The following is a 57671-nucleotide window of genomic DNA, read 5'->3' as shown; positions in this document are numbered from 1 at the left end:
CCCCTCATCCAGCTCGACCAGGATCCGGTCCAGCTCCATCCCCGCGGTGAACGAGTAGATGACGATCATCGTGCGGCCATAGACGGCGTTCTGGAACTCGCCGAACCGCAGCCCCATCTCGAAGATCTGATGGGCTCCCGTCACACAGGTGGAGAGTGGAGCCAGCCACGCTCGCACGAAGTTGTTGTACAGCTGGAAGGCGCGGACCTCCTGCAGGCGATCCTCGAACCTCCGCGCGAGCTCCACGGAGAGACGGCTGAAGCCCTCGGCGGCCCGAAGCTCTCCCATGCCCAGCAGCAGCTGCGCATAGACGGCGTACGGCATGATCGAGTCGTTGCTGTGACCGTGCTCCAGCGTGAAGCAGACCCCACGGGCCGTGAGGAGCATGAGGAGCTTGCGGTCGACGAACCATGCGGGGAACAGCATGGCGGAGACGATCTTCATGTAGACCCGCGCCTCGGACCGGGTCACGAGGGGTTGGTCGACGAAGCTCTCGGGCGAGCGCCCCGCGAGGAGCCTCCCGATGGCCTCCCGCTGTACGAAGCTCTCCTCGTCGAAGCCCTCCTTCGGCCGCTCGGTCCCGAAGAAGGAGCGCAACGCCTCCCATCCCCACTGGAGCGCCAGTTCGTATTCACCCGTGACCGTCGCGCTCGAGATCCGCAGGGCGTGAAGGTCCGCGGCTTCCTCCATCGAGCCGGCGTGGCGGAGTCCCTCCCGCGCCAGCGAGTGGCACAGGCCATGTTCGCCCGTCAGCGAGGCGCACTCGGCCGCGTCCCGGTGAAGAAGGAACGAGAACTCGTCGTGGACGGGCCTCGCGTCTCCGGGCAGCAGGGCAAGGCCACTCCGGAAATACGCGAGTGCCGGCCCGTAGGCGGCGGAGCGCCGCGCCCTGACCCCGGCCCGGTAGTTCAATCGGGCGAGCTCCTCCCGCTCCCGGTCCCCCGTGAGCAACTCGCTCCCGAGATTGAGCTGGTCCACGACATCGAACAGCTTCTCGTCCAATCCCTCCTCGCGGAAGAGCTCCAGGAGGCCACGGCCGATCCGCAGATGGAGCCGCTTCCGCCGCTCCTCGGACAGCAGCGAGTAGGCGGCCTGCTGCACGCGATCGTGGATGAACCGGAAGGCCACCTCCGTGCGCGGCGTGCGCTCATCCTCGGGCACGAGCAGCCCTTCCCGGAGCACCTCACCCAACCGCGTGGCCATCTCATCCACGGACCTGCCCCAGGCGGCCGCGAGCAGATGGAGCTCCAACCGCTTGCCGATGCACGCCGCGAGCTGCAGGAGCTGCTGCGCCTCCTCCGACAGCCTCCGGATGGCCGCCGCCATCAGCTCGACCACGTTCTCGGTGATCTCCACCCGCTCGATCTGCCGCAGCTCCCACAGCCACGTCCCCCGCCCCTCGTCGAAGACGAGCAGCCCGCCGCGCTGAAGCGAGCGGAGCAACTGCCGGACGAAGAAGGGATTGCCCGCCGTCTTTCCCTGGATGAGCTCCACGAGAGGCATCGCCCGTTCCGGCTCACAGCGGAGGACGTCGGAGAGCAGCGCGACGAGCGCTCCGGTCGACAGGGGGCCCACCTCCAGCCGCGTGACGGCCGTGCCCGCGTCCCGGATCTCCTCGAGGGTGCGAACCAACGGGTGCTTGGAACCGACCTCCCGTGTCCGGAACGCACCGAGCAGGAGGACGTGCCGGCTCTCCGGATCCTTGGCCAGCGCACGCAGGATCCGCAACGACGCCGCGTCGGTCCATTGCAGATCATCCAGGAAGAACACGAGCGGCCGGTCCGCGGCCACCGCCCGGACGAAGGCCTGGAGCGTGAGGTGGAAGCGGTTCTCCGCCTCCACGGGACCGAGCCCGGGCACCTCGGGCAGCGCACCGAGCACGTCCCGAAGCTCCGGAATGAGCTCGATCAACACACGGCCGTTCGCCTGAACCGCCTCCCGCAGCCGCCGGGACACCTCCTCCCGGCGCGCCATGGGCTCGGAGAGGAGCGTGAGCGCGAGGGCCCGGAGCGCCTCCACCACGGACGCATACGGCATGTTCGCCGCGCGCAGATCGAACTTGCCCGAGACGAACCGGCCCTCGGCCATGAGGACCGCATCCCGTACGGCCCCGACGAGGGCCGTCTTGCCGGAGCCGGCCTCACCCGCCACGAGCACCAGCTCGGTCCTGTTCGCCGCGACGCGGATGAGAGCATCCCGCAGCACGGCGAGCTCGTGGTCACGTCCATACAGCCGCTCCGGCAGCGGTAGCTCCCGGGCGAGATCGAGCCGGCCCAGCTCGAAGGGCTCGATGGTGCCGGAGACGAGCCATTGTCTCCGCGCCTCCCGGAGATCGGCCCCGAGGGCCTCCGCGCTCTGGTAGCGCCGCTCCGGCATCTTGGCGAGGAGCTTCTGGACGATGTCGGAGAGCACCTGCGGGACGCGCGGATTCGCGACCGACGCGGGCACCGGCATCTTCGCCACGTGCGCATGCACGAGCTCGAGCGGATCCGAGGAGCGGAAGGGAGGCGCGCCAATGAGCATCGCGTAGAGCGTGGCGCCCAGGGAGTAGAGGTCCGCTCGCCAATCGACGAGCCAGTTCATCCGTCCCGTCTGTTCCGGTGACGCCCAGACCAGGGCGGACACCTGCTCGGGCTCGATCGCCCGGGCAATGCTCGCGAGCTCGGCCGCGTCGACGAAGTGCACCAGGCGCACCCGTTCGTCGGCCCCGAGCACCACATGGGAAGGAGAGATGGCCCGGTGGACGACCCCCTTCTCGTGAATGCGAGCGCACACGTCGGCGAGCTGAAGGGCGAGGTCGAAGAAGCCTTCGAGCGGGAGCGGTCCCCCGGTCAGCCGCTGCTCGAGATCCTCGGAACCCGCGTCCTCGAGGACGAGGGTGGGCGCATCCTCCGGCCCCTCGAGAGCAATCGGCCGCTCGACCCCAGGCACGTCGAGCCTGCGCAGAACGGCATACTCGTCGTGCATCAGCCGGGCCCAGCGCGGCACCGGAACCTTCCCGGAGAGGGTCTTGAGCACGACCGTCCCGCTCTCGGTTACCTGCCTGCGGAGCACGAAGCGCCGGCAGCGATGAATCTCGGAAGATTCCCCTGGAAGCACGCCACCCCTCTCAATGAATGGTCCCCCATCAAGGCAGAACAGCCTTCGAATATGTAGGTCCCCGAAAACTCGGGCAGCCAGGGATCGAGACCCCCATCGGCCCCCGGGCGGGCAACGTCTGGATGGCTCCCGAGCCCCTTTTGGGTGAAGTTCGGACCGTTTCAGGTCAAAGATTGCACTTGCCGGTCGAAAGTTCAACTCGCTAGCGTTGTCTTCGGGCCTTCTAGGAAGGCCGGAACGACGACGTCGGCGGAGACAGACATTGAGCCGCTGGAACGGTTTGACTCCCGGAGAGTTCGCGCTGCTGGACACGGTGTTCTGGTCCGGCGGCTTGTCGCGCGATGCGCTCGCGCTCCGTTCCTCCTTCTCGAAGACCCGGGCCAACACGGCTGTCGCCAACCTGCTGGAGCGGGGGCTGCTGGAAGAAGCCGGTCTGCTGGCGTCGTCGGGAGGCCGGCGGGCCGAGAAGCTGCGGCTGCACCGCGGGCTGGGCGTGGTGCTGGCGGCGGATCTGGGAGCCACCGGCCTGCGCGTCGGCGTGCTGACGCCGGACCTCCAGGTGATGGCACGGCATGTGGAGTCGGCGGACGTGAGAAAGGGACCCGAGCTCGTCCTGTCGCGCGTCCGGACGCTGATGCGTCAATTGCTGGAGCAGGCCGGTGTCACGCCGCGTGAGGTCATCGGGATAGGCATCGGCGTGCCGGGACCCGTCAACTTCGAAACAGGGCAGCTCGTCAACCCGCCGCTGATGCCCGAGTGGGACAGCTTCTCGATCCGCGACGACATGAAGGCGGACTTCGCCGCGCCGGTGTTCGTGGACAACGACGTCAACATCATGGCGCTGGGCGAGCTGTGGGGCCTGCAGCGCTCGCTGCGCAACTTCCTGGTGATCAAGGTGGGCACCGGCATCGGCTGCGGCATCGTCTGCAACGGCCAGGTGTACCGGGGCGCGACCGGCTCGGCCGGAGACGTGGGCCACATCTGCGTGGACCCGGCCGGTCCGCGCTGTCACTGCGGCAACGTGGGGTGCGTGGAGGCGATGGCGGCGGGGCCGGCGATCGCCCGCATGGCGCGCGCGGCGGTGGAAGCGGGAGAGAGCGCGCTGCTCGCGGAGACGCTGGCGGCCACCAGTACCATCCTCCCCGAGGACGTGGCCCGGGCCAGCCGCGCGGGTGACGCGGCGGCGAACGCCATCGTGCAGCGCGCGGGCAGCCTGATCGGACAGATGCTCGCGTCGGTCGTGAACTTCTTCAACCCGTCGCACGTCTTCTTCGGCGGCTCGATGATGCGCATCGGCCCGCTGTTCCTCGCGTCGCTGCGGCAGAGCATCTACCACCGCTCGCTGGCGCTCTCCACGCGCCAGCTGGAGATCCAGGTCACCCCGCTCGGAGAGCAGTCGGGGCTCATCGGCGCCGGGGTGCTGGCCATGCAGGAGACCCTGCGGATGAAAGGAGCCGCACGATGAGCGTTGCCATCGAGTTCCGCGACATCGTGAAGGCGTTCGGCCCGGTGCAGGTGCTGCACGGTGTCAGCTTCGCGCTGCAACCGGGCCGGGTGGTGGGCCTGCTGGGCGAGAACGGCGCGGGCAAGTCCACGCTGATGAAGATCCTCTCCGGCTACGAGCGGGCCACCGGGGGCGAGCTGCTCGTCAACGGCCGTCCGGTCCACTTCAACGGCTCGCGCGCGGCGGAGGCGGAAGGCATCGTCCTCATCCACCAGGAGTTCAACCTCGCCGAGGATCTGACGATCGCGCAGAACATCTTCCTCGGTCACGAGAAGAAGCGGGGCTGGCTGCTGGACGACGCGGCGATGAACCGCGAGTCCGCGCGTGTCCTCGAGCAGGTGGGCCTGCGGCTCAGCCCCGAGACGCCGGTGCGCCAGCTCATCGTGGCGGAGAAGCAGCTGGTGGAGATCGCCAAGGCGCTCGCCCGGAAAGCGCGGCTGCTGATCATGGACGAGCCAACGGCCACGCTGACGCCCGGCGAGACGGAGCGCCTGTTCGCGCTGATCGCGCAGCTCAAGGCCGACGGCGTCACGCTGCTCTACATCTCGCACAAGCTCGACGAGGTCGAGCGCATCACCGACGAGGTGGTGGTGATGCGCGATGGCCGCTTCGTCACCCGCGCGGCGACGCGCGACGTGACGCGCCACCAGATGGCCAACCTGATGGTCGGCCGGGAGCTGTCGGACCTCTACCCGCCCAAGGCGCCGCCACCGGCCACCGCCCCGCCGCTGCTGCGCGTCCAGGGCCTGACGGTGCCGGGCTGGGCGCAGGGGGTAAGCTTCGAGGTGCGCCCCGGAGAGATCCTCGGGTTCGCGGGGCTGGTCGGCGCCGGCCGCACCGAGCTGTTCGAGGGACTGTTGGGCTTGCGGCCGCACACGGTGGAGCGCGTCGAGCTCGATGGGCGTCCGGTGCGCTGGCGCAACCCACGCGATGCCGCCAACCAGGGGCTCACGTACCTCAGCGAGGACCGCAAGGGCAAAGGCCTGCACGTGCACTTCGGCCTGCGCGAGAACCTGACGCTGATGGCGCTCTCGCGCTACGCCACCCCGTGGCTGAAACCCGAGGCCGAGCGGCAGGCGCTCGAGGAGGCCGTGAAGCGCTTCGGCATCCGCACCGGCTCACTGGACAACCCGGCCTCGGCGCTGTCCGGAGGCAACCAGCAGAAGCTCGCGCTCGCCAAGGTGCTGCACCCCGACCCGAAGGTGGTGGTGCTCGACGAGCCCACGCGCGGCGTCGACGTGGGCGCCAGACGCGACATCTATTTCCTGATCGAGGCGCTGGCCCGCGAGGGACGCGCCGTCATCGTCATCTCATCCGAGCTGATGGAGCTGATCGGGCTGTGCCACCGCGTCGCGGTGATGCGCGGCGGCCATCTGCAAGCCACGCTCGATGCCAGCCACCTGACCGAAGAGGAACTCATCGCCCATGCCACCGGAACCCACTGACGCCGTGAAGCAGGGCGCGGCCACACCGGCCGCCACGGGAGGGGCACTGCGCCCTGCGGAGCCCGGCACCCGTGCCGGAGGCCGCGCGCGAGCCCTGTTGCACGGCCTCGGGCCCGTCCTCGGGCTCGTCGTGCTGTGCATCACCGGCACCCTGCTGAATGGTGACTTCGCCACGCTCGACAACGTGATGAACGTGCTCACGCGCACCGCCTTCATTGGCATCATCGCGGTGGGCATGTGCTTCGTCATCATCTCCGGGGGCATCGATCTGTCGGTGGGCTCGATGGCCGCGTTGATCGCCGGTGCGATGATCCTCGTGATGAACCGGCTGGCGCCGTCGCTCGGTTCGCCCACGTCCGTGATCGCCCTCGGCATCGGCCTCGCGCTGCTGCTCGGCGCGCTGTTCGGGCTGACGCACGGGCTGCTGATCACCCGGGGCGGCATCGAGCCCTTCATCGTGACGCTCGGCACGCTGGGCATCTTCCGTGCGTACCTCACGTACTTCGCGGATGGCGGCGCCCTCACGTTGGACATGGATCTGTCCGACGCCTACAGCCCGGTCTACTACGCCAACCTCCTGGGCATCCCGATTCCTGTCTGGGTGTTCCTCGCCGTGGCGCTGCTGGGCGGGTTGATCCTGAACCGCACCGCGTACGGCCGGTACGTGCAGGCCATCGGCTCCAACGAGCAGGTGGCGCGCTACGCGGCCGTGGACGTGAATCGCATCAAGGTGCTCACGTACATGCTGCTCGGCATCTGCGTGGGAATCGCCACCGTGCTGTACGTGCCGCGCCTCGGGTCGGCCTCGCCCACCACCGGCCTGTTGTGGGAGCTGGAGGCGATCGCGGCGGTGATCGTCGGCGGCACCGCACTCAAGGGCGGCTCCGGCACCATCACCGGCACCGTCGTCGGTGCCGTGCTGTTGTCCGTCATCAGCAACATCCTGAACCTCACCAGCATCATCAGCGTGTATCTCAACTCGGCGGTGCAGGGCTTCGTGATCATTGGCGTGGCGTTCATGCAGCGCCGTCGCAAATGAGCGTCGTGACAGATGTCTCGTCGTCGTAGTCCTCCGGCAGCGGGCCGCTGCCATGTCGTGCTCCCCTTACCCCCAGGAGATAGCCCGCATGAAATCCGTCCTCCGCAAACTCGCCCTCGGTGCCTCCACCGTGGCCGCGCTGCTCACCGCCTCGGGTGCGCTCGCGCAGACCCAGAACCAGGTCAACATGGGTGTCGCCATCCCCGCGGCCACCCACGGCTTCACCGGCGGCATCGTGTGGTGGGCCAACCAGGCCAAGAAAGACCTGGAGAAGGCGCACCCGGGCCTGAAGATCACCGTGAAGACGGCGGCCAACGCGCCCGAGCAGGCCAACCAGCTGCAGGACCTGCTGACCGTCAACAAGATCAACACGCTGGTCGTCTTCCCATTCGAGTCTGCCTCGCTCACCAAGCCGGTCGCACAGGTGAAGAGCAAGGGCGTCTACGTCACGGTGGTCGACCGGGGCCTGACCGACACCAGCGCCCAGGACGCCTACGTGGCCGGCGACAACACCGCGTTCGGCAAGCTCGCGGCGGAGTACCTGGCCAAGAAACTCAACGGCAAGGGCAACATCGTGGCGCTGCGCGGCATCCCGACCACGATCGACAACGAGCGCATGGACGCGTTCAACGCCGTGATGAAGAACTACCCGGACATCAAGCTGCTCGATGCCCGGTACGCCAACTGGAACCGCGACGATGCCTTCAAGGTGATGCAGGACTACCTGACGCGCTTCAAGCAGATCGACGCCGTGTGGGCCGCCGATGACGACATGGCGGTGGGGGTGCTCAAGGCGATCGAGCAGGCCAAGCGCACGGACATCAAGGAAGTGTTCGGCGGTGCGGGCGCCAAGGGCATGGTCAAGACGATCATCGACGGCAAGAACAAGCTGATCCAGGCCGATGTCTCCTACTCGCCCAAGTTCATCTACGACGCGATCAAACTGACGGCCGAAGCGCGCGTGAAGGGCGAGAAGCTGCCGCCGAACACGATCATTCCCTCGGTGCTGATCACGAAGGAGAACGCGAAGGACTTCTACTTCCCGGACTCGCCCTTCTAGTCGTGTTGCGCATGCTCCCTCTCCCTCTGGGAGAGGGCGGGGGGTGAGGGTATGTCACCCCCCGTGTTCCTCACCCCGAATCGCATCGCGGCGCGGCGCAGGCAGCAACGCAATCCAAGGCCAATACCCTCACCCTAGCCCTCTCCCAGAGGGAGAGGGGACATCCACGGATATCGACACATGCCAAGACCCGTTACGCTGTTCACCGGTCAATGGGCCGATCTGCCCCTCTCCGAGCTCGCACCGCTGGCCAGACGCATGGGCTACGACGGCCTGGAGCTGGCCTGCTGGGGCGACCATTTCAACGTCCAGGAGGCGCTCGCTTCCAAGACCTATGTCCGGGACAAGAGGGCACTGCTCGAGTCCCACGGCTTGAAATGTCTGGCCATTGGCAACCACCTGGTTGGCCAGGCCGTGTGCGACCTGATCGATGAGCGGCACAAGTCCATCGTGCCCGCGCACGTGTGGGGCGATGGTGACCCCGAGGGCGTGCGCCAGCGGGCCGCCCAGGAGATGCGGGACACGGCACGCGCCGCCGCCGCCTTCGGCGTGAAGACCGTCACCGGATTCACCGGCTCCTCGGTGTGGCATGCAACCTATGCCTTTCCGCCCACGTCGCAGGCGTTCTGGGACAAGGGTTTCGCCGACTTCGGCCGCCGCTGGACACCGATCCTCGACGAGTTCGAGACACAGGGCATCAACTTCGCGCTCGAGGTGCACCCGACGGAGATCGCCTTCGACACCGCCTCCGCCCAGCGCGCCATCGCGGCCGTGAATGGCCACCGCCGCTTCGGCTTCAACTTCGACCCCAGCCACCTCGGGTACCAGGGGGTGGACTACGTGAAGTTCATCCGCACGTTCGCGGGCCGCATCTACAACGTCCACATGAAGGACGTGTGGTGGGGCCGTGGCGATGGAACCGTCGGCGTGTTCGGGGGCCATACCAGCTTCGGAGATCCGCGCCGATTCTGGGACTTCCGCAGCCTCGGCCGGGGCATGATCGACTTCGAGTCCATCATCGTCGCGCTCAACGACATCGGCTATGCGGGCCCGTTGAGCGTGGAGTGGGAAGACAGCCGGATGGACCGCGTGCACGGGGCGACCGAGAGCGCGGCCTTCTGCAAGCGGCTCGACTTCCCCGCCGCGGCGGGGGCGTTCGACGCCGTGTTCGACAAGGACAAGCAAGCGCGGGCTGGCGGATGAGCACCTCGCACAACCGCAAGCTGCGCTACGCGATGGTCGGCGGTGGACGCGACGCGTTCATCGGCTCCGTGCACCGCCGGGCCATGGCGCTGGACGGGCAGATGGAGCTGGTCGCCGGAGCGCTCTCGTCCCACCCGGACAAGGCGCGCGCGTCCGGCCGTGACCTGGGCCTGGCCGACGCGCGCAATCACGGCCGCTGGGAGGACCTGCTGGCCGACGAGCTGAAGCGCCCCGCGGACGAGCGCATCGACTTCGTCTCCATCGTCACGCCCAACCACGTGCACTACCCGGTGGCGAAGGCGTTCGCCGAGGCCGGCATCCACGTGGTGTGTGACAAGCCGCTCGTGCACACCAGCGAGCAGGCCGACAACCTGGTGCGCACGGTGGAGCGGACCGGCATCGTCTTCGGCGTCACCTACAACTACACCGGCTATCCGATGGTGCGCGAGGCGCGCGAGCTGGTGAAGCGCGGCGCCATTGGCGAGCTGCGCAAGGTGACCGTCGAGTACAACCAGGGCTGGCTCGCCACGTACCTCGAGGGCCAGGACAACAAGCAGGCGAGCTGGCGCACGGACCCGGCGAGGAGCGGCCTGGCGGGCGCCATGGGGGACATCGGTTCGCATGCCGAGAACCTGGCCGCCACCGTCACCGGCCTCGAGATCGAAGCCATCTGCGCGGATCTCGGGGCGCTCGTTCCCGGGCGCCGGCTCGACGACGATGGCAACCTGCTCCTGCGCTGGCGCGGCGGCGTGCGGGGCGTGCTGATCGCCTCGCAGATCGCCGCTGGCTACGAGAACGACCTGCGCCTGCGCGTGTTCGGCTCCACGGGCTCGCTCGAATGGCGGCAGGAGGAGCCAAACCAGCTCGTGCATGCACCGCTCGACGGGCCGAGGCGCATCCTCACGCGCGGCTCACCGTGGCTGAGCGAGTCCTCGCGCCGAGCCTGCCGCGTGCCCTCCGGTCATCCGGAGGCGTTCATCGAGGCGTTCGCCAACGTGTACCTCGGCGTCGCGGCGGACATCCGCGCCCGGCTGGCCGGGGTGGAAGCGGATCCGATCGCCGCCGACTATCCGCGAGTCACCGAGGGCGCGCGGGGTGTGCGCTTCATCGAGAAGACGGTGGAATCCGCCGCCAGCGAGCGCAAGTGGACGCCGATGACGTGACCGTGACGGGCATCACGGTGGGGCGCCTGGACCTCTCCCGGGTTCAGGCTGCCTACATCCAGTGACGAGGGAGCTGATGGCACTCGCATGCATCCAGACTCCGGTGGCGCGCCCGCCTCCCGGCAATCTGGATTTCCTACTCGGAATCCTTCTTCCATTCTTCCGCCATCAACTCTTCCGGCAGTGGCCTGTCAATCAATGTCATCCGCCCTGGCAGCTGGACAACCAGAAAGCCCCTGCCAGCGATCTTGACATGTTCGGCGTGTTGGGCCTTTCCGCTGGCAAGCCATTCTTCTGCCTCCTCGCGCGTAGCAAACTCATGAGCGACTTCAATCTTGAATGAGGTCTCAGTACATCCTTTGTAGTATCTGGCGAAATCAGCCTCCTTCTCATTGTCGCGAATATAGAGCAACGCAATCTGCGCGAGCTTGGCGACATCCCTCTCCTTCGTTCCCTCCGCGTAATTCTCGATGAGAGAATTCAGAACGCCCAGCATGTCTTTCAAATCGAAATCTGGATCGTATGTCATGTTGTCACCAGGGGTGCTCACGGCTTAGAGGGGTGCCAGAACCAGCGCGCCACCCAGTATGGCAATGACGTAAGGAGCGGCAAGCACGCCCCCCACGATGACGACGGTTCCAATCGCAACCTCGGTCTTGTGCTCCCTGATCCAGTCGAGTGCTGCGTCCAAGGTTGGGAAATGAAGCTCCTTCTTCTGTGACTCCTGCCGTTCCAACTCCTCCTGCTCCTTGACACACTGCATGAACACTTTGAGACATTTTTCGTCGCAGTGCCTGTAATGATCTCCAGAGTGCTTCTTGATGCCTGAATATTCGGGCTTCCGCCTCCAGCATTTACTGAAGCACTGTTTTTGAATTTCGTTGCAGTAAGCGTCGACGCCAGCGCCGCCAGTTCCACTCTCGACCGTGGAGCCAACTCCGCTCGCGTCCTCGGAAATGATGTAGATTTTTCGCTCTGGCTGCCGAGTGTGGACACATCCGAAGCCTACCGTCAGCAACAAAGCCATCAGTCTCGCCAGCCCCATTGAGTGCATTTCCCTGTCCTCTCATGCCGCGCGACCTTGCTCGACTGATGTCTTGCTTGAAATCGAAAGAACCGGAGCCGTCCCGAAAGCATAGATTGTAAACGATGCCGAGGGCACCGCCAACCGGTCCACCACCCTCCGCACCGCCAGCAATCGCGCCAAAGAGAGGGTATTCTCCCGCTCCATGCGGATCCTGCTCCTCCTCCTGCTCGCCCTGTGCACCCTCCCCTTCCGCGCCCACGCCGCGGGGGCCTTCGTCTCCAGCAACCGGCTGGAGGCCGTGGCGGAGCCCGGCTCCACGAAGGTCGTCTTCACCGTCGAGCCGGACACGGCCTACCCGGTCATCAAGAAGGGAGGCCCCGAGCGCGCCTGGTGCAAGCTCAAGGGAGCCACGGGCGAGGGCTGGGTGAAGTGCGACGGCACGGCGGACCTGCCGGAGAAGCCGCGCCTGAGCGGTGAGTTCCTGGCCGCCCACGACCGGAAGCAGGAGGCCGCTCCCCTGCCCTCCGACGCCCCCGCGGCCACGGGCTGCGCCACCACCTGCAAGAACCCTCCCCTCTTCCGCCAGGCTCCGGCGCTCAAGCCTGTGGAGCGCGAGGTGCTCGACATGTGCCCGGCACGGCCGGACGCCTCGGTGAGCCGTGGCGACGTGCAGCGCTTCATGTCCGCGCACTATGACGATCCGCGCATCCAGCGGGCCCTGTCGGTGGCGGGACGCCCCGGCTCGCGGCAGGCCAACATCGAGTGGCTCACCGGCCTCTGGGTGAGCACCGGACCGCGCAACGCCTTCACCCACGTGTTCTGCGGTGACGAGTGGACCACCAAGACCGTTGGCGGGCTCCACTTCCTCCCCCGCTACGCGCAGCTCGAGTCCGAGGGGAAGATCTGCTTCGACGGCCCCGGCCGCGGAGGCAAGGCGATCCAGGGCTCTCAGTACCTCATCCGCTTCCGCGGCGTGGCTCCCTGGTCCTGCGCCGAGAAGAAGCTCGGCGGCTTCACGATGGAGTCGGACCCGGTGGCCATGGTGGCCGTGGGCACCCGCGCCTTCGCGCGCTGCTGTGCGCGTGGAGGCGGAATGAAGGAGGGCGGCGTGTACTCGGCGCCGGACCTCGGCGGCACTTCGTGGCGCGTCTGGTGCGGGACGCGCAATGGCACCTACGGCATCGCCTCGCTGTACCCCACCGACGAGAAGCCCACCTGCCGCGAGTGACGAGGCAACCGCCGGTCAGTACCAGTCACCCACGCGCACCTCGACGCCCACATCCGTGCCGACGAGCCGGGTGAACTCGTTCACGTCGCTGCCGCGCGAGTGATAGGGATAGACGACCTTCGGCCTGAACTCGCGCACCGCGTCCGCGGCCTGCTCCACCGTCATGGTGAAGGGCAGGTTCATGGGGACGAAGGCGATGTCGATGTCCCTCAGCGCCCGCATCTCGGGGATGTCTTCCGTGTCGCCAGCGATGTAGACGCGCTTGTCTCCAAAGGTCACGACGTAGCCATTGCCCCGGCCCTTCGGGTGGTATTGGAGACGCTCGGCCGTGAGGTTGTACATGGGGATGGCCTCGATGGAGATGTCCGCCACGTTCAGCGTCCCTCCATTGGCGAGGACTCGCGTGGCCCCATGGAGGGCCTCGGGCAGGGTGTCACGGACGGCCTGGGGGGCGACGATCACCGTCTCCGGCCGGACGATGGCCGTCAGGGTGTCGGCGTTCAGGTGGTCGCCGTGGATGTCCGTCACGAGGATCACGTCGGGGGCGGGAAGGCCCTGGAAGGGTGCGGTGCCACCAACCGGGTCGACGTAGATCGTCTTGCCTGCCCAGTTCATGAGGAAGGTGGCGTGATTGACCGGATGAACGATCAAATCACCCCGGGACGTCGGGAAGGTATCTCCCGACATGGCCGGCTCGGGAGGAGGCGTCTCCTCGGGGGATTTGCACGAGGACAACGCCAACGCGAGCACCGCCACCACGGACGCGAGCAACCGGGCCTTGAGCATCATTCTCTCCGAAGCAGGGGGAACTACCGGGCTCAGCCTAGCTGGCGTGGGGACCAGCGAGGGGAAATCCAGGGCCCCTCAGCATGCGAAGCGTGAGCGGGTTAAACATCTGCTCACATGTCCAGCCGAACCCGACTTCGGGGCCGCTTCCAGCTGCTCGCGACATTCCTCGTCACCCTCGTCCAGCTCCCCACGGTGCTCTGGCTCTGCTGGTTCACGCGCACGCCCCTCCCCCTGGCCCTCGCCGTGCCGGTCTCGTGGCCGTACCTGCGCCAGCTGCAGACCCCCTGGCACACCACGGCTCCCTCATTGTCGACCTACCTGGCACTGGGCTGGTGGGCCGCCTGCGCGGTGTTCGACGTGCTCATGCTCCCCGCCGCCCTGGCCGTCCAGGCGGGCATGCCCAGGGGCGTGACCTGGGGCCTCGCGGGAGCCATCGCGCTCACCATGGGTGTTGATTCGGTCCTCGGCCGGCCGAGGCTCCGCAAGCACGTGGTCCGCGTGGAGGGGCTCGCCCCGGAGCTGGATGGCTACCGCATCGGCCAGATCTCCGATGTCCATTGTGGCCCGAATGCGCCCGAGAGCCGGGTCTCCTCCTGGGTCGCACGCCTCAACGCACTCGAGCTCGACCTGGTGACCGTCACCGGCGATCTCATCACCCACGGCTCCTCGCACGTCGAGGCGGTGGCGCGGGCGCTCGGTGGCCTGCGGGCGAAGGATGGTGCGTTCGCCTGTATGGGCAATCACGACTACTTCACCGATGGAGAGCACCTCGTCCGGGAGCTGGAGCGGCGGGGCGTGACCGTCCTGCGCAACCGGGGAGTCGTCGTCCAGCGGGGAGGGGCGCGCCTGTACGTCGCGGGTGTGGATGACACCTGGACCTCGCGCGACGACGTGGCACGGGCGCTCGCGAAGCGGCCCGAGGGCGTCCCCACCGTGCTGCTCGCCCACGACCCCGAGCTGTTTCCCCAGGCCCAGGCCCGCTCCGTCGAGCTGACCCTCTCGGGCCACACGCACGGCGGACAGCTCGGAGTCCCGGGCGTCCGCCGCCTGTCCCTGGCCCGGTTCGTCTCCCGCTGGACCGCGGGGCTGTACCGGCAGGGCCGCTCGTGGCTCTACGTGAACCGCGGCGCTGGCACCACCGGACCGCCCGCGCGGCTGGGCGCTCCGGCGGAGCTCACGGTCCTCACTCTGCGGCGGGCGTAGACCCGCTCTGGGGGAAGGAGCGGCAGGCCGCGTCGTAGTCCTTCCACCAGCCCTCCAGGGCCTTCATATCGGTGGGCCGGGGCTCGTCTCCCGCGCCCGCCATGTCCAGGTAGGCGTGCAGCAGCGGGCGGAAGTGCGGGTGCGCGCACTTCTCGATGATGTCCACCGCGCGCCGCTTGGGCGAGCGGATGTCCATGTTGAGCGCGTAGCCGTGCTCGGTGACGACGCACTTGATGTCGTGCTCCGTGTGGTCGATGTGCCGCACGTACGGCATCACGCAGCTCACCGTGCGCCCGTCCTTCAGCCGCCGGGTGGACGGCGTGTGCACGATGCTGAGGTAGGCGTTGCGGAAGAAGTCTCCCGAGCCACCCAGCCCGTTGACGATGCGCGAGCCGTCGATGTGCGTGGAGTTGACGTGGCCATAGATGTCCACCTCGATGGGGGTGTTCATCGCGATGACGAACAGGCGCGAGATGATCTCCGGGCTGTTGGACAGCCACATGGGCCGCAGCACCAGCTTGTCCCGGCAACGCTCGAACAGCTCCATGAAGCGCCGGCGCCCCTCGGCCGAGAAGGAGACCGCGGTAGCCGAGGCGTTCTCGAACTTCGCGTCATCCTCCACGTAGCGCAGCATTCCGTCCTGGAAGACCTCGGTCCAGAAGCGGATCTTCTGGAACGGGGACGCGTAGAGTTCGCCGATGATGGCGTTGGCCACGTTGCCCACGCCGGACTGGATGGGGGGAAGACGCTTGCCCCAGTCGAACTGCTTGCGGCACTGCATGAGGAAGTCGATGACGTTCTGCGCGATGCGGCGGTCCGTCTCGCTCGCGGCCTTGAAGGGCACCGGGTGGTCGGGCGTGCGGGACTCGACGACGGCCACCACCTTGCTGCGATCGAACTCGACGTAGGGCGTGCCGATGCGGTCACGCACGTTCACCAGCGGCAGTGGCCAGCCCACCTTGGGGTGCACGGCGGGCAGGACGATGTCGTGGAAGCCCGTGTAGTCCGGCGTCGCGGTGTTCACCTCGAGGATGACCTTGCGCGCCCGGGCGAGCGCCTCGGCGGAGACGCCAACCGAGGAGGACAGGACGACGCTGCCGTCCTCGCGGATGCGAGACACCTCGACGACGGCGACGTCGATCTCCCCATAGAACCCGTACATCAGGTTGCGCGCGAAGGCGGAGAGGTGGACGTCGGTGAAGTCCATCTCGCCCGAGTGGATGAGCTTGCGCGAGATGGCCGAGGACATGTACGGCCCGCGCTTGCGGATGAAGGGCGCCATGGGCCCCTCCACGTCATCCGAGAGCGAAGCGCCACTCAGCAGGGTGATGCGGGACTGGGGCGCCGTCGCGGCGAAGTGCCGGGCGAGCGCCGGGAAGAAGGTCTTCGGCTCGCCCGACTTGGTGAAGCCGCTGATGGCGACGGTGCAGCCATCGGTGACGTGCTTCACCGCCTCCTCGACGGGGACGACCTTGGCCAACAGCTCGGCGTTCTCGATTCGCTCTTGCAATGTGCTCATTGAAGTCCTGTGCTCGGTCACTCGCGGCCCACCGAAAGTACGGCGCCCTTCGAATATGCCGTGAACTCGGGTGCGTACAGGGATTGAACAGTCGCTGGCCCCACACGGAACGTGCCCGCCATGTTCGCCCTCAGCCGGTAACGGAACGTGTACTCGCCCGCTGGCAGCCACTCAAAGAAGAAGTTCGTCCCCGAGTCCCTCGGCTCCTCGTACCAGACAATCCCAAGGTCATACCGGTGCCGGGATCCGGTAGTCCCCGGCTCGAACCCCGCCGCTCGCGGGTCTCTCAGGTGCACGTACTCCGCCGCGTGCTTCGTCCGCAGTGACAGGTGAACCTCCACCTCGTCTCCCGGCCCCACGCTCGTCCCCTCCTCCAGCGGGCGCAGCACCGCCTCCGTCCCCACCCGCTCGCGGAGGAAATAACGGCGCGAGACGGCGAAGAAGTCACCCCGCTCCTCCTCCGGCAGCCGCTCCGTCGAGAAGTGCCAGGTGGCCGAGGCGAACGCGAGCCCCTTCCCCGTCTTCTCCACCCCCACCGAGCTGCTCGTCTCCGGCTTCACCTCCGGCCCCGGCACCACCACCCGGTTCCCCTTCCCCGTGTACTCGGCCGGCTTGAAGGCGAACGCCGTCGTCTGACCGCCCACCGTCACCTTCACGTCCTCGCGCACGCCCAGGGCGCCCTCGCGCTCCAGGTACTTCACCAGCGCGTACACCGCCTCCGCCGTGGCCCGCGTGGACTTCCAGTGCCCCAGCTTCCGGTCCAACAGCAGCCACTGCGCCAGCCCGTGCCGCCGCGCGTCCTCCGGGCTCAGCTCCAGCAGCGTGCGCAGCGCGAAGGCATGCGTCTCCGTGGTGTCGTTGTACCAGAGCCAGCTCCGCTCCTCCGGCGCCCAGTACGTGCCCAGCTCCTCGCTCGTCTTCGCCGAGTCCATCACGCTCGCGAAGACGCGCCGCGCGTCCTCCACCCGCCCCGCCCGCTTCAGCGTCAGCGCCAGGTAGCCCTTCAGGTACGGCGAGTGCTCCTTCCAGTGCGCGAAGCCGTAGTCGAGGATCCTCGCGCGCTCCTCCGGGGTGAGCGCGTTGCCCGTGTAGCTCGCGTCCGGGAAGCTCGAGGCCACGTAGCCGAGCAGGGTGAGGAACTCCCAGCAGCAGCCCTCCTTGCGCAGCTTCTCCGCGTACTCCGCGCGGTAATGGCTCGCGAGGTACTGCCAGGCCCGCGTCGTCATGTTCCGGTCCACGTCCACCCCGTGATCCGCCGCGCGCGCGAGCCCGTGGAGGATGTAGAGCGTCATGTACGGCGACGGCGGCCCGCCCGGCCACCAGGGGAAGCCGCCCCCCGAGGTCTGCGCCTCGCGCAGCTTCACCAGTGCCGCCTCGCGCTCGGCCTTCGCCACTTCTGGATCCAACACCTTCGCCAGCCGGAGGCCCTCGTCCTTCCCGCCCCGTGACTCCTGAAGCCAGGGCGACTCCTCCAGCGCCATCTTCCGGTTGGGATCCATCGCATCCCACGTGTCGAAGCGCGTGGTGCGCGTGCTCAGCGACTTCGCCAGCTTCGCCACCTCCGGGTAGCGGCCATACAGGCTCGACACGATGCCCGTGGACACGAAGCGGTTGAGCACCTGCTCCGTGCACTCGTACGGGTACTCCATCAGGTACGGCATCGCCCCCAACACCGCGTGGAAGAGCTGCGCGTCCACCGAGACGACGAGCTGCTCGTGGAGCAGGCTCGGGTCGTCCCGGCGCCGCATGTCCGCGAACTCCATCGTCTTGCGCTCGCCACCCCGCAGCGCCACGAAGCGCGATTGCGACAGGCGCATGCGTCCGGGGAGCACCGGCAGCGGGCGCAGCTCGCCGTCACTGAAGTCCCCAGCCCGCGCGGTGACACGGAAGGCCACCGGCCCCAGCCCCGCCGGCACCGTCAGCGGGAAGCGCGCCGTCGTCCCCTTCCCCGCCTCCACCCGGAAGGGCTGGCGCGCCGTCTCCACGCCGAAGCGGGACAGCAGGCTCGCGTTCGTCTCCGGGTCGATGATGTCCAGCGCGAGCGAGCCCTCCAGCGCGCGCTCCCCCGCGTCGTTCACCACCACCTCCAGCACGGCCCTGTCTCCCTCGCGCAGGAAGCGCGGCACGTACGGGCGCACCATCAGCTCCTTCACGCTCCGGGTCTGACGTTGCAGCGAGCCGCCCTTCAGGTCCTTCGTCAGCGCGTGCACCCAGACGCTCCACGCCGTCACCGAGTCCGGCACGGTGAACTCCAGCACGGCCGAGCCGTCCGCCCCCGTGAGGAGCCGCGGCACCCAGAAGGCCGTCTCCGCGAAGTTGCCGCGCACCGCTTCCGGGGGGACGGCGGGCGCGGAGGCCGTCGCGGCCTGCTCGTGAGGAACTCCGCCTCCAGACACCGCTACCGCTGCCTCCTGCACGACCGCATCCGCCCTGGCGCTTCGCCTGGAAACCCTCGGCGCCCTGGCAACGGACCCCGAGTCCTCCATGGTGGCACGCCCACTCATCAGGTGCAGGGGTCTCAGCGTCAGCGGCAGCGGGATGGCGCGCCGCCCCGGTCCACCCACGCCATATCCGCCCTCCATGACGAGCGAGTCACCCCTGGGGTGGCTCCATTCCGGCACGCGCCCGAAATCCTCGCCGAAGAGCCACCGCCCGGGGGCCAGGCCCTGACTGACGTTCAGGTCCACCCACTGCGCACGCTGCGCGTAGTAGTTCTTCACGTCCGGAGGCGAGTGCGGCGCGAAGAGCTCCAACGACTGGTCATACATGTACGCGAGCAGCTCGGCGGCCCCCGCTTCCACCTTCGCCCCCTGGGGTCCCTTCACCGACACCCGCCACGTCTCCTTCGCGCCGGGGCGCAGGCGATCGCGGAAGGTGGCGAACTCCAATTTCAGCTCCTTGTCGTCGAAGGGCACGAACACCGGCTGCACGAACCGCAGCACCTGGTAGTCCCGCACCGCCACCAGCGCGAGCGTGAAGCCTCCTCGCATGGACTCGGTGACGGGCAGCTCCACCACCGCCGGGTCCTTCCCCGCTGTGAGCACACTCCGCCGCACCAGCTGCTCTCCCTGGTAGAGCTCCAGGTACAGCGGCTGGCCCTCGAAGCCGGAGAGCGCCAGCACGCGCGCCGTCTCTCCCACCCGCACCGTGGTGCGCTCGACCCGGAGCAGCGCCGGCAGCGCGATCGGGGCACTTCCGCCCACCACCAGCACCTCGCGCGAGGTGGTGAAGCGCTCGCCAAAGGCATCCTCCGTCTCGTAGTGCACGCGGTAGGCACCAGCGGGCACCGCGGGCAGCTTCACCCGCGCGAGCCCCTGCGCGTCGTGCGCCACCGAGCCCCGCGCCATCTCCTCGCCCTCGGCCCAGCTCCGCAAGGACTCCTCCACCGGAGCATCCTCCGCCCCCCACCGGGGCCGCAGTGCGTCTCCCGGTGTGGTGGCCCGGACGTCCGCCTCCACGGACAACCCGGGCGGAGTCACGAGGGGCTGCTCGACGGGCAGCACCGGCCGCGAGGGCTGCTTCAGCGCCACCAGCCGCCACCGCCCCGCCCCGGGCAGCGGCGCTCCATCGAGGTTGGAGCGCATCAACCGCACCTCGGAGGCCACGCCCTCGCGGAAGAACTCCTCGTCCGCGTCCACGCGGCCTTCCACCGCCACCAGGCCGAGCCGGAAGGCACGGTTCGCCGAGCGTGTCTCCCCGCCCTCGTCCGTCACGTCCGCCTCCACGCGGTAGCGCCAGGAGAAGTCGCGCGAGGCGGCGGTCCGCTCATCCGCTTCCGGGGTGAAGGTGAGCTGGAAACCCCCGTCCTCCCCCAGCGCCGAGGTGCCACTGGCCACGACGCGGGACGAGAACGGCCGGGCCCCCCCCATCGTCCGCCACCACACGGGGAGGAGGGGCTCGCGCCGGACGCTCCAGCGCACGGTGCCCCGTGTCACCGGGAGCCCGAAGTAGTAGCGCGCCTCGCCGCGGAAGGTGGCCGGACGGTTGAGGCGCAGCGCCGCGTCCGGGTCCTTCAGCGTCACCTCGAAGGTGGGCCGCTTGTACTCCTCCACACGCACCGCCGCGTTGCCCAGGTTGTCCTCGCCCACGCTGGCATCCACGCGCCACATGCCGAGCAGCCGCCCGGTGGGCAGGGTGAACTCGCCCGCCGCCGAGCCGAAGTCATTGGTCTTCACCTCGCGCTTCTCGACGGCCTGGCCATTCGCGTCCACCAGCGACACCGTCAACCGCTGCCTCGGCAGCGTCTGGTAGCGCGCTTGCTCCCCGCTCCCCCTGAAGGCCACCACCTTCCACGACACCTTCTGCAGCGGGCGGTACACGGAGCGATCCGTGAAGACGAGCGCATCCATCCGCTCCCTCTCCCGCGGGCGCCTGTACCCGTAGAAAGGCTCCAGGGCGAGCAGCACCTGCCGGCCCCGTCCCAGCACGACGAAGGAGCTCTTCTGCTCCGGCAGCCCGGTGAGGACGGCCTCGCCCCGGGCGTCCGTCTTCAGCGTCCGCACCACCCGGTTGCCATCACCCGCCTGCACGAGGCGCACCTCCACGCCCGGCGCGGGCTGGCCGCTCTCACCCTCCATCACCCGCACCTCCACCCGGCCCTGACGATCCTTGTGGGTGATGTAGACCCAGGGAGTCACCGTCATCAGGGTCGCGACCACCTGGTTGCCCTTCTCCTGGAAGTCCTCGCGCGCCGAGGCGACGATGAGGTAGCTGCCCGGCTCCGTCAGCGGCGGCACCACGAAGGTGCGGTGCGACCGGAAGTCCGGCGTCTCCGGCAACGACTCGCTCCAGGACGCCACGGGCCGCTCGCGCGCGATGAGGCGGCGCAGGGAGTCCTCCCCTTCATCCAGGAGCCCCTCGAACAAGTTGCCCCCGGTGAGCCGCGACTCCAGATCGTGCACATAGGCCCGGAAGTGCAACCGGGGCAGGTTGCGGTGCGTCACCTCGATGGAGCGCCTGCGGGCACCATCCGCGCGCATGCTGGCCACGGAGAACTCCGGCGCCTCGAGCTTCGCCACCAGCCGGGCACACCGCTGGCCCCCGATGCTCTTCGGATAGGCCGCCACGCACGCCTTCGCCAGCGTGTGCGCGCGCACCGGCCGATCCGCGGACTCCTCGCTCTCCACCAGCCATCCCTGCCCCATGGCCCACCACGGCACGTTCCGGTAGCCCTCCAGGTGCTCGGCCACGTGAGCGCGGACACGGGCCTTGTCCGCTTCCTCCGCGAAGGAGTCGTGGAGGAGCCGGCCACGTGCCAGGTGCGCCTCCAGCGCCGCCTCGCGCCGGCCCGCGGCGAGGTGCCACGCCTCCAGGTCCGCCAGCACGGCGGCCACCTTCCGCAGCGGGTGCTCCGCCGGCCCCACCAGGTCCACCCGGGGCGAGCCCCGCAGCAGCTCGTCCACGTCCAGGCGGTGCAGCTCCTCGGTCTGCCCCGGACGCCACTGGTTCTCGTCCGCCAACATCTCCACCCAGAGGTACGTCACCGCGTCACGCAGCGTGTCCCGGATTCCCGGCGGGTAGGTGTTCGGCTGGAGGACGCCCGCGAGCGCCCCCACCTTCTCCGCGCCCAGCCGCTCCCGCTCCGCCCACGCCTCCGAGAGCGCGCGCCGGGCCTCGGTGAAGATCTGCTCGGCCGTCCACCGCTTCAGATCCACCGGCCCGCCGGACACCACCTGCTCGCGCTGGCGCACCTCCCAGCCGTACTGCTCGGCGTAGGTGATGAGCGCGCTCGCGTAATAGAGCTCGAGCGTGGTGCGGGGCAGCAGCCCCTGGGGCCAGGGCTGCTCCCGGAGGAAGCGCACCGCCGTCTCGTACCCGTGGAGCCCGGTGCGCAGCTGCACCACGCGCACGAGCGCCCGCACCCACTCGTCCTCGTCACTCCGCGAGCGGGCCTGCGCCAGGCGGGCCTCGGCGCCCTGGAGGGCGGCCTCGAATTTCTGCTGCTCCACCAGCGCGTCGATGGCTTTCCACGAGGGCACGGACGGAGGCTGGGCCCGGGCAGCTGGAACGGAGAGGACGAGGATGGCGGCCGCCAGGAGGGCGGCGAGCATCCGGGGGCTCGGAAGTAGCGACATGTGGGCACTCTAGGCACAGCCCGTCCGCCTGGGATCCGGGAAGTGGCTCCCGGTCACGCTTGTGGAGCACCCCACCCGGGCGGGGCATACTGAGAGCCATGTGTGGCCGCGTCACCATCCAGACCCCCGCCCTGGCGATCGCCCGTGAGTTCGCCCTCACCGGCATCCGCACCGCCCTCGAGCGCCCCCGCTACAACCTCGCCCCCACCCAGCTGATGCCCGTGGTCATCAACGACGGGGAGCGGATGCTGGACGCCTACCGCTGGGGCCTCATCCCCTCCTGGGCGAAGGAAGCCTCCATCGGCAACAAGCTCATCAACGCCCGCGGCGAGACGGTGGCGGAGAAGCCCAGCTTCCGCTCCGCGCTCAAGCGCCGGCGCTGCCTGGTGCTGGTGGACGGCTGGTTCGAGTGGAAGCAGAGCACGAAGCCCAAGACGCCCTACCTCTTCCGCCGCAAGGATGGCCTGCCCATGACCTTCGCCGGACTCTGGGAGGAGTGGACCGCTCCGGACACCGGAGAGGTGCTGCGCACCTGCACCCTCATCACCACCGGGCCCAACGCGCTGATGGCCCCCATCCACGACCGGATGCCCGTCATCCTGCCGCCCGCGGCCCGGGACGTGTGGCTGCGCCCGGAGCCGCAGGAGGCCTCGGTGCTGCAACCGCTGCTGGTGCCCAACGAGGACGAGCCCCTGGAGGCCTGGGAGGTGGGGCGCGTGGTGAACTCGCCGACGAACGACGTGGCGGCCTGCGTGGAGCGCGTGGCGAGCCAGGCCTCGCTCCTGACCTGACGCTCAGGCCAACGCCCGCCCCTGCAGGACGCCGTTGGCCACCAGCAGCTCCACCAGTTCGGGGGACGCGAGCACCCAGTTGTCGCGCACGGGCACCCAGCGCACCCGCGCCCCGGTGCTCCCGAGCTCCCGGTTGATGTGCTCCACGAGCGGCCCGAAGAGCCGGACCGGCTCGTCCCAGTCCGGCTCGCCGCCGACGATGACGAGCGACCCGGGCTCCACCCGGAATCGGGCCTGTCCGGGGATGGGCAGCACCGAGAAGCCGGGCAGGTGCTCCTGCGTGGCCTGCTCCACCCGGTCCAGCAGCCGCTCGTCCTCGAAGGGGTGCGCCGCCTCCCAGTCGAAGAAGAGCCGGAGCTTCGGCTTCAGCGCCTTCAGCAGCGGGCTGCCCGCGCCCTCGCGCCACTGGTGGTCCGCGAGCGGCTCGGGCGCCAGGTCCACCGGCAACCCCCGTGCCTCGAGCTGCCGCAACAGCTCCTCCATCCGCCGCACCAGCTCCTCCGGCGGCGCGGCCCGGGAGAGCCACTGGATGTGGGAGACCGTCTGCCCGCGCCGGAGACCGGACACCCGATCTCCCACCTGGAGGCGCAAGGGGCTCAGCTCCCCTCCGGGCAGCTCGGGAAAGAGCCCACAGTGGAAGAGACCCGCGCCACTCTCCGCGCGCAGACGGGCGAAGCCGTGGGCCTCGTTGATCTCATCGATGATGAAGGTGTCCATGGGCCGCATGAGACCGCCCAATCTAGGACGCCGCCGGACCCGTCGTCACCGAGGGGGGCGCCGGAGCCCTGCGGCGCAGGCCCACGATGTACACCTCCATGCTGGCGCCGCGAGTGGCCTCGGGGCGAACCAGTTTGACCTCCTCGAAGGCGGCACGCACCTCGCCGCGGAACTCCTCGAATTCGCCGCCCATGAAGAGCTTGGCGACGAAGGCCGAGCCCGGACGGCCGCGGGTCACCGACACCTCGAGCGCCTTGCGGGCCAGCCGCAGACTGCGCGCCTCGTCCGTGGTGCGGATGCCGCTCGTCTTGGGGGCCATGTCGGAGATGACGGCGTCGAAGGGCCCGTCGTACAGCTCGCGCAGCTTCGCGTCGAAGTCGTCGGCGAGCACGTCCAGCACCGCCGTCTTCACGTACGGCTGGGAGAAGGGCCGGATGGGGACGATGTCCACCCCGATGACCCGGCCCTGGGGGCCCACCACGTCGGCGAGGATCTGCAAGAAGCCCCCGGGCGCCGCACCCAGGTCGAGCACCGAGGCGCCCTTCTTCAAGAAGGGGAAGCGCTTGAGGATTTCATCCACCTTGAAGGCGGAACGGGCCCTCAGCCCTTCTTGCTTGGCTTTCTTGAAATAGTGGTCTTTCGGACGGTAGGGCTTGCCCATGGCGGTAGGGCTCCCTACCATCGGCTACTGTCTTCGGGAAGCCGGAGCAGTCCCGGGTGTCCGGCATCCGTGGAAATGGCGGTCCGGAGGGGTCATGCGACTGTTCAGCGTGACAACAGCGGTGTTCGTCTCCCTGTTGTCGGCGGCGTGCGCGGTGGGGTGCTGGTACCGCGCGGAGCTGCTGCGCTCGGAGGCGGACTGGCTGCTGGAGCGGAGCAAGGCCCAGGCGAGCGAGTACGCGCGGAGCCTCGACGACACGCAGGCAGCCCAGCAGCTGGAGACGTTCGCGAAGCGCCGGGCGGTGCTGGAGCGGGCGCACGTGTGGCAGCGTGGCCAGGAGCTGGGCGTCATGGTGGCGGTGCTCGCGGCGGCGTGCGCCTGGATGCTGAGGATGCTGCGCCGGCTGAACGGAGAGCTGGACGAGGCCGCGGGCGAGCTGGAGTCCGCTCCAGCGGCCGAGCCGGTCCCTGTGCGGGCGGCCATCCGTCCCTCCCGTTCGTAGGGGACTCGCGGCGAGGCGGCCGCGCTGGCATAGACTGGTCCACCCCCCGAGTGGAGGTGGAGCATGCCTGGCTGCGCGCACTGCGGACGCGAACTCGACATCGTGGGTAATCAGGTGGGGCGGCGCGACACGTGCCCCCACTGCGGCGAGGAAGTGCACTCGTGCCGCAACTGCCGCCACTTCGACGAGAGGGTGGCGAAGCAGTGCAAGGAGCCCTTCGCCGAGGTCCCCTCGGACAAGGACGAAGCCAATTTCTGTGAGCTCTTCCAGATTGGCGAGGGCGGCCTGCACGCGAAGCAGGGCAAGGACGCATTCCTGTCCGCCGCGGAGGCGCTGTTCAAGAAGACGTAAGGGAGAAGGACCGCCGGGAACACTTCCCCGGAGGGGGACCCCGGTCGAATGTTCAGACCCTGGGGGTCATGATGGGGTTGTCGCAGGAGATCCACCGAGGACGCCGGTACAGCGTGTCCCGCCTCTGGAAGGGGGACGCTGAATCCCTGGTCCTCAAACGGGCCCGCCATGGCCCCCTCGCCCCCAGCAGCACGGCGATGCTCCACCACGAGCTCGAGCTGCTTCGGGAGCTCGAGAGGTTGGGGACGCCGGGCGTGGTGAGGGCCCTCTCCCTCGAGGACACAGCCGGAATGCCAGCGCTCGTCCTCGAGGACGCTGGCCCTCGAGACCTCCGGGACTGGTCGAAACACCATCCGTTCGAGCCCGACACCTTCCTGGAGCTGGCCATCCAGCTGACGGAGATCCTCGGACACATCCACCGGCACGACGTCATCCACCGGGACATCAACCCGACCAACATCATCGTGAGGCCGGGGTCCATCCACCTGACGGTGATCGACTTCGACCTCGCCATCCGGGCCGCTGGACCCACCCCTCCCGCGAACATCCTCGGCGAGCTCGAGCTGGCGCTGCCCTACATCGCGCCCGAGCAGACGGGGCGCATGGATCGCCTCGTCGATCACCGTGCCGACCTCTATTCATTGGGCGCGACCTTCTACGAGCTGCTCACGGGCCAGCCTCCGTTCCTGTCCTCCGACCCGATCGAGCTCGTCCACGCCCACCTCGCCCGGCCTCCCCTGCCGCCCGTTCACGCCAACCCCCGCATCCCGGAGATCCTCTCGGCGCTCGTGCTCAAGCTGCTCGCCAAGATGCCCGAGGAGCGCTACCAGAGCACTGACTCCCTCCTGGCCGATCTCCAGGAGGCGCGGAGGCGCAAGCGGACCTCCAGCGGACTCGAGACCTTCGAGCTCGGCCGGCTCGACTCCGCCCGGCAGCTCCCCATTCCGGAGCGGCTCTACGGGCGCGAGCGCGAGCTGACCCTGCTCGAGGACGCCCTGAAGCGCGTCCGGACGGGCCCGAGTGAGCGGGTGATGCTCACGGGCCCGGCGGGCATCGGCAAGTCGGCCCTCGTCCAGGAGTTGGGCCAACGCCTCGGGCGTGGAGGCTGGTTCCTCTCCGGCAAGTTCGACCAGCTCCAGGGCAACGTGCCCTACGCCCCGCTGGTGGCGGCCTTCCAGGGGTTGCTGGACGGGTTGTCCAGGGAACCGGCCGACGTCCAGGAGACGTGGCGGAGCCGGCTCTCGAAGGCCCTGGGAACCAACGGCCGCGTCATCCTCGGGCTCGTCCCCGGATTGGAGCAGTTCCTCGGTCCGCAGCCTCCCGTGCCCGACCTCAGGCCCACGGAGGCCGAGCGCGTCTTCCTCCTGACCTTCCAGGCATTCATCCAGGCACTCGCCACCCCGGAACGGCCCCTCCTGCTGTTCCTGGATGACCTCCAGTGGGCCGATCCCGCCTCGGTCAAGCTCTTGCAGCACCTCGCCTCGGATCCGGACTCGAACCACGTGTTGTGGTCGAGCTCCTGCCGGGCCGAGGAGGTCGGACCGGAGCACCCGGTCACCCGGGCCCTCGAGGCCATCCGGCAGAAGAAGCTCGACATCCACGTCATCGAGGTGCGCCCCCTGGACCTCGAGGCGATCACGGCACTCTGCGGCGACACCCTGCGCCGCGAGGCCGCGGACGTCCGGCCCCTGGCGGAGCTCGTGCTGCACAAGACGGCGGGCAACCCCCTCTTCGTCACCCGTTTCCTCAAGTACCTCCACCACGCCGGCCTGTTGAGCTTCGACGTCCAGCGCGGCACCTGGGACTGGACGCTCTCGCGGATCGCCCAGGTGGACGTGACCGAGAACGTGGTCGAGCTGATGCTCGCGACCATCCGCCGGCTTCCCGAGCGGACCCAGCGCCTGCTGAAGGTGGCGGCCTGTCTGGGGCACCAGGTGGACCTCCCCCTGCTCGCCGCGCTGGTGCACAGGCCCGTGGGCGACACGGCCGGCGCGCTCAGGAGCGCCATCCAGGAAGGGCTCCTCATCCCCCAGAACACCACCTACCGCTTCGCCCACGACCGCGTCCAGCAGGCCGCGTATTCGCTCCTGTCCGAGGACGAGAAGAAGCGCTTCCACCTCGAGGCGGGACGCCAGATGCGGGCCGCCCTCGAACGCGAGCAGGACGAGCGGCTCTTCGACATGGTGGATCAGCTCGACCTGGGCGCGGACCTGGTGACGAGTGAAACGGAACGGCTGGACCTGGTCCGGCTCAACTTCCAGGCGGGAGCCAAGGCCAAGGCCTCGGCGGCCTTCCGCTCCGCGCTCGGCTACCTCACCCGCGGCATCGAGCTCCTCCCCGGGGATGCGTGGCGGACGAGCTACGAGCAGACCTTCCGGCTCCACAAGGAGGCGGCGGAGTGTGCGTACCTCGCGAGCGCCCTGGAGTCCGCCGAGGGAATCATCTCCTCCGCACTGGTCCATGCCTCGTCGCGCTTCGAGAAGGCGGATCTCTACATCCTCCGGATCCTCGCCGGCATGATGAGACAGGCCTTCCCGGATGCGCTTCAGTGGGGACGAGAGGGATTGCGGTTGTTCGGCGTGGAGCTGCCAGAAAAGCAGGACGCCCCCCAGGCGCTCCAGGCCGAGTTCGCCAGGGTGAAGGAGAACACGAGGGGCCGCTCCATGGAGGAGATCCTCGAGGAACCCACGGCGGAGGACCCGGATCATCTGGCCTGCATGCGGCTCCTGACGGAGACGGGCCTGGCGACCATGTACATCGATCCCCAACTGTTCGCCTTCATCAACACCCGTGTCGTCAACCTGTCGTTGAAGCATGGCAATACACGCCATGCGCCCACGTCGTATGCCGTGTACGGAGGGATCCTGGCCTCACGGCTGGGTGACTACGCCACCGGCCATGCCTTCGGGTGCCTGGGCGTGGAGCTGTGCCGACGGTACACGGATCTCCGGCAGAGGAGCAGGGCGCTGGTCACGTTCGGGCTGGGTGTGAATCATTGGCGGGCGCCCCTACGCACCAGCATGCCCATCCTCCGTCAGGCCTTCACCTCCGCGCATGCGAGCGGCGATCTCCACCTGGCCAGCTACACGTTCCCCGCCACGGTGAACACCTTGTTCGCGATGGGCACCGGGCTCTCCCAGGTGCTCGCGGAGATCGAGACCGACCTGGCCTACGTCCGGAAGGCGGGCCTGCTCTGGCGCATTCAATCCCTCATCAGCCTCCGTCAGGCCATCCGCTGCCTGCAGGATCGGACTCGCGAGCACGCCCGCTTCGAGGATGACACGTTCGACGAGGAAGCGTTCCTCGCCAAGAACCGGGAGGTGCCCACCGTCCTGGGCATGTACTGGATCCAGCGCCTCCAGGTGTCCTACCTCCTGGGCGACATCGAGGACGCCCGGGAGATGTCGCGGCGGGGCCAGGGATTCCTCCTGTTCCTGCAAGGGTGGCACCTCCTCACTGAACACAACTTCTACACCTCGCTGAGCCTGACGGCCCGCTACGACAAGGCTTCGCCCGGGGAGAAGGCCCACCTCCTGGAGGAGCTCGCGGCCAACCAGCGCCAGCTCGCCATCTGGGCGGAGAACTGCCCGGAGAACTACCGCCACAAACACCTGCTCGTCAGCGCCGAGCTCGCCCGCATCGAGGGAAGACACCTCGAGGCCCTGCGGCTCTACGACCAGGCCATCGAGGGCGCCCATCGCGAGCAGTTCATCCACGAGGAGGCACTCGCCAACGAGCTCGCGGGCCGCTACTACCTCTCCGTCGGTGGCAAGCGCCTCGCCCACGGCTATCTGCGCTCCGCCCTCGAGGGCCATGCCCGTTGGGGCGCCCAGGCCAAGGTGTCGGATCTCGAGGAGGAGTTCTCCGACCTGACGCCAATCGAGCCCACTCACTGGGACCCCCCGGCCCCCACCTCGGAGCGTCCCGGGCCGGCGGGCTCCACCCTCGATCTGCTCACCCTCCTCAAGTCCGCCGAGACGCTCGTCAGCGAGGTCGTCCTGGAGCGCCTCCTCGAGAAGCTCATGGGCGTCTGTCTCGAGGCGGCGGGAGCCCAGCGTGGCGCGCTCGTGCTCGAGGAGAAGGACTCCCTCTGCTTGCGCGCGGTGGGCACCGTCTCCGAGCCCGTCTCGCTGTTGCACTCCACCCTGGAGGAATCGGGCCAGGTGCCTGGCACCGTCATCGAACACGCCTACCGGTCGGGAGAGACCCTCGTCCTGGCGGATGCCGCCCGGCAAGGACGCTTCTCCTCCGACCCCTACGTCGTCCAGCACGCCGTGAAGTCCGCCCTCGCCATTCCCATCCAACGGACCGGCAGGACAGTGGGTGTCCTCTACCTCGAGAACAACCTGGCCACCCGCGCCTTCACCCCCGAGCGCGTCCGCGTCCTGCGGCTGCTCTCCTCACAGATCGCCATCTCCCTGGAGAACAGCCTCCTCTTCGAACAGCTGCGCATCGAGGTGGAAGAGCGCAGGCGCGCGGAGCAGGCCGTGCGCTCCCTGGCCGAGTGGAGCCTCACCCTGTCCGAGTCCCTCGACTTCGAGACGACGCTGGCCAAGGTGACCCGCTCGGTGGTCCCCTACCTGGCCGACTGGTGCGTCGTCGACGTGGTCGAGAAGGACAGCAGGATCCGCCGGGTGGCGCTGGCCCATAAGGAGCCCGCCAAGGAGCAACTCCTGCGCGAGCTCTCGGAGAACTATCCTCCCACGTGGGACTCCCCGGAGCCGATCGCCCGCACCCTGCGCACCGGCCAGCCCGTGCTCCTCGCCAACCTCGACGAGCAGGTCGTGCGCAAGGCCAACCTCAGCCGGGATGAGCGGTACTTCGACATCCTTCGGACCATCTCCTTCCGCACCGGCATGGTCGTCCCGCTCGTCGCTCGCGGAAAGACGCTCGGAAGCATCCTCTTCGTGTCGTCCGCCGCCAGGCGCCGCTACTCCGAGGCCGAGCTCGACCTGGCCCAGGAGATGGCCCGCCGCGCCGCCGTCTGCATCGACAATGCCTGGCTGTACCGGGAAGCCCAGGAAGCCATCCACCTGCGCGATGACTTCCTGTCCGTCGCCTCGCACGAGCTCAACACCCCCATCACCTCCCTCCGCCTCTCCGTCCAGGGGCTCATGCGGCGCGCCGACTCCGAGCTGCCTCAAACCGCCCAGCGCGCCCTCCGCACCGCCGAACAGCAAACCCGCAAGCTCGCCGGGTTGATCAAGGAACTGCTCGAGGTCTCTCGCATCCACGCCGGCCGCCTCCACCTCCAGCTCGAATGGATGGATCTCTCCTCCGTGCTTCGCGAGGTCATCGAGCGCCATGGCCAGTCCCTGACCCGCGCCGAGTGTCCGCTGACACTCCACGTCCAGGAGGCAGTGACGGGCCGCTGGGACCGCTCCCGGCTGGAGCAGGTGGTCGGGAATCTGCTGTCCAATGCCATCAAGTTCGCCCCCGGCCGCCCCATCGAATTCTCCCTCTCTCGCGAGGGCGGCACCGCCCGCCTCGTCGTCAAGGACCAGGGCATCGGCATCGCTCCCGACCGCATGCCTCATATCTTCGGCCGCTTCGAACGCGCCGTCTCCTCCGTGAACTATGGAGGACTCGGTCTCGGCCTCTACATCGTTCACGAGATCGTGACCGCCCTGGGTGGCTCCGTCAGGGTGGAGAGCAAACCCGGCGAGGGCGCTACCTTTACCGTGGAGCTCCCTTGCTCTGGGCCCCCCGAGCACGAGAATCCCGGGCTCGAAGCCTCGATCCCCAGCTCCGTTTCACGGGCCCCCAGGTGAGCAACCCCCTATACCCTCACCCCAGCCCTCTCCCAGAGGGAGAGGGGGCATACACGGGTGTGCTCTAGAAGCCAGACATCTTCGAGAGGATCTCCTTCATCACCTCCGACGTTCCTCCTCCAATGCTGATCAGCCGGATGTCTCGCCACGCCCTCGCGATGTGTGTCTCCTCGATGTAGCCCATCCCACCGAAGAACTGCTGCACGTCGTACGCCACCTTCTGCGCCAGATCTCCCGCGAATAGCTTCGCCATGGAGATCTCTCGCACCGCGTTCTCCTTCCGGTCGAAGATCTCCACCGCGTGGTACGTCAGCCTCTTCGCCGCCTCGATCGCCGCCATGTGCTCCACCAGCTTGTGGCGCCACACCTGGAATCCTAGCAGCGGCTTGCCGAACGCCTTCCTCTCCTTCCCGTACTCCAGCGCGTCCTCGATCATCCTCTCCATCCCACCCACCGCGCAGAGCGCCCCCACCAGCCGCTCTCCCTGGAAGTTCGTCATGACGTGGTAGAAGCCCTCGTTCTCCTCCCCCAGCACGTACCGACACGGAATCCGGCAGTCCTCGAAGTAGAGGATCGCCGTGTCCGAGGACAGGTTCCCCACCTTGTCGAGCTTCTTCGACACTCCGAACCCCTTCACGTCCGTCGGGAACGTCACCAACGACACTCCCCCGTACCCCGGCCCTCCCGTCCGCACCGCCAGCGTGATGAAGTCCGCTCGCGTCCCGTTGGTGATCCACATCTTCGAGCCGTTGATGACGTAGTCGTCCCCGTCCCGCTTCGCCGTCGTCTGGATGCTCGCCACGTCCGAGCCGCATCCCGGCTCGCTGATGCCCAACGCGGCGATCTTCTCCCCCGCCAGCGCCGGCGCCAGGAACTCCCTCTTCTGCTCGTCCGTGCCGATCTCGTTGATGATCGGCGTCGCCATCTGGCTCTGCACCAGCAACGCCATGTTCACGCCCGCGTTCCGGCTCCGCGTCAGCTCCTCCGTGAACGCCGTCACGTACCAGTAGTCCAGTCCGCTCCCGCCGTACTTCGGATCATGGTTGATTCCCAAGAAGCCCAGCTCGCCGCACTTCTGGAAGAGCTCTCTGGGGAAGATGCCCGCCCGGTCCCACTCCAGCGCGTGCGGCGTCATCTCCTTCTCCACGAACGCGCGCACCGTCTTACGGAAGGCCTCATGCTCCTCTGTGAACGGATTCGGCATGGTCGCTGTGGCTCCTCGGGGTGATTGATTGATGAGTCAATAGTACAAGGGTCTCTCTCGCGAACAAGGACGTCCCATGGCTTCTGTCACCCTCGCGATCCTCGCGCTCCTCACCGCCACACCGGCCGCCCGGCCCACGGCCGAGGAGGTGCTCCGCGCTCAATGCCGGACCTGGGCCTCCGACCCCAAGAACCCCTGGGCCCTCGCTCATGGCATCACCCTCGAGGGCCGCTCCTTCAAGGCCCGCGATGGCCGCCCCGCCGCGGACGTCATCGTCTCCGGCTTCCTCCGCCGCGAGGTCGCGGGTCCCAACGCGGATCTCCGCTTCGAGGCCTTCTCCTCCGATGGCACCCCCGTCGAGCCCCACCCGAACCTCCAGGTGAAGACGCTCCTGCTCGCGGGTTACCCGCTCTCGCACTCCTTCCAGGCAGGCTGGGGCCGCGTCACCCTCGGTGCGCTCGTGGAGGACCTGAAGCGCGACTTCCGCCGCGACTCCGCCCTCTCACCCCATGGCGCCTGGACGCTCGATGCCCTCTCCCATGTGCTGCCCCCCGGCTCCACGTTCACCAACGGTGCTGGTGAGCCCATCCGCTTCGATGCCGTCATGGACGAGGCCCTCGCATTGCTCGAACGTGAACAGTCGGAGCTGATGAATGGCATGAAGGCCGGGCTTCCCCAGGTGCCCAAGCGCAAGCAGGGCATCTACGCGCACCCCTGTGGCGGACTGCACCTCTTCCAGGCCGTCGCCACCCACGCGCGCCACCCCGCCGTGCGCAAGGCGTGGGGCTCGCGCCTCGATGCCCAGGTGGAGGTCCTCTTCTACCGGCTGGTCTCCGAGTCCCGGCAGTACGACGCCGCCCTCTCCTCCGCACCTCCCCAGTACCGCCTGCCCGTGCTCATACAAATGGTGAAGTTCTACGGGCACTTCCTCGAGGCACTCGGCCGCTACCGCGAGGAGACGCGCTGGAAGCCCTCGCCCGCGCAGCTCCAGGCGGTCGAGCAGGCACGCGCACTGCTCGATGGCGCGGTGCGTCGACTCGACATGTCCGGGGCCTTCCGTGACATGGAGTCACTGAAGACGACGCAATCCCAGTCGTACCTGGACCTCATTGGAGATTCGTGCCACGCCGCGCACGGTCTGGGCTACTGGAGGAATCACCTCGGAGGTTGATACAAGGGTCAACCATGCCCTCCCCCCTCCGCCTCCTGGCCTCGGGCCTGGTCCTCCTCGGACTCACGCTCGCTGGCTGCAAGAAGGAGAGCTGCCTCGGCAATGAAGATGGCTGCCGGGTCGCCAGCCCCTGCGAGAAGCTGAGTTATTCCTGTGAAGCCTCCTCCGGCTCCGCGCTCGAGGTGCGCGTCCTCACGCCCGACGACAAGCGCGCCGGCAGCAACGCCCCCACCTCCGGCAACGCCACCGTGCCCGGTGGTCTCAACGCCATCGCCGCCCGTGGCGACATCCTCCTGGGTAACGACCGGGCGGTGGCCGTCATCGCCGGCATCGGCAACACGCACCTGCTGGATCCCGGCGGTGGCGCGCTGCTCGACCTGAGCGCCCGCGGCAAGGACAACGACGGCCTCAACCAGGTGCTCCAGGTGGTGGGCATCCTCCCCGCGGATGCCGCGCACTACACCTCCCTGGAGATCATCGACGAGCGTCCCACCCGCGTGGCGGTGCAACTGCGCGGCACGCTCGACGGCAAGCCCGAGTTCCCCATCGCCACCCTCTACGAGATGCGTCCGTGCGAGCCCGGCATCCGCGTGCGCACCGAGGTCCTCAACACCTCCGTGGACCCGCAGCTCTGGGCCCTGGCCGACGGCTTCTACTGGAGCGGCCGCGAGGCCCTGCCCTTCACCCCCTCCCAGGGCGCCGGCTACCAGCACCCCTCCTTCAGCCTGCTCACCATCGGCGACGCCTTCCGCAAGTTCCCCTACCTGACGGCGGCCCTCGCCTCCGACCCGGCCAGCAGCTACGCCGAGGTCGCCTGCGGGAAGACGGACGTGCTCGAGGGTTTCCAGAGCGATCAGATCTCCTCCTCCGGCCTGCCGCGCACCGTGGTGGCCTCGCGGGACTACCTCGTCTTCGAGCGCTTCCTCGCCGTGTCCGAGCGCGGCGACGTGGCCAGCGCCGCGGATCTGGCCCTGGAGGCCCGGCAGAAGCTCCATGGCGAGAAGTACGTGACGCTGCGCGGGAAGGTGAGCCGCCGCCAGACGCCGCTCACCTCCGGCCGCGAGGTCAGCGTCATCGTCAGCGAGGGCGACCTCGCCGCCGACCCGGGCACCCGCATCCCGTGGACCCAGGTGACGCCCGACAAGGAGGGCAACTTCCAGGCCCGCGTCCCCGCCGGCCGCACCTACTCGGTGGAGCTGCACGCCTTCGGCCGCAAGGTGGCCGACCGGCAGCTCGACGACGTGGACGCGGACACCGACGTGGGCACGCTCGCCGTGCCCGGCAACACCCGCCTCACCGTGAGGGTGGAGGACGCCGACCACCCCGGCCAGAAGCTCACCGCCGAGGTCTTCGTCGTCCCCGTGGACGCCTCCATCCAGAAGGACTCCGAGGGCTCGCTGCACGGCCGCTTCGGCACGTGCGCGCCGTGGCTCGGTCCGCCCCCGGGCCCCTCGCCCGCGTGCAACCGCTTCCTCGTCAACGGCAACTCCCCCGCGGACACCTCCGTGGACGCCCCCATGGGCCGCTTCCACATCTACGCCTTCAAGGGCCCCTTCTGGACGCTCGCCCGGGAGACGGTGACGCTCGGCGCCGAGGACACCCTCCTCACGTTCAAGCTGCGCAAGCTGCCCCTCCAGCCCTCCGGCACCGTGGGCGCGGACCTGCACGTGCACGGCGGCGCCAGCTTCGACAGCTCCATCCCCGACCTGGACCGCGTGCTGTCCTTCGCCGCCACGGACCTGGACGTCATCGTCTCCACCGACCACGACGTCATCTATGACTACGGCCAGGTCGTCCGGAGCCTGGGCCTTCAGGAGAAGATGAGCACCGTGGTGGGGCTGGAGACCACCGGCCACATCCTCTGGATGAAGCGCCCCGGCTCCGACCTCCCCCTCGTGGTGGGCCACTACAACTTCTGGCCGCTCGAGTACGACCCGACGAAGGCCCGCAACGGCGCCCCGTCCGACGAGCTCGTCGAGCCCGGTGAGCTGATGGACCGCGTGAAGGCCAGCGCCCCGCCCGCCCTGAGGGATCAGTTCATCGCCCAGCTCAACCACCCCTGGGCCGACGCCGAGTTCGGCCGCGACCTGGGCTACCCGCGCGCGCTCGCGATCAACACGCTCAAGAACCTGCCCTCGCGCGACGATGGCACCAGCGCCGGCATGTACGTGCGCTCGCCCAAGGGCGGCTTCGCCAACAACGGCCAGCACGCCCAGGAGGTGATGAACGGCACGCAGAACGACATGCTGCTGCCCTACCGCGCCTTCTGGTTCTACACGCTCGGCCAGGGCCAGGCCGTGACGGGCACCGCCAACAGCGACTCGCACAGCCTCACCGACAACACCGCGGGCGTGCCGCGCAACATCGTCTACGCGGACACCCGCCCTGGCACCGGGTTCGACACCGCCCGCTTCAACGCCGCCCTGAAGGCCGGCGCCTCCTTCGGCACCAACGGCCCCGTCATCGAGGCCACCCTCGACACCGCCAACGGTCCCGCGCGCTTCGGAACCGCTCCCGTGGTGCCCTCGGCCGACGCGAAGCTCCATCTCAAGATCTCCGCCGCGCCCTGGGTGCCCCTGGACGAGGTGCGCATCATCGTCAACGGCGTCGTCGTGAAGACGCTGGACGGCGCGGCGCTCTCCCACCCGAGGGATCCGTTCGATCCCTTCAACCCCGGTCCGATCGATCCGGCCGTCACCGCCGGGCTCCTGCGCTACGAGGGCAGCATCCCGCTCTCCGAGCTGCTCACCCGCTCGGGCGATGCCTGGCTCGTGGTGGAGGCCGGCACCCGCCTGCCTCCCGCCGCCGACTTCGGTGGCCCGGCCGGCGAGGGTCCGGATGGCATCCCCGACACCGGCGACAACAACGGGGACGGCGTGGTGGATCGCAACGACATCGGCAAGGACTCCTCCTACGGTCCGCTGCGCACGCCTCCGCCGCCCTCCAGCGAGGCGGATCCGATCTTCCACTTCGCCCAGGTGGTCACCGGCGGCTTCCCGATGGCCTTCACCAACCCCTTCCTCCTCGACCGGAACGGCAACGGACGCTTCGATGCCCCCGGCGTGGCCGCTCCTTGAATCGAGGGCCCATCGTGAACATGTCCCGACTGCTCGTCCCCCTCGTCGCCCTGCTGCTCCTGCCCTCCGCCGTCCGCGCGGAGGGAGGGTGTGAGGAGTGGATCTCCCCCGCGCTCGCCGAGGGCCCCGTCACCTTCGGCTTCCTGTCCGCCGATGTCGCCACCGGCCGCCGCGCCTGCCCCCGCACCGAGGTGGGCTTCGGCGTCCAGGGCGGCGCCATCATCGAGACGGCCAACCTCTACGGCGCCGTCACCGGTGCCGGCCTCCTCTCCGGCAGCCTCGCCGTGCGTCCGGACCTCGAGGTCTTCGCCACCCTGGAGGCCGTGCGCGTCCAGTACGTGCAGAACGCCACCCTCACCGGGACGGTCATCTCCCTCGGGCAGCTCACCGTGGGCGGCACCTGGATGGCGCTGACGCGCGGACCGCTCGTGGTGTCCCCGAGCGTGCGGCTCCAGCTGCCCACGTCCTTCGCGAGCCCGCGCACGCGCACCCTGGGCGGAGAGGTGGGCGCCGCCGTGCTGTACCGGCCCGTCAACCGCTTCGAGGTGCACGGGTACGCGGGGGTGGACACGGCCATGAGCCTGGGGGCCGCCGCGGCGTTGCCCCGGGCGGGCTTCCTGGTGAACGTCGGCACCGAGTACGCGCTCTGTAGCGGCTTCGCCGCCGTGCTGGATGCCAACCTGCACTTCGGGCACCGGGCCGCGCTCGACTACCTGGCGCCCGCCATCGGGCTGCGCTTCCGCGCGGGCGAGCACTTCGGCGCGGAGCTCGGCGCGAGCATGCCCGTGCTCGGCCCCGAGCGCGCCCTGGCCATTGGCGGACTGAAGCTCACCTATCGGATGTGAAACCGAACGCTCCTGGGAAGCGGGCGGCTCCCTTTACGGGAAAGGGAGCATCCGCCAGCATGCGAGAAACGCCAGCGGACGTCCTGGCGATCCGCTTTTCGCGCGCCGTCGCGACATCCATGACAGGCCCCGCCGTCCGGCCCAGGAGATGATCATGAGCCCATCCGCGAGCAAGAGACGAGTCCTCGTCATCGATGACTCAGAGGCCATCCACACCGACTTCCGCCGGATCCTCTGCCCGGAGCCACGCAGGAGCAAGAACGACCTGGACATGCTGGAGGAGGCGCTCTTCGGCCCGGCGCCCTCCCGCGGCGAGGGCCCCAACGAGCCGGAGTTCGAGCTGGACTCGGCCTTCCAGGGGCAGGAGGGAGTTGCCAAGGTCACCGAGTCCCTGTCCTCTGGCCGCCCCTATTCGCTCATCTTCCTCGACTACCGCATGCCGCCGGGCTGGAACGGGGCCGAGACGCTCAAGCGCCTCCGGGTGGTGGCTCCCTCGCTCCCCGTGGTGCTCTGCTCGGCCTACTCCGACTACTCGTGGACGGAGCTCATGCGGGAGTTCGGCAAATCCCAGGTCCTGCGGGAGCTGAGGAAGCCCTTCAACGGTCAGGAGGTGCGGCAGATGGCGCTCTCCCTCACCGAGCCCCGGAATCCAGGCTAGCCGCTCCCCTCCCGAGGCCCGGATGGAGATGCGGGCAGGCAGGTCCACGCCTGCCCCGGGGCGGAATTCCGGCGACCGGATTGCTGTCCAACTGGCCACAGCCGAACTCTCGCTGGACGTAACCGGGGCACACGCAGATAGCGCCTGAGCCGTGCGCTCGCACCAGTGGAGCCAAGGCTGACAGGTCGCCATGCAGCCAACCTCCCGCCCTCGTGCGCCCCTTGCCCGCTCCACGCTCATCCACATGGGCGTACGCATCGCGGTGGTCATCGCACTGACCACCCTGTTCAGCTACCTCCACATGTTCGGCACCCTGCGCACCGAGGCCCTCGCGCAGCTGGAGCAGCATGTGTCAGAGCGTGCGCAGCGCGAGCAGGGCATCTTCGTGCTCGCCCAGGACAACCTGGCCATCCTCGAGAAGGCCCTCGAGGAGAGGATCCGCGCCCTCACCCCGGAGGAAGTGAACACCCGCTTCGAGCTCCTGTTCGCGAACCTTCCCGATGGCACGGTGCGCAGCCGTCCCGAGGGCTTCGACGGCAAGAAGAATGTGTGCGTCTTCGTCCCCTCGGGAGTGACCGTCGATCAGGACCTGCGCCGCCGGCTCGTCGCCTCGCACGACGTGCTCGCCCAGTATGGACCCGCCTTCCATGTGCGCTTCACGGACACCTACATCACGCTGCCCGAGGGTCCCATCGCGCTCTACTGGCCCGAGCGCTCCACCTGGTGCCAGGACGCCAGACCCACCGACTCGGTCATCACCCAGGACTACTTCCCCATCAGCCTGCCGGAGAACAATCCGAAGAGGCTGACGGCCTGGTCCGGCGTCTACGTGGACTCGGTGAGCGGCCAGTCGCTGACCTCGGTCACCAGGCCGTTGGACATGGACGGCCGCCATGTCGCGTCGCTCAGCCACGACGTTCCCCTCGCGGACCTGCTGGGCCGTACCATCGCGGACCACCTCCCCGGCGCCTACAACGTCATCTTCCGCGAGGACGGACAGCTCATCGCCTACCCCGGACAGACGGAAGGCGCGGCCCCTCCGTCCGGGTCCGCGGCGAGCCAGGAGCACCTGCGCCGCGTCTTCGAGCGGATGAAGGAGCGTGCCGATGGCCAGGACGTGCTGGAGCTCCCGGAGTCCGATGAGTACATCGCCACGGCCCGCATGCAGGGGACCGGCTGGTACTTCACCACGGTGCTCCCCGAGAGCGTGGTGTCCCAGCCCGCCTTCCAGGCGACGCGCTATGTCCTGCTGCTCGGCATCCTGTCGCTGCTGGTGGAGCTGGCCATCATGTACTGGGTCCTCCAGCAGCAGATCTCCCGCCCGCTGCTGTCCTTGAGCGAGGCCACCGACAAGGTGGCGGCCGGTGACTTCAAGGTGGAGCTGGACACCCATCGCTGTGACGAGCTGGGGCAGCTGGCCCGCTCCTTCCAGCTCATGGCGGACAAGGTCCAACATCGCGAGGAGGCCCTGCGCCAGGCCAACGAGGGCCTGGAGCAGCGCGTCGATGAGCGCACCCGGGAGCTCAAGCACATCCACCAGCAGTTGGTGCAGACGGCCCGCCGCGCCGGCATGGCGGAGATCGCCACCAACGTGCTGCACAACGTGGGCAACGTGCTCAACAGCGTCTACACCTCGTCCCAGGTCGCCAAGGAGCGGGTGAGCGAGATGCGGCTGGAGCACGTGGGCCGGGTGGCGAACATGCTCGAGCAGAACCAGTCCAACATCGCCACCTTCCTCACCCAGGACGAGCGCGGCCGGCATGTCATGCCCTTCCTGTCCCGGTTGAGCCAGAGCCTCCAGGACGAGCGCAACGAGGTCATCACCCTGCTCGACGACGTGGGCCGCTACACCGAGCACATCGGCGACATCGTCAAGGTCCAACAGAACTACGCCAGGATTCCCCGGGTCCATGAGCCGGTCGTCCTCGCCGACCTGCTGGAAGACGCCATCCGCATCAACTCGGCCGGACTCACCCGCCACCAGGTGAAGGTGCAGCGCCACATCTCGCAGATGCCTCCCATGCTGGCCGACAAACACAAGATCCTGATGATCCTCGTCAACCTGGTCAGCAATGCCAAATACGCCATGGATGGCGTACCGAGGGACGAGCGGCTCCTGAGCGTGAAGCTGGAACACACCCGGGACGAGCACGTCCGCATCGAAGTCCGTGACAACGGAATGGGCATCGCACCCGAGATGCTCACGCGCATCTTCAAATACGGCTTCACCACCCGCCCGGATGGACATGGCTTCGGCCTGCACTCCAGTGCCCTCGCGGCCCAGGAGCTGGGCGGCACGCTGGACGTCCACAGCGAGGGGCCAGGATGCGGCGCCACCTTCACCCTGGACATGCCCTTCGTTCCCGCTCCGGAGACCCCATGAGCAACTGCGCAAGCAAGAAGCGAATCCTCGTCATCGATGACTCCGAGGCCATCCACACCGACTTCCGCCGCATCCTCTGCCCGGAGACGCGCAAGAGCAGGGACGATCTGGACATGCTGGAAGAGGCCCTCTTCGGCTCGAATTCCGCCCAGGAGACACACTCCGGCGACTCGGAGTTCGAAATGGACTCGGCCTTCCAGGGCCAGGAGGGAGTGAGCAAGGTCAACGAGTCGCTCATCACCGGCCGTCCCTATTCGCTCATCTTCCTCGACTACCGGATGCCGCCGGGTTGGAACGGCGCCGAGACACTCAGGCGCCTGCGCCTGGTGTCTCCCTCGCTGCGCGTGGTGCTCTGCTCGGCCTACTCCGACTACTCCTGGGGGGAGCTCGTCCGGGAGTTCGGCAGGTCTCAATTGCTGACGGAGCTGCGCAAGCCCTTCAATGGCCAACAGGTCCGCCAGCTCGCGCTCTCCCTCATCGAGCCGAAGTGAGCCAATGACGCTGGCGCTCGAAGGGATAGGTGGGCAGGGGAACCCGGCGCCGGTGGTAGGGCGCGTCATAGGCCTCCCAGTCCACCTTCACCCCCTTCACATACAGCATCCCCAGCGTCTCCAGGAGCTGGGCCCACTCCGAGCGGCCCCGCTGGAGTGAGGTCAGCCAACCGGCCTCGGGCCTTCCCTCCGGCCGGGGTCCCAATTCCAGACACACGTCCACGCCGTGCTCGCGCAGGGCCTGCTCCGTCTCCTCGTTCAACGAGAGCAGCTGGGGCGCCGTGTAGGCTTCCGTCTGGGACGGCCCGCCGGCCGCCAGCCTCAGCCCCTCCTCCAGGCCGAAGACGCCCCCATCCACCGCCGCGACCAGCTGCCCCACGCCCCGCCCCACCACCGCCCGCGGCACCACGCCCCACGCCCGCCACATCCGCGACAGGCCCCACTCCAGCGCGAAGACCGCCGCCCTCCCGTACGCCTCCTCCTTCACCCGCTCGGACTCGGGGCCGCACAGCACCCAGATCAGGGGCGTCTCCAACACGCCCTTCAGCGCCGCTCCGCACTCCTCCAGCGCGTCACGGAAGACGGGCTGTGTCTCGTACAGCACCCGGCCCATCTCCGCGTACCGCCCGCCTTCCCCACCGAAGATGAAGGCCACGTTCGGCGCGATGCTTCCCGCGCGGCCCGGCCGCGAGCCCTCCAATTCCCGACCCGCCTCCACCTCGAGGAGCCGCTCGCGCATCGCCCGTGCGTCGCTTCCCACCACCGCCAGCCGGTGCTCGAAGTGCGCCCGCCCGGCCGCGGCCGTGAAGCACACGTCTCCCAGCTCCACCCCGCTGCCCTCCAGGAAGCGCGCGTAACGGCCCGCCTGCGCACGCAGCGCCTCCGGGCTCCGCGCCGACAGCACCAGGAGGTGCTCCGGCCTCTCCACCTCCCGCTTCACCTCCAACCGCGCCGGCGCCTCCCCCAGCACCACGTGCGCCAGGGTGCCAGTCCGCCCGTACGAGGTCACCCCCGCGATGCGCCGATCCTGCGTCGGCTCCCACGGCGTCGGCTCCACCGGCACCTTCACCCCCATCTCCGCCCAGTCGATATAGGGATTGGGATTCTTCAGGTGCAGGTGCGCCGGCAGCTCCCGGTGCTGCATCGCCAGCACCACCTTCATCATCCCCACCACGCCCGAAGCCGCCTCCGGGTAGCCGAGGTTCGTCTTCACCGAGCCCATCCACAGCGACTCTCCGCCCTTGCGCCCCTCCCTCAACACCGCCCACATCGCCTCCGCCTCGATGGGGTCTCCCATCGCCGTCCCCGTGCCGTGCGCCTCCAGGTAGCTCACCTCCGCCGGTGGCACTCCCGCGTTCCGCAATGCCTGACGGATGACCTCCTGCTGCGCCACGCCATTGGGCACCGTGAACGCGCTGCTCGGGCCATCGTGCCCCACCGCCGAGCCCCGGATGACCGCCAGGATGGTGTCTCCCTGGGCCTGCGCCTCCGACAAGCGTTTGAGCACCAGCACGCCACAGGCCTCCGCGCGGCCATAGCCATCCGCGGAGGCATCGAAGGCCTTGCATCTCCCGTCCGGAGAGAGCACCCCGCTCTGGGAGAGATAGACACTCACCTCCGGCGAGAGGACGAGGTTCACGCCCCCCGCCAGCGCCATCGCGCACTCTCCGTTCCTCAAGCTCTGGCAGGCCAGATGCACCGCCACGAGTGAGGACGAGCACGCCGTGTCCACCACCAGGCTCGGCCCCTGGAAGCCAAACAGATAGGACAGACGTCCGGAGATGGCGCAGTTGGCTCGCGCCCCCAGGAAGCCGGCGTCGATGCCCTCCAGGCCTCCCGCGTCCAGCACGCGCTGCCCGTAGTCGTTGTTCATCACCCCGACGAAGACGCCCACCCGCTCGCGACCGCCACGCTCCACCGCGTGCCCGGCCCGCTCCAGCGCCTCCCAGGCCACCTCCAACACCAGCCGCTGCTGCGGATCCATGCTCTCCGCCTCCCGCGGCGGAATGCCGAAGAACCGCGCGTCGAACCGGTCCACGTTCTTCAGGAAGCCGCCCCGCGTCGAGCGGATCTTCCCCTTCGCGCGGGGATCCGGATCGTACAGGGCCGCGGCGTCCCAGCGGTCCGGTGGGAGCTCACCGGTGGCATCGACTCCCCTCGACAGCATGTCCCAGAAGGCCTCCGGGCTCTCCACGCCCCCCGGAAGCCTGCACCCCATGCCGATGATCGCGATCGGCTCGCGGCGGGCGGCCTCGGCCTGCTCCAGCCGGGCCTCCAGCTTGCGAATCTTCACCAACTGCTGCTGCAACAGCTGGCGGTAATTGGGCTCCTCGGACATCTCTGGCCTCACGAATCCTTGGCGAGATCCTCGGCCACCAGCCGCGCCAGATCGGCGTCGGACAGTGCGTCGAGATCCTTCACGAGCCCATCCTCGGGCTCGCGTACGGGAACGGGTATCGGCTTCGGAGCCTCTCCCATGTCGAGCTTCAGCACCTCTCCCAGCAGGTGTTTCACCAGGAAGTCGATGGTCGGGTGATCCAACGCCACCGTCGCGGGGATGGACGCACCGAACCCCTTCTGCAACACATTGCGCAGCTCGATGGCCATCAGCGAATCCATGCCGAGCTCCGCGAACCCCTGCCGCCAGTCGACCTCCTGGACGGAGAGATGGAGGATGCGCGCCACGTCCTCCTGAAGGATTCGAGCCAGCAGGCGCTCGCGCTCCCGCGGCGGTGCCGCCCGGAGCTTCTCCATGAGCGGGTACTGGGAGGACGCCGGCTGCGCGCTCGTCCGCGGCGCCGCGCTCCGGGCCGGTGCCAGCGCCTCGTAGAAGGACGAGCGCCCCACGGCCCCGAGTCCCTCCAGGTACACCGGCCACTGGATGGACAGCAGCGCCACCTGGGGCCCGCCACTCGCGAGCGCCTCGGAGAACAGCTCGAGCGCCCGCCGCGTCGGCAGCGGCCGGATGCCCCGGTGCTCGAGCACTCGCGCCACGTGCCCGTCCGCCGCCCCCACCATGCCCACCTCGGCCCACGGTCCCCAGTCGAGCGACTGGCACACCTGCCCACGTGCGCGCCGCTCGTGCGCGAGCGCGTCCAGGAAGGCGTTCGCCGCCGCGTAGTTGCCCTGGCCCGCCGAGCCGAGCGTCGCCGACGCCGAGGAGAAGAGGACGAAGAAGTCCAGCGGCCGGCCCTGGGTGCGCCGGTGCAGGTTCCACGCCCCCGCCACCTTCGGCGCCATCACCCGCTCGAAGCGCTCCAGGTCCAGCTGCGGGAGCGCCCCGTCATCGAGCACACCCGCCGCGTGGATGATGCCTCGCAGCGGTGGCGAGGCCGCGTCGAGCCGTTGGAGCAGCCGCGCCACCTCCTCATCCCGCGAGACGTCCACGGAGGCGATGGCGATCCGGGCGCCCACCCGCTCGAGCCCACGCACCACCTCGGAGGCCGCGGCGGAGGGGGCCCGGCGTCCCACCAGCACCAGGTGACGCGCGCCCTGTTCCACCATCCACTTCGCCAACTCCAGGCCCAGCCCTCCGAGTCCTCCCGTGAGGAGGTACGTGGCATCCGGCCGGAGCGTGGGGGCTCCGTCGCGAGTGCCCGTCTCCGGCCTCAGCACCGGGTGCAGGCGCACGCCTCCACGGAAGGCCACCTCCCGCTCGGGAGCGTCTCCTCCGCGTCCCAGCTCGGCGACGAGGAGCCGGAGACTGCTCTCGGCATCCTCCGGATCCAGGTCCACGCGGGTGCAGCGCAGCTCCGGGCGCTCCACGTCCAACACCCGGCCGAAGCCCCACAGCGGAGCCTGGGCGAGCGCCAGCGTCGGGCGCGTCTCCTTCACCGCCTGCGCCCCTCGGGTGACGAGCCACAGCGGGGCCGGAGCGCCTCTCCGGCTCGCCAGTGCCTGCACGAGGTGCAGCGCACCACCGCTCGCCGTCAGCGCGGCGCGCTGCATCGCCTCGGCGGAGGTGTCCTCCAAGGCCGGCTGGTCCAGGCCCCACAGGTACACCACGCCCGCGCAGCCGTCCTGCCCGAGGGCCTCGTTCAACAGGCGCGCGAAGTCCTGGGGGCGGCGCGCATCGAGCTCGAACACCCCGGGCCCGAGTGCCTGGAACGCGGCGCCCGGACGGACGCGGATCACGGGCGCGCCGTGCTCCTCCAGCATGCGTGCGAGCCGCTCGCCCACGCCCTGTCCATCCATCAGCAGCACCCACGGCCCGCCGTCCAACTCCGGTGCCGAGGCGGGCCGGGGCGTGGACTCGGGCCGCCAGTGGATCGCGTAGCGCGCCGCCTCCTGCTTCGGCTCCATGGCGGTGCGCAGGTTGTCCCGGCTCGTCAGCCGCCCGCGGAAGCCGGAGAGCTCCGCCACCACGCCCAGCTCGTCGAGGATCCGCAGATCTCCCCCGAGGAACTCATCGGACGAGGCCCGCGCGCCCTCTTCCACCCGGGCATGGACCCACACCGTGCCCCTCGGTCGGCGGTACATGCTGAACCGCGAGATGCTGAACGGGATGAACAGCGTGTTCGCGCCACGCGAGCGGTCCAGCGCCCAACCCGCGAGCACCTGGATGCACGAGTCGATGAGCCCCGGGTGGAGCGGGTAGTCCTCCAGTCTGTCCTTCAGCGGGGGCGGCCTCATCTCCCCGAGGATCTCGTTGCCCTGGCGCCCCAGCAGGTGGATCCACTGGTAGCCGGGCCCCAGCGTGTAACCCCGCTCGAGCATGACGCGGTAGAAGTCCGCTCCCGAGCGCCGCTCCATGCAGCGGGCGTGGAGCTCCGCTCGCGAGGCCCAGGGCTCGGGCTCCACGGCCTTCCCCGGGCGCAGCTCGCCCGTGGCGTGCAGGACCCAGGACTCGGAGCCGTCGCGGTGGCCCAGCGACTTCACCTCGAACGCGCTCCCCTTCTCACGAGGCGTGAGGATGACCTGAAGCGTGCGCTCCTCGCCGTCCGCGAGCACCAGCGCCTGGGAGAAGGTCAGGTTCTCCAGCGTGCACGCCGGTGAGCCGTGGGCCTCCTCCACGGCGGAGAGCGCCAGTGACACGTGCGAGGATCCCGCCACGACGACGGTGCCGAAGAGGCGATGGTCCTCGAGGTGCGCTGGCCGCGACGCCGAATAGGTCGCCTCGTAGACGAGCGCGTCGAGCGCTGGCGAGCGCAACCGGCGGCCGAGGTGCGGCCGGACGTTCTCCTCGCCCCGGGGCGTGGACGCCACCGTGCGCGAGGCCGCGCCCCTCCACCAGTAGCGCTGGCGCTGGAAGGGATAGGTGGGCAGCCGCACCCGGCGACGATCATAAGGTGCGTCGTAGGACGCCCAGTCCACCACCACTCCCCGCACGTACAGCGTTCCCAGGGTCTCCAGCAGCTGCGTCCACTCGCCCCGGCCAGGACGCACCGAGGCCAGTCCGCCCGCCATGCCCCGCCCCTCTGGATGGGAGCCCACCACCAGGGCCACCTCCACCCCGCGCGCCCGCAGCTCCTTCGCCAGCACGTCCCATTGCCCACCCACCGCGCCTCGCCCGCCCACCGCCAGCCGCAAGCCCTCCTCCAGGCCGACGGCGCCCCGCTCCACCGCCGCCACGTGCTCGCCCACCCCCAGCCCCACCACCTCCTCCGGCTTCACGCCCCACGCCTTCCACAGCTGGGCCAGCGACCACTCCAGCGCGAAGACCGCCGCCCTCGCGTACGCCCGCTCCTTCAACAGCGCGAGCCCGGGCCCGTACAGCACCTGCCGCAGCGGCTTCTCCAGCACCTCCTTCAGCGCCTCCTCGCACCTACCCAGCGCCTCGCGGAAGACGGGCTGCGTCTCGTCCAGCTCCCGCCCCAGTCCCGCCCAGAGCTCCCCGCCGAACACGAACGCCACCTTCGGCGCCGCGCCCGCCGGGCTCCCCCGGATGACGCCCTCCACCTCTCGCCCCGCCGCCACCGCCTCCAGCCGCTCGCGCAGCAGCGCTCCGCTCCCTCCCACCACCGCCAGCCGGTGCTCCAGCGGCGCACGCCCCACCGCCGCCGTGAAGCACACGTCTCCCAGGGACTCGCCGCCCTCCTCCAGGAGCCGCGCGTAGCTGCCCGACAGCGCTCGCAGCGCCTCCGGGCTCCGCGCCGACAGCACCAGCACGTGCTCCGGCCTCTCCACCTCCTGCTTCCGCTCCGGCATCGGCGGTGCCTCCTCCAGCACCACGTGCGCGTTCGTCCCGCTGAAGCCGAACGAGCTCACTCCGGCGATCCGCCGGCCCTGCGTCGGCTCCCAGGCCGTCAGCTCCACCGGCACCGTCACCCCCATCCCCTTCCAGTCGATGTGCGGGTTGGGCGTCTTCATGTGCAGGTGCGCCGGCAGCTGCCGGTGCCGCATCGCCAGCACCACCTTCGCCACCCCGGCGATCCCCGCCGCGGATTCCAGGTGGCCGATGTTCGTCTTCACCGAGCCCATCCACAGCGACTCGCCGCCCTTGCGCCCCTGCTTGAACACGGACCACATCGCCTCCGCCTCGATGGGGTCTCCCAGCGACGTGCCCGTCCCGTGCGCCTCCAGGTAGCTCACCTCCGGGGGCGACACTCCCGCCGCCCGCAGCGCCTGTTGGATGACCGCCTGCTGCGCCAGTCCGTTCGGCACCGTGAGCCCGCTGCTCGGCCCGTCCTGGTTCACCGCCGAGCCCCGGATGAGGGCCAGCACCGTGTGTCCCTTCGCCCGCGCCTCCGACAGCCGCTCGAGCACCAGCACGCCACAGCCCTCGCCGCGCGCGAAGCCGTTGGCCGACGCGTCGAACGTCTTGCACCGGCCGTCCGCCGCCAGCATCCGCGCCTTGCAGGCCGACAGCGTCACCTCCGGCGAGAAGACCAGGTTCACTCCCGCCGCCAGCGCCATGCTGGACTCGCCGCTGCGCAGGCTCTGGCAGGCCAGGTGCAACGACACCAGCGCCGACGAGCACGCCGTGTCCACCGCCATGCTCGGCCCCTGCAGGCCCAGCGTGTAGGACAGCCGTCCGGCCGCCACGTTCAGCGCCGTGCCCGAGGACAGGTACGCGTCCAGCTCCGTCGGGTCTCCTCCGAGCATCAGCCGCGAATACTCGGACGCGGAGATGCCCACGAAGACGCCCGTGCGCGAGTTGCGCAGCGCGTGCGGATCCTGCCCCGCGTTCTCCAGCGCCTCCCAGGCCACCTCCAGCAGCAGCCGCTGCTGCGGATCCATGCTCTCCGCCTCGCGCGGGGAGATGCCGAAGAAACGCGGCTCGAAGCCGGCCACGTCCCGCAGGAAGCCTCCGCGGCGCACGTACATCTTCCCGGGCACGTCGGGGTCCGCGTCGTACCAGGCGTCCGCGTCCCACCGGTCCCCGGGGACCTCCACGGTGGCGTCCGTCCCCTGGCGCAGCAGCTCCCAGAAGGCCTCCGGCGTTTCCGCGCCACCGGGGAACCGGCAGGCCAGTCCCACGATGGCGATCGGCTCGTCCGACTGCCTCCGCCTCCGGGGCTCGGCCGTGCTGGTCTTGGGCAGCCCCGCTTCCACCAGCGACGACAGGTGCTCCGTGAGCGACTGGAGGTTCGGGAAGTTGAAGGCCAGGGTCGCCGGCAGCTTCAACCCCAGGGTCTCCTGCAACCGCCCCTTCAGCTCCACCGCCATGATGGAGTCCATCCCCAGCTCGGCGAAGCCGCGCTCGGGGGGCAGGGGCTGACCGGAGTCCAGACCGAGCACCCGCGCCACCCGCTCCCGCACCATGGCCTGCAGGGCCTCACGCCGGGCCGCCGGCGTGGCGGCCTCGCGCCACGGCGCCGAGACAAGCGCCTCCGTCGCGGCCTCCGCCTTCGGCTTCGGCGCCTCGTCCGAGATGCGCTCCAGGAAGCGCCGGCCGCTCCGGGCCTCGAACACGGGCTTGAAGCGCTCCCACCGGACCCCCGCCACCACGCCCTGTGGCACGCCCGCCGCGAGCAGGCGCTCCATCCACTCCAGCCCGGCCTCCGGAGCGATCGCGTCCACGCCCACGTCCTCCAGCCAGCGCCGCGTCTCGGGCGAGGCCATCCCCGCGCCGCTCCACGGCCCCCAGTTGATGACGGACGCCACCAGGCCCCGCGCCCGCCGGTACGCCACGAGCGCGTCCAGGAAGGCATTGCCCGCGGCGTAGTGCCCCGAGCCCGTCGAGCCCCACACCGACGAGATGGACGAGAAGAGGACGAAGAAGTCCAGCGCGTCCCCGCTCGTCAGCTCGTGGAGGTTCCAGGCCCCCTCCACCTTCGGGGCCATCACCCGGTCGAGCTTGCCGACATCCAGCTCCTGGATGCGCGCGTTCGTGGAGACCCCCGCCGCGTGGATGACGCCGCGCAGCGCGGGCATCGAGCCCCTGATGCGCTCGAGCAGCGCCGCCATCTCGTCCCGCCGGGCCACGTCCGCCTGGGCCAGCAGCACCGTCGCCCCCGCGGACTCCAGCTCGCGCACCGAGGCGATCCGCGCCGCCAGCTCTCCGCCCTGGGACACCAGCTCGTCCCAGCGCGCCCGCTCCGGGAAGGCGCTGCGCGCGGTGAGCACGAGCTGCCGTGCGCCCCGGCCCACCAGCCAGCGCGCCACCTGGAGGCCCAACGCCCCCTGGCCGCCCGTGACGAGGTACGTGCCCGCGGGCTCCACCCGCATGGGCCTCGGCTCGAGGGCGTCCCGCCGCACCAGGCGCGCCACGTACCGCTCCAGGCCTCGCAGCGCCACCTGGTCCTCACCCTTCACCGCGCTCAGCTCCTCCCAAAGCCGCTCCGCGTCGTGCCCGGGGCCCAGGTCGATCAACCCCCCCCACCGCTCCGGGTGCTCCAGCGCCGCCACCCTCCCGAGGCCCCACAACGGCGCCTGGGCGGGCTCCACCTTCTCGGAGCCCTTGCCCACCTGCTGCGCGCCGCGCGTGACGATCCACAGCCTGCCGCCCGGCTCCGGCGCGGACTCCAGCACCCGCAGCACCGAGGCCACTCCGGCACACGCCTCGCGCAGCCCCACGCCCTCCACGCCCGCCACGTCCAAGCCCCACAGGTACACCACGCCCGCGCAGGGGAACGTCGCGGAGAAGCGCTGGCGCCACAGGCCCTCCAGGGCCGTGGCATCCAGCGGGGACACCGCCAGGGACTCCGGCCCCGGCGCCGAGCCCGCGTACACCTTCACGCAGTCGGGCCCCAGGGCCTCGGCCAGGCGCTCACCCACTCCGCCCTGATCGCACAGCAGCAGCCAGGTGCCGCCCGAGGGCCCGGCGGCGGACCCCTTGCGCTCGGAGGGTGCCCACTCCACCCCGTACAGCTCGCCCCGCACGCCCTGCTCGGGCTTGCTGGCGGGGACCTCCACCACCACCGTCGCGGGACGCGTGGACTCGGACGCCACGGCGGGCACCCAGTACCGCTGGCGTTGCCACGGGTAGTGCGGCAGCTCCACCTTGCGGCGCGCCGGCTCCGGGTCCACCTTGCGCCAGTCCAGCGGGTAGCCGTGCACGAACAGGCGACCCAGGGTCCCCAGCAGCTGCTCCAGGTCATCCCGGCCCTTGCGCAGCGAGGGGAGGTACGCCGGCCCCTCGCCCAGGCAGGCCCGTCCGAGCCCCAGCAGCGTGGTGTGGGGGCCCACCTCCACGAAGGTGTCGATGCCCAGCCCGCGCAGGGACTCCAGGCCCTGCTGGAAGCGCACGGCCTCGCGCGCATGGCGGCGCCAGTAGCCCGGGGCGCCCAGCTCGCCGGGCCCCACCGGCCGGCCGGTCACGTTGGAGATGAGCGGCAGCTTCGCGGGCGACAGCGTCAACCCCGCCGCCTTCGTCTCCAGGGCGCCGAGCATCGGCTCCAGCAGCGGCGAGTGGAAGGCGTGCGAGACGTTGAGCCGCCGCACGGCGATGCCCTGGGCCTCCAGCGCCGAGGTGATGTGCGCCACCGCCTCGCCCTCGCCCGAGAGGGACAGCTGGCCCGGGGCGTTGTACGCGGCGATGGACACCCGGTCCCGGAAGGGCGCGAGCAGCGGGGCCACCTGCTCCTCGGTGGCGAACACCGTGGCCATGACGCCCCCGGCGGGCAGCGCCTGCATGAGGCGTCCGCGCTCGGCGATGAGCTCCAGCGCGTCCTCCATGGAGAGGATGCCCGCCACGCACGCGGCGGCGAACTCGCCCACGCTGTGCCCCATGACGGCATCCGGCACCACGCCCCACGAGCGCCACACCTCCGCCAGCGCGTACTCCAGCGCGAACAGGGCCGGCTGGCTGTAGAGGGTCTGATCGATGGGAGACGGCGCTCCTTCCTTGGGGAAGAGCACCGAGAGCAGATCCATCCTCGGCTTCAGCTTCGCGGCGCAGCGGTCGAGCGCCTCACGGTAGACCTCGGACGTCTCGTAGAGCCTCCGCCCCATGCCGGTGAACTGCGAGCCCTGCCCGGTGAAGAGGAAGGCCACCTTTGGAGCGGTGTTCCCCGCCTTGCCATGGGCCACCTGCTCCGGCTTGGAGCCCGAGGCGAAGGCCTTCAAGCCCGTGGTCAGCGCCTCCGTCGAACCGCCCGCCACCGCCAGCCGGAACGGGAGCCGGGCCCGGGTGGTGTTGGCGGTGAAGCACACGTCCGCCACGTCCAGCTCCGGGTGGGCACCGAGGTGCTCGGCGTGGCGGCGCGCCAGCTCCACCAGGGCCTCCTCGCTCCGGGCCGAGAGCGTCAGCAGGTGCCCGGGACGCGCGGCCGGAACCTGCTCGGGAGCCGCCTTCGGAGGTGCCTCCTCCAGGATGACGTGGGCGTTCGTCCCGCTCATGCCGAACGAGCTCACCCCCGCGCGCCTGGGCGCTTCGCCCCGCGCCCACGGCTGCTGCTCGGTGGGGACGAAGAACGGCGTGCCCTCCAGCTGGATGCGCGGGTTGAGCCGGCTGAAGTTCAGGTGCCGGGGGATGGCCTGGTGCCGGAGCGCCAGCACCGCCTTGATGAGCCCCGCGACGCCCGCCGCCGCCTCCAGGTGCCCCAGGTTCGTCTTCACCGACGCGAGCGCGCACCGGGAGCCGTCCTCCCTCGGCTTGCCCAGCACGTCGATCAGCGCCTCGACCTCGATGGGATCTCCCAGCGGGGTGCCGGTGCCATGCGCCTCCACATAACCAATGGAGGAAGGTTCCACGCGCGCGCTGGCCAGCGCCTGCCGCAGCAGGGCCTGCTGCGCGAGCACGTTGGGCGCGGTGAAGCCCGTGGAGCGGCCATCCTGGTTGATGGCGGAGCCCCGGATGATGGCGAGGATGTCGTCCCCCTGCGCCTTCGCGTCCGACAGGCGCTTGAGCACCACGACGCCGCAGCCCTCGCCGCGCACGAAGCCATTGGCCCGCGCGTCGAAGGCGCTGCACCGCCCATTCGGAGAGAGCGCCTGCATGCGCACGAGCCCCTCCGTGATGAACGAGTCCAGGATGAGGTTCACCCCGCCGGCGAGCGCCAGGTTGCACTCGCCACCGCGCAGGCTCTGGCAGGCCAGGTGCACCGCGACGAGCGACGAGGAGCAGGCCGTGTCCACGGCGAGGCTCGGCCCCTGCAACCCGAGCAGGTAGGAGAGGCGCCCGGGCGGGAAGCAGTGGCCGTTGCCCGTGACGAAGTAGGCGTCCACCTGGCCCGGCGCCGAGGGCAACAGCCGCTCGTAGTCATTGCCGGTGAGGCCCACGAAGACGCCCGTGGGCGAGCCCGCCAGCCGCTCCGGATCCACCCCCGCGTGCTCCAGGGCCTCCCAGACGACCTCCAGCAGCAGCCGCTGTTGCGGATCCAGACTGGCGGCCTCGCGTGGGGAGATGCCGAAGAAGCCCGCGTCGAAGCCGCTCACATCGTCCAGGTAGCCGCCCCAGCGCGCCCCCGAGCCCTCCGCTCCCGAGCGGCGCGAGGCCGGCTCGCGGCGGATGGCCTCGCGCCCCTCCGCCAGCAGCTTCCAGTAGGCCTCCGGCGTGTCCGCGCCTCCCGGGAAGCGGCAGCCCATCCCCACGATGGCGATGGGCTCGGTGCGAGCCAGCTCCAGCGCGTCGATGCGGGCCTGCATCTTCTGCATGGCCAGCACCGCGCGCGCCAGGCGCTGCTTGAGCTCGTCCTTGACGTCGTCACTCACTTCGCGTCCTCCCAGGACGACAGCACGTCATCCATCAGTCCCATCAGGGCCTCTTCCGACAACGCGGCGATCTGCTCCATGCCCGGCTCCGTGCCCTTGGGTTCGAGACTCCTGGGTTTCTCCACCTCGTGCTTCCCGTTCCCGTTCCCGTTCGCGACGGCCCTGGGCTCCACCACCGGGGTACGCGGCTCCACCGCGGGGCGGGGCTTGGAGGGGGTCACCTCGCGCGAGGGCGCGGCGAGCCCCAGCTGGCCCAGGAGGAACGTGGTCAGCGCGGCGAGGGTGGAGTGCGCCCACAGCAGCGTCGCCGACAGCTTCAGCTCCAGCACGGACTCGATGCGGTTGCGCAACTCCAGGCTCATCAACGAGTCGAGCCCCAGGCTGCGGAACGGATCATGCCGCCCCACGCGCCCCGGTTCGATCCGCAGCACCTGGGCGAGCCGCTCCCGCAGGTAGTTCTCCAGCAGGCCCGTGCGCGCGCCCGGCTCGGAGCGCCGCAGTTGCAGCAGCAGCTCGGAGCGGCTCCGGGACGTGGCGCCCTCCGCCTGAGCGGCCAGCTCCTCCCAGACGCGCAGCGAGGCCGCGCTGGGGAAGAACTCCAGCCACTGGCGCACGTCGAGCGCCACCGCGGCCGGCTGCACCGCGCCCTCCTTCAACAACCGCTCCAGCAGCGCCTCGCCCTGTTTCGGGGAGAAGCTCGCCATGCCCCGGTATGCCAGGCGCTCGCCCCGGTTGGACTGCGCCACGGCCAGGCCCACCTCGGAGAAGGGCCCCCAGTTGATGCTCAGCGCCGGCAGGCCCTGCTGGCGCCGGTGGTGCGCCAGCGCGTCCATGGCCGCGTTCGCCGCGGCGTAGTTGCTCTGGCCCGGCGTCCCCAGCAGCGAGGCCACCGAGGAGTACAGGACGAAGAAGTCCAGCGGCTCCTCGCGGGTGAGGGCATGCAGGTTCCACGCGCCCTGGATCTTCGGGGTCATCACCAGACGGAACCGCTCGGGATCCTGGTGCTCGACGATGCCGTCATCGAGCACGCCCGCGCAGTGCAGCACCCCGCGCAGCGGCGGCAGCTCCGCGCGCGTGCGGGCCAGGACGTCGGACATCCGCACCATGTCCGCCACGTCCGCCCGGGCGATCTCCACCCGCACGCCCTGGGCCTCCAGGGACTGGATGACTTCCCGGGCGGACTCGGACACGCCGCTGCGTCCCACCAGCAGCAGGGTGCGCGCGCCGCGCTCCACCAGCCACCGGGCCGCCGACAGCCCCAGTCCCCCGAGGCCGCCGGTGATGAGGTACGTCGCGTCCGGCAGCACCTGGAAGTGGTGCCGGGGCACGACGAGGCGCAGCTCTGGATCCTCCATGGAGATGACCAGCCGGCCCGTGTGCAGGCCCTGCGCCATGGTGCGGAAGGCGTCGGTGACACGCGAGACGGGGAAGCACTGGTGGGGCAAGGGCTTCAACACGCCCGCCTCCACCTGCTCCACCACCTCCCGGAGCAGCTGGCCGCACAGCACCGGCCGCCGCATCCGGAGCCCCACCATGTCCACGGTCATGTACGAGAAGGGCTGGCGGGGTTGGCGGATGGCCCGCGGATCCACCCCGTGGCCCTCGTGGGCGTCGTTCTGGCCCACGTCCAGGAAGCGGCCTTCGGGTGCCAGCACCTCCAGGCCGCGCGAGACGGCCTCTCCGGAGAGCGAGTTGAGCACCACGTCCACGCCCTCGCCCCGGGTGATCGCCCGCACCTCGTCGACGAAGGCCAGCGAGCGCGAGTCCATGACGTGCGCGATGCCCAGTGAGCGCAGCAGCTCCCGCTTCTCCGGCGTGCCCGCCGTGGCGAGGATCTCCGCTCCCACGGCCTGGGCCACCTGCACCGCCGCGAGCCCCAATCCCCCCGCGGCCGAGTGGATGAGGACGCGCTCGCCCCGGCGCAGCCGGCCGAGGTAGTTCAACGCGTACCACGCCATCAGGAAGACGCCCGGCAGCGTGCTCGCCTCCATCGGGCCCAGCCCTCGCGGGAGGGGCACGACGAGGCGCGCGTCCGTGACGATGTGGGAGGCGAGGCTCCCGGGCGCGAAGGCCATCACGGGCTGTCCCACGGACAGGCCCGTCACACCCTCGCCCAGGGCCACCACGCGGCCGGCGCAGTCCAGGCCCAGCATCATGGGATCGGGCCGGTCCTGGGGCGTGAAGCCCATGGCCTTCATCACGTCGGCGAAGCTGAGGCCCGCCGCGTCGACCTGGACCTCCACCTCTCCCGGGCCGGGCGGGCGCCGCTCCGTGGCACGCACCACCAGTCCGCCGATGATGCCGGACGGGGGAATCTCCACCCGGAAGTGGCGGCCCGTGGCGGGCAGCGTCGGCACTTCCGGCACCAGCCCCTCGACATGAGGCGGACGCCGGATGAGCCGCGCCGCGTACCGCCCGTCCGCGCGCAGGGCCACCTGCTCGTCGCCCGGCTCCGCGGCCAGCTCGCGCTCCAGGGACTCCACGCCCCCCGCGCCCGAGGACGGATCCAGATCCAGGCACGTGCAGCGCAGCTCCGGGTGCTCATGGCCGATGGAGCGGCCCAACCCCCAGAGCGCCGCCTGGAGCGCGCCGCCCACCGGAGAGCCCGCCACCGCCCAGGCACCACGCGTCACCAGCCACAGGTGCGGAGGCTCGCGCCACCCGAACCGCAGCAGCGACTGCACCACCCGCAGCGCGCCGCCGCAGGCCCGCACCGTCTCCTCGAGGGCCCGCTCGCCCGACACCTCCGTCGCGGGCAGATCCAACCCCCACAGGTACACCACGCCCGCGCAGTCCCGGGCCTCGGGGAAGCCCTCCGCGAGCACGGTGTCCAGGTCCGCGCGCGAGCCCGGGGCCACCGTGTAGTGGCCCGGACCGAGCTTGCGCGCCGCCACCCCGGCCTCCACGCGGACGCAGGGCTCGCCCCGAGCCTCCAGCAGGGCCGCGAGCTCCCGGCCCCGCCCTCCCCGGTCCATGAAGATGAGCCAGGGCGCGCCCTCCTCGCCGCACCTGGGCCTCGGGGACAGCGCCACCTTGCGCCACGTCAGCTCGAAGAGCGAGCGGTCCTGCTCGCCCCGGGCCTTGTCGGTGCGCGCCGGCAGCACCATCAGCGACAGCCCCTCCACCCGCGCGATGGGCGCCCCCTGCTCATCCATCAGGAGGATGTCTCCCTCGAGGGTCGTGCCCTGACGCTCGGGCGCCTTCGACTCCAGGCGCGCATGCGCCCACCGGGGCGCCACCCCGCGGCGCGTGACGACGAAGCGCCGCACCCAGACGGGGACGATGGTGGACTCGGCCATCGGCGCCGCGGCCAGCATCACCTGCAGGGCCGCGTCCAGGAGCGCGGAGTGCAGGCCGCTCACCTTGCCGAGCGACGGCGGGGTGTCGATCCGCCCCAGCGCCTCGCCGTCGCGGCGCCACACCTCCTGGAGCCCCCGGAACGCGGGCCCGTACTGGAGGCCGCGCTTGTCCATCTCGAAGTAGAACACGTCGCCCAGGAGCATCTCGCGGCACCGCCCCTGGACCTCCTCCAGCGACACGCAAGCCGACAGGGCCGCCTCGGACGCGTCCAACGTCCGCACGCTCCCGGTGACGTGGGTCGTCCAGACCTCCGGCCCGGCCACACCGGGGGTGGGAACGAAGCTGGAGACCTTGAAGGAAGCGCTCCTTCCCTCCTCGCGGGGCTCCAGCAACAGCTCGGCCATCCGCGCCTGCTCATCGGGCAGCACCAGCGCCTCGTCGAGCTGCATTCCCTCGACGACCCAGGGACCGGAGCCGAGCGACGCATGGGACGCCGACAGCGCCCAGTCCAGGTAGGCCGCGGCCGGGAGGATGGCGGAGCCCTGCACCCGGTGGTCCTTCAAGTAGGGCAGGTGCTCCAGGCCCAGCTCCACGTCCCAGAAGATGGCTCCGGGCCGCAGGGAGGAGTGACGGGGAATGCCCGGCAGCGACTGGCCGCGGCTCGCCGAGGACTCTTGATGGGAACGCTTCGACGTCCCCGCCTGGAACCAGAAGTGCTGACGCTGCCAGGGGTAGTCCGGCAGCCGCACGAAGCGGCCTCCCTCGCGATGCAGCGCCGTCCACTCCACCTCCCGGCCCGCCGCGTAGAGGATGCCGAGCGTCTCCAGCATCACCTCGCGCTCGGGTTGCTCGCGCCGCACGGACGGCAGCACCGAGCCCTCCATGCTCAGGTGGGAGAGCGTCTGCTCGATGGAGGGCAGCAGCACCGGGTGCGGGCTCACCTCCACGAAGAGCGAGTGCCCGGAGCCGACCAGCTGCTCCACCACGGGTGACAGCAGCACGGGCTCCCTCAGGTTGCGCACCCAGTAGGAGGGATCCAGGCCCGAGCCGTCCGTCATCTCCCCCAGCACCGTGGAGAACAGCGGCACGTCGCCACGCCGGGGCGCCAGGCCCTCCAGCGCGTGCAGCAGCTCCTCGCGCAGCGGCTCCATCTGCGGGCTGTGCGACGCCACGTCCACCTTCACCCGGCGGCAGAAGACCTGGTTGGCCTCCAGCGTCTCCAGCACGTGGGTGAGCGCCTGGACCTCACCGGAGAGCACCGTGGAGCGGGGGCTGTTGCTGGCCGCCACGGAGATCCGGTCCTCCAGACCGATGATGGCCGCGCGCGCCTCCTCCAGCGTCAGCTCCGTCACCGCCATGG

General features: G+C 69.8%; 30 protein-coding genes (2 of these 30 running past the window's edge). 18 read left to right on the top strand and 12 right to left on the bottom strand.

The window, feature by feature from the left end; all coding sequences use genetic code 11:
• A protein-coding gene (locus tag NR810_RS33785; RefSeq protein WP_257458580.1) for a sensor histidine kinase crosses the window boundary here: on the bottom strand, positions 1-3099 show its 5' portion. Its footprint begins 2520 nt before the window's first position; the window shows 3099 of its 5619 coding nt (coding positions 1-3099); its start codon is at positions 3097-3099; its stop codon lies beyond the left edge, outside the window.
• 262 nt (positions 3100-3361) lie between these two features.
• Between NR810_RS33785 and NR810_RS33780 the strand changes: the two genes are divergently transcribed.
• From NR810_RS33780 to NR810_RS33755, 6 genes are all read left to right on the top strand, one after another.
• Positions 3362-4564, top strand: coding sequence for an ROK family transcriptional regulator (locus NR810_RS33780; RefSeq protein WP_257458579.1), 1203 nt, complete (start codon positions 3362-3364; stop codon positions 4562-4564).
• Positions 4561-6048 (top strand): sugar ABC transporter ATP-binding protein, encoded by a 1488-nt coding sequence (locus tag NR810_RS33775; RefSeq protein ID WP_257458578.1) that lies wholly within the window; start codon positions 4561-4563, stop codon positions 6046-6048. The genes NR810_RS33780 and NR810_RS33775 overlap by 4 nt, the downstream gene beginning before the upstream one ends.
• Complete coding sequence (locus NR810_RS33770; protein WP_257458577.1) at positions 6029-7087, top strand: ABC transporter permease; 1059 nt, start codon at positions 6029-6031, stop codon at positions 7085-7087. The genes NR810_RS33775 and NR810_RS33770 overlap by 20 nt, the downstream gene beginning before the upstream one ends.
• A gap of 88 nt (positions 7088-7175) precedes the next feature.
• Positions 7176-8147, top strand: coding sequence for a substrate-binding domain-containing protein (locus NR810_RS33765; RefSeq protein WP_257458576.1), 972 nt, complete (start codon positions 7176-7178; stop codon positions 8145-8147).
• Positions 8148-8327: 180 nt separating this feature from the next.
• Positions 8328-9350 carry a sugar phosphate isomerase/epimerase family protein gene (locus tag NR810_RS33760; RefSeq protein WP_257458575.1) on the top strand — a complete coding sequence of 341 codons (1023 nt, stop codon included), beginning with the start codon at positions 8328-8330 and terminating at the stop codon, positions 9348-9350.
• A complete protein-coding gene (locus NR810_RS33755; RefSeq protein WP_257458574.1) occupies positions 9347-10513 on the top strand; it encodes a Gfo/Idh/MocA family protein in 1167 nt (388 codons plus the stop codon). The genes NR810_RS33760 and NR810_RS33755 overlap by 4 nt, the downstream gene beginning before the upstream one ends.
• Positions 10514-10649: 136 nt before the next feature.
• Here the strand turns inward: NR810_RS33755 and NR810_RS33750 are convergent, their stop codons facing one another.
• Complete coding sequence (locus NR810_RS33750) at positions 10650-11042, bottom strand: hypothetical protein (protein WP_257458573.1); 393 nt, start codon at positions 11040-11042, stop codon at positions 10650-10652.
• A 24-nt stretch (positions 11043-11066) separates the two neighbouring features.
• Positions 11067-11540: a hypothetical protein gene (locus NR810_RS33745; protein WP_257458572.1), complete on the bottom strand. Its 474-nt coding sequence runs from the start codon at positions 11538-11540 to the stop codon at positions 11067-11069.
• Between the two features lie 202 nt (positions 11541-11742).
• Here NR810_RS33745 and NR810_RS33740 point away from each other — a divergent pair, with 202 nt between their 5' ends.
• On the top strand, positions 11743-12768 hold the full coding sequence (locus tag NR810_RS33740) for an EndoU domain-containing protein (protein WP_257458571.1): 1026 nt from the start codon (positions 11743-11745) through the stop codon (positions 12766-12768).
• Positions 12769-12783: 15 nt separating this feature from the next.
• On the opposite strand, the gene NR810_RS33735 is transcribed toward NR810_RS33740, so the two are convergent.
• Complete coding sequence (locus NR810_RS33735) at positions 12784-13557, bottom strand: MBL fold metallo-hydrolase (protein ID WP_257458570.1); 774 nt, start codon at positions 13555-13557, stop codon at positions 12784-12786.
• Positions 13558-13671: 114 nt separating this feature from the next.
• Between NR810_RS33735 and NR810_RS33730 the strand changes: the two genes are divergently transcribed.
• Complete coding sequence (locus NR810_RS33730; protein WP_257458569.1) at positions 13672-14760, top strand: metallophosphoesterase; 1089 nt, start codon at positions 13672-13674, stop codon at positions 14758-14760.
• Here NR810_RS33730 and NR810_RS33725 read toward each other — a convergent pair.
• Together NR810_RS33725 and NR810_RS33720 are read right to left on the bottom strand one after the other, a co-directional pair.
• Complete coding sequence (locus NR810_RS33725; RefSeq protein WP_257458568.1) at positions 14741-16279, bottom strand: acetyl-CoA hydrolase/transferase C-terminal domain-containing protein; 1539 nt, start codon at positions 16277-16279, stop codon at positions 14741-14743. The genes NR810_RS33730 and NR810_RS33725 overlap by 20 nt on opposite strands.
• 17 nt (positions 16280-16296) lie before the next feature.
• Positions 16297-22353: an alpha-2-macroglobulin family protein gene (locus tag NR810_RS33720; protein WP_257458567.1), complete on the bottom strand. Its 6057-nt coding sequence runs from the start codon at positions 22351-22353 to the stop codon at positions 16297-16299.
• Between the two features lie 98 nt (positions 22354-22451).
• Here NR810_RS33720 and NR810_RS33715 point away from each other — a divergent pair, with 98 nt between their 5' ends.
• Positions 22452-23144, top strand: coding sequence for an SOS response-associated peptidase (locus NR810_RS33715; protein ID WP_257458566.1), 693 nt, complete (start codon positions 22452-22454; stop codon positions 23142-23144).
• Positions 23145-23147: 3 nt separating this feature from the next.
• Here NR810_RS33715 and NR810_RS33710 read toward each other — a convergent pair whose 3' ends face one another.
• A complete protein-coding gene (locus NR810_RS33710; protein WP_257458565.1) occupies positions 23148-23870 on the bottom strand; it encodes a hypothetical protein in 723 nt (240 codons plus the stop codon).
• Between the two features lie 13 nt (positions 23871-23883).
• Positions 23884-24543, bottom strand: coding sequence for an RlmE family RNA methyltransferase (locus NR810_RS33705; protein WP_257458564.1), 660 nt, complete (start codon positions 24541-24543; stop codon positions 23884-23886).
• A gap of 73 nt (positions 24544-24616) precedes the next feature.
• On the opposite strand from NR810_RS33705, the gene NR810_RS33700 reads away from it, so the two are divergent.
• The 3 genes from NR810_RS33700 to NR810_RS33690 all read left to right on the top strand — a co-directional run bounded on the left by NR810_RS33700 (position 24617) and on the right by NR810_RS33690 (position 31146).
• Entirely contained in the window at positions 24617-25024 is a 408-nt protein-coding gene (locus NR810_RS33700) for a hypothetical protein (protein WP_257458563.1), read from the top strand.
• Positions 25025-25087: 63 nt separating this feature from the next.
• Positions 25088-25375, top strand: a complete 288-nt coding sequence (locus NR810_RS33695) for a hypothetical protein (protein ID WP_257458562.1) — start codon at positions 25088-25090, stop codon at positions 25373-25375.
• 113 nt (positions 25376-25488) lie between these two features.
• On the top strand, positions 25489-31146 hold the full coding sequence (locus NR810_RS33690; protein WP_257458561.1) for a GAF domain-containing sensor histidine kinase: 5658 nt from the start codon (positions 25489-25491) through the stop codon (positions 31144-31146).
• A 64-nt stretch (positions 31147-31210) separates the two neighbouring features.
• Here NR810_RS33690 and NR810_RS33685 read toward each other — a convergent pair whose 3' ends face one another.
• Positions 31211-32350, bottom strand: a complete 1140-nt coding sequence (locus tag NR810_RS33685) for an acyl-CoA dehydrogenase family protein (protein WP_257458560.1) — start codon at positions 32348-32350, stop codon at positions 31211-31213.
• Between the two features lie 76 nt (positions 32351-32426).
• Between NR810_RS33685 and NR810_RS33680 the strand changes: the two genes are divergently transcribed.
• The 6 genes from NR810_RS33680 (at position 32427) to NR810_RS33655 (ending at position 40975) form a co-directional block, all read left to right on the top strand.
• Positions 32427-33521, top strand: a complete 1095-nt coding sequence (locus NR810_RS33680) for a hypothetical protein (protein WP_257458559.1) — start codon at positions 32427-32429, stop codon at positions 33519-33521.
• 14 nt (positions 33522-33535) lie between these two features.
• Positions 33536-36598 (top strand): CehA/McbA family metallohydrolase, encoded by a 3063-nt coding sequence (locus NR810_RS33675; RefSeq protein ID WP_257458558.1) that lies wholly within the window; start codon positions 33536-33538, stop codon positions 36596-36598.
• Between the two features lie 14 nt (positions 36599-36612).
• Entirely contained in the window at positions 36613-37443 is an 831-nt protein-coding gene (locus NR810_RS33670; RefSeq protein WP_257458557.1) for a hypothetical protein, read from the top strand.
• A 154-nt stretch (positions 37444-37597) separates the two neighbouring features.
• Positions 37598-38101 carry a response regulator gene (locus NR810_RS33665; protein WP_257458556.1) on the top strand — a complete coding sequence of 168 codons (504 nt, stop codon included), beginning with the start codon at positions 37598-37600 and terminating at the stop codon, positions 38099-38101.
• Between the two features lie 190 nt (positions 38102-38291).
• Positions 38292-40484 (top strand): ATP-binding protein, encoded by a 2193-nt coding sequence (locus NR810_RS33660; protein WP_257458555.1) that lies wholly within the window; start codon positions 38292-38294, stop codon positions 40482-40484.
• The gene (locus NR810_RS33655; RefSeq protein WP_257458554.1) at positions 40481-40975 is read left to right on the top strand and encodes a response regulator; all 495 of its coding nucleotides are present in this window, start codon (positions 40481-40483) and stop codon (positions 40973-40975) included. Before NR810_RS33660 ends, NR810_RS33655 begins: the two co-directional genes overlap by 4 nt.
• Here the strand turns inward: NR810_RS33655 and NR810_RS33650 are convergent.
• The 3 genes in view from NR810_RS33650 to NR810_RS33635 are tightly spaced (at most 8 nt apart) and all read right to left on the bottom strand, a layout consistent with a single transcriptional unit that may run on beyond the window.
• Positions 40959-43313, bottom strand: a complete 2355-nt coding sequence (locus tag NR810_RS33650) for a type I polyketide synthase (protein WP_257458553.1) — start codon at positions 43311-43313, stop codon at positions 40959-40961. The genes NR810_RS33655 and NR810_RS33650 overlap by 17 nt on opposite strands.
• 8 nt (positions 43314-43321) lie before the next feature.
• Complete coding sequence (locus NR810_RS33645; RefSeq protein WP_257458552.1) at positions 43322-53011, bottom strand: type I polyketide synthase; 9690 nt, start codon at positions 53009-53011, stop codon at positions 43322-43324.
• Positions 53008-57671: the 3' portion of an SDR family NAD(P)-dependent oxidoreductase gene (locus NR810_RS33635; RefSeq protein WP_306818721.1), read on the bottom strand. The gene runs 3085 nt beyond the window's last position; 4664 of the gene's 7749 nt are visible here — the last part of the coding sequence; its start codon lies off the right edge, out of view; the stop codon is at positions 53008-53010. Before NR810_RS33635 ends, NR810_RS33645 begins: the two co-directional genes overlap by 4 nt.

Origin of the sequence: Archangium lipolyticum (assembly GCF_024623785.1) — a bacterium.
GTDB classification, from domain to species: Bacteria; Myxococcota; Myxococcia; order Myxococcales; family Myxococcaceae; genus Archangium; species Archangium lipolyticum.
The sequence above is the reverse complement of the archived record's forward strand: the minus strand, read 5'-3'. Positions and strand labels throughout refer to the sequence as shown.

Coding starts and splice junctions, on each gene's coding strand:
- NR810_RS33700 (WP_257458563.1), top strand. CDS start 24,617: ATGCGACTGTTCAGCGTGACAACAGCGGTGTTCGTCTCCCTGTTGTCG.
- NR810_RS33715 (WP_257458566.1), top strand. CDS start 22,452: ATGTGTGGCCGCGTCACCATCCAGACCCCCGCCCTGGCGATCGCCCGT.
- NR810_RS33740 (WP_257458571.1), top strand. CDS start 11,743: ATGCGGATCCTGCTCCTCCTCCTGCTCGCCCTGTGCACCCTCCCCTTC.
- NR810_RS33705 (WP_257458564.1), bottom strand. CDS start 24,543: ATGGTAGGGAGCCCTACCGCCATGGGCAAGCCCTACCGTCCGAAAGAC.
- NR810_RS33755 (WP_257458574.1), top strand. CDS start 9,347: ATGAGCACCTCGCACAACCGCAAGCTGCGCTACGCGATGGTCGGCGGT.
- NR810_RS33660 (WP_257458555.1), top strand. CDS start 38,292: ATGCAGCCAACCTCCCGCCCTCGTGCGCCCCTTGCCCGCTCCACGCTC.
- NR810_RS33725 (WP_257458568.1), bottom strand. CDS start 16,279: ATGAGCACATTGCAAGAGCGAATCGAGAACGCCGAGCTGTTGGCCAAG.
- NR810_RS33680 (WP_257458559.1), top strand. CDS start 32,427: ATGGCTTCTGTCACCCTCGCGATCCTCGCGCTCCTCACCGCCACACCG.
- NR810_RS33650 (WP_257458553.1), bottom strand. CDS start 43,313: ATGTCCGAGGAGCCCAATTACCGCCAGCTGTTGCAGCAGCAGTTGGTG.
- NR810_RS33710 (WP_257458565.1), bottom strand. CDS start 23,870: ATGCGGCCCATGGACACCTTCATCATCGATGAGATCAACGAGGCCCAC.
- NR810_RS33765 (WP_257458576.1), top strand. CDS start 7,176: ATGAAATCCGTCCTCCGCAAACTCGCCCTCGGTGCCTCCACCGTGGCC.
- NR810_RS33730 (WP_257458569.1), top strand. CDS start 13,672: ATGTCCAGCCGAACCCGACTTCGGGGCCGCTTCCAGCTGCTCGCGACA.
- NR810_RS33695 (WP_257458562.1), top strand. CDS start 25,088: ATGCCTGGCTGCGCGCACTGCGGACGCGAACTCGACATCGTGGGTAAT.
- NR810_RS33745 (WP_257458572.1), bottom strand. CDS start 11,540: ATGGCTTTGTTGCTGACGGTAGGCTTCGGATGTGTCCACACTCGGCAG.
- NR810_RS33770 (WP_257458577.1), top strand. CDS start 6,029: ATGCCACCGGAACCCACTGACGCCGTGAAGCAGGGCGCGGCCACACCG.
- NR810_RS33675 (WP_257458558.1), top strand. CDS start 33,536: ATGCCCTCCCCCCTCCGCCTCCTGGCCTCGGGCCTGGTCCTCCTCGGA.
- NR810_RS33760 (WP_257458575.1), top strand. CDS start 8,328: ATGCCAAGACCCGTTACGCTGTTCACCGGTCAATGGGCCGATCTGCCC.
- NR810_RS33720 (WP_257458567.1), bottom strand. CDS start 22,353: ATGTCGCTACTTCCGAGCCCCCGGATGCTCGCCGCCCTCCTGGCGGCC.
- NR810_RS33655 (WP_257458554.1), top strand. CDS start 40,481: ATGAGCAACTGCGCAAGCAAGAAGCGAATCCTCGTCATCGATGACTCC.
- NR810_RS33685 (WP_257458560.1), bottom strand. CDS start 32,350: ATGCCGAATCCGTTCACAGAGGAGCATGAGGCCTTCCGTAAGACGGTG.
- NR810_RS33775 (WP_257458578.1), top strand. CDS start 4,561: ATGAGCGTTGCCATCGAGTTCCGCGACATCGTGAAGGCGTTCGGCCCG.
- NR810_RS33665 (WP_257458556.1), top strand. CDS start 37,598: ATGAGCCCATCCGCGAGCAAGAGACGAGTCCTCGTCATCGATGACTCA.
- NR810_RS33750 (WP_257458573.1), bottom strand. CDS start 11,042: ATGACATACGATCCAGATTTCGATTTGAAAGACATGCTGGGCGTTCTG.
- NR810_RS33735 (WP_257458570.1), bottom strand. CDS start 13,557: ATGATGCTCAAGGCCCGGTTGCTCGCGTCCGTGGTGGCGGTGCTCGCG.